The 57,671-nt window shown below is 46.2% G+C and carries 53 protein-coding genes, 1 riboswitch and 1 other annotated feature (2 of these 55 cut by a window edge); of the genes, 37 read left to right on the top strand and 16 right to left on the bottom strand.

The window, feature by feature from the left end; translation table 11 throughout:
- Both lolD and lolE read left to right on the top strand, forming a co-directional pair.
- On the top strand, positions 1-10 hold the 3' end of the coding sequence (gene lolD, locus ACVA6Q_RS13530) for a lipoprotein-releasing ABC transporter ATP-binding protein LolD (protein WP_353496621.1). 698 nt of this gene lie to the left of the window's left edge; only the last 10 of its 708 coding nucleotides appear in the window; its start codon lies off the left edge, out of view; it ends in the stop codon at positions 8-10.
- Between the two features lie 13 nt (positions 11-23).
- Positions 24-1,262, top strand: coding sequence for a lipoprotein-releasing ABC transporter permease subunit LolE (gene lolE / locus ACVA6Q_RS13525; RefSeq protein ID WP_446647857.1), 1,239 nt, complete (start codon positions 24-26; stop codon positions 1,260-1,262).
- Between the two features lie 224 nt (positions 1,263-1,486).
- Here lolE and ACVA6Q_RS13520 read toward each other — a convergent pair whose 3' ends face one another.
- Positions 1,487-1,996 (bottom strand): DUF2062 domain-containing protein, encoded by a 510-nt coding sequence (locus tag ACVA6Q_RS13520; RefSeq protein ID WP_353496619.1) that lies wholly within the window; start codon positions 1,994-1,996, stop codon positions 1,487-1,489.
- 8 nt (positions 1,997-2,004) lie between these two features.
- Here ACVA6Q_RS13520 and ACVA6Q_RS13515 point away from each other — a divergent pair, with 8 nt between their 5' ends.
- Genes ACVA6Q_RS13515 through kdsB form a run of 5 tightly spaced genes read left to right on the top strand, consistent with a single transcriptional unit; the run spans position 2,005 to position 7,995 of the window.
- Positions 2,005-4,287: a DNA internalization-related competence protein ComEC/Rec2 gene (locus tag ACVA6Q_RS13515; RefSeq protein WP_446647856.1), complete on the top strand. Its 2,283-nt coding sequence runs from the start codon at positions 2,005-2,007 to the stop codon at positions 4,285-4,287.
- 30 nt (positions 4,288-4,317) lie between these two features.
- Positions 4,318-6,069 (top strand): lipid A ABC transporter ATP-binding protein/permease MsbA, encoded by a 1,752-nt coding sequence (gene msbA / locus ACVA6Q_RS13510; RefSeq protein WP_446647855.1) that lies wholly within the window; start codon positions 4,318-4,320, stop codon positions 6,067-6,069.
- The gene (gene lpxK / locus ACVA6Q_RS13505) at positions 6,069-7,073 is read left to right on the top strand and encodes a tetraacyldisaccharide 4'-kinase (RefSeq protein WP_353496616.1); all 1,005 of its coding nucleotides are present in this window, start codon (positions 6,069-6,071) and stop codon (positions 7,071-7,073) included. Before msbA ends, lpxK begins: the two co-directional genes overlap by 1 nt.
- Entirely contained in the window at positions 7,063-7,242 is a 180-nt protein-coding gene (locus ACVA6Q_RS13500) for a Trm112 family protein (RefSeq protein ID WP_006075338.1), read from the top strand. Before lpxK ends, ACVA6Q_RS13500 begins: the two co-directional genes overlap by 11 nt.
- Positions 7,243-7,995 (top strand): 3-deoxy-manno-octulosonate cytidylyltransferase, encoded by a 753-nt coding sequence (kdsB, locus tag ACVA6Q_RS13495; protein ID WP_446647854.1) that lies wholly within the window; start codon positions 7,243-7,245, stop codon positions 7,993-7,995.
- A gap of 67 nt (positions 7,996-8,062) precedes the next feature.
- Here the strand turns inward: kdsB and ACVA6Q_RS13490 are convergent, their stop codons facing one another.
- Complete coding sequence (locus ACVA6Q_RS13490; RefSeq protein WP_446647853.1) at positions 8,063-8,776, bottom strand: pseudouridine synthase; 714 nt, start codon at positions 8,774-8,776, stop codon at positions 8,063-8,065.
- 311 nt (positions 8,777-9,087) lie between these two features.
- Between ACVA6Q_RS13490 and ACVA6Q_RS13485 the strand changes: the two genes are divergently transcribed.
- A complete protein-coding gene (locus tag ACVA6Q_RS13485) occupies positions 9,088-11,310 on the top strand; it encodes an NADP-dependent isocitrate dehydrogenase (protein ID WP_446647852.1) in 2,223 nt (740 codons plus the stop codon).
- 94 nt (positions 11,311-11,404) lie between these two features.
- On the opposite strand, the gene cspD is transcribed toward ACVA6Q_RS13485, so the two are convergent.
- Positions 11,405-11,626 (bottom strand): cold shock domain-containing protein CspD, encoded by a 222-nt coding sequence (gene cspD, locus ACVA6Q_RS13480; protein WP_162631321.1) that lies wholly within the window; start codon positions 11,624-11,626, stop codon positions 11,405-11,407.
- 585 nt (positions 11,627-12,211) lie between these two features.
- Here cspD and clpS point away from each other — a divergent pair.
- The 3 genes from clpS (at position 12,212) to ACVA6Q_RS13465 (ending at position 16,031) form a co-directional block, all read left to right on the top strand.
- A complete protein-coding gene (gene clpS, locus ACVA6Q_RS13475; protein WP_042501817.1) occupies positions 12,212-12,532 on the top strand; it encodes an ATP-dependent Clp protease adapter ClpS in 321 nt (106 codons plus the stop codon).
- A 41-nt stretch (positions 12,533-12,573) separates the two neighbouring features.
- The gene (gene clpA, locus ACVA6Q_RS13470) at positions 12,574-14,856 is read left to right on the top strand and encodes an ATP-dependent Clp protease ATP-binding subunit ClpA (RefSeq protein WP_446647851.1); all 2,283 of its coding nucleotides are present in this window, start codon (positions 12,574-12,576) and stop codon (positions 14,854-14,856) included.
- A 107-nt stretch (positions 14,857-14,963) separates the two neighbouring features.
- Complete coding sequence (locus tag ACVA6Q_RS13465; RefSeq protein WP_446647850.1) at positions 14,964-16,031, top strand: serine hydrolase domain-containing protein; 1,068 nt, start codon at positions 14,964-14,966, stop codon at positions 16,029-16,031.
- Positions 16,032-16,106: 75 nt separating this feature from the next.
- On the opposite strand, the gene infA is transcribed toward ACVA6Q_RS13465, so the two are convergent.
- From infA to aat, 3 genes are all read right to left on the bottom strand, one after another.
- Complete coding sequence (gene infA / locus ACVA6Q_RS13460) at positions 16,107-16,325, bottom strand: translation initiation factor IF-1 (protein ID WP_001040192.1); 219 nt, start codon at positions 16,323-16,325, stop codon at positions 16,107-16,109.
- 81 nt (positions 16,326-16,406) lie between these two features.
- Positions 16,407-17,105: an arginyltransferase gene (locus ACVA6Q_RS13455; protein ID WP_446647849.1), complete on the bottom strand. Its 699-nt coding sequence runs from the start codon at positions 17,103-17,105 to the stop codon at positions 16,407-16,409.
- Positions 17,102-17,830, bottom strand: coding sequence for a leucyl/phenylalanyl-tRNA--protein transferase (aat, locus tag ACVA6Q_RS13450; RefSeq protein ID WP_446647848.1), 729 nt, complete (start codon positions 17,828-17,830; stop codon positions 17,102-17,104). The genes ACVA6Q_RS13455 and aat overlap by 4 nt, the downstream gene beginning before the upstream one ends.
- A gap of 192 nt (positions 17,831-18,022) precedes the next feature.
- On the opposite strand from aat, the gene aroA reads away from it, so the two are divergent.
- Positions 18,023-19,303, top strand: coding sequence for a 3-phosphoshikimate 1-carboxyvinyltransferase (aroA, locus tag ACVA6Q_RS13445; RefSeq protein ID WP_446647847.1), 1,281 nt, complete (start codon positions 18,023-18,025; stop codon positions 19,301-19,303).
- Between the two features lie 131 nt (positions 19,304-19,434).
- On the opposite strand, the gene ACVA6Q_RS13440 is transcribed toward aroA, so the two are convergent.
- Positions 19,435-19,680, bottom strand: coding sequence for a YciN family protein (locus ACVA6Q_RS13440; RefSeq protein WP_112460458.1), 246 nt, complete (start codon positions 19,678-19,680; stop codon positions 19,435-19,437).
- Positions 19,681-20,014: 334 nt separating this feature from the next.
- Between ACVA6Q_RS13440 and topA the strand changes: the two genes are divergently transcribed.
- A complete protein-coding gene (gene topA / locus ACVA6Q_RS13435) occupies positions 20,015-22,651 on the top strand; it encodes a type I DNA topoisomerase (protein WP_446647846.1) in 2,637 nt (878 codons plus the stop codon).
- 164 nt (positions 22,652-22,815) lie between these two features.
- Here the strand turns inward: topA and ACVA6Q_RS13430 are convergent, their stop codons facing one another.
- Positions 22,816-22,983, bottom strand: coding sequence for a hypothetical protein (locus tag ACVA6Q_RS13430; RefSeq protein WP_353496606.1), 168 nt, complete (start codon positions 22,981-22,983; stop codon positions 22,816-22,818).
- 416 nt (positions 22,984-23,399) lie between these two features.
- On the opposite strand from ACVA6Q_RS13430, the gene htpX reads away from it, so the two are divergent.
- The 9 genes from htpX to ACVA6Q_RS13385 all read left to right on the top strand — a co-directional run bounded on the left by htpX (position 23,400) and on the right by ACVA6Q_RS13385 (position 30,604).
- Positions 23,400-24,275 carry a protease HtpX gene (gene htpX, locus ACVA6Q_RS13425; protein WP_112477852.1) on the top strand — a complete coding sequence of 292 codons (876 nt, stop codon included), beginning with the start codon at positions 23,400-23,402 and terminating at the stop codon, positions 24,273-24,275.
- 186 nt (positions 24,276-24,461) lie between these two features.
- The gene (locus ACVA6Q_RS13420) at positions 24,462-24,881 is read left to right on the top strand and encodes a nuclear transport factor 2 family protein (RefSeq protein ID WP_042501824.1); all 420 of its coding nucleotides are present in this window, start codon (positions 24,462-24,464) and stop codon (positions 24,879-24,881) included.
- Between the two features lie 4 nt (positions 24,882-24,885).
- Positions 24,886-25,611 carry an SDR family NAD(P)-dependent oxidoreductase gene (locus tag ACVA6Q_RS13415; RefSeq protein ID WP_446647845.1) on the top strand — a complete coding sequence of 242 codons (726 nt, stop codon included), beginning with the start codon at positions 24,886-24,888 and terminating at the stop codon, positions 25,609-25,611.
- Positions 25,612-25,632: 21 nt separating this feature from the next.
- Positions 25,633-26,931 carry an NAD(P)/FAD-dependent oxidoreductase gene (locus ACVA6Q_RS13410; RefSeq protein ID WP_446647844.1) on the top strand — a complete coding sequence of 433 codons (1,299 nt, stop codon included), beginning with the start codon at positions 25,633-25,635 and terminating at the stop codon, positions 26,929-26,931.
- Positions 26,931-27,704 carry a DUF1365 domain-containing protein gene (locus ACVA6Q_RS13405; protein WP_446647843.1) on the top strand — a complete coding sequence of 258 codons (774 nt, stop codon included), beginning with the start codon at positions 26,931-26,933 and terminating at the stop codon, positions 27,702-27,704. Before ACVA6Q_RS13410 ends, ACVA6Q_RS13405 begins: the two co-directional genes overlap by 1 nt.
- Before the next feature lie 11 nt (positions 27,705-27,715).
- Complete coding sequence (locus tag ACVA6Q_RS13400) at positions 27,716-28,972, top strand: cyclopropane-fatty-acyl-phospholipid synthase family protein (protein WP_353496601.1); 1,257 nt, start codon at positions 27,716-27,718, stop codon at positions 28,970-28,972.
- A gap of 26 nt (positions 28,973-28,998) precedes the next feature.
- Positions 28,999-29,514 (top strand): DUF2878 domain-containing protein, encoded by a 516-nt coding sequence (locus ACVA6Q_RS13395; RefSeq protein WP_446647842.1) that lies wholly within the window; start codon positions 28,999-29,001, stop codon positions 29,512-29,514.
- Positions 29,504-30,058 carry a chalcone isomerase family protein gene (locus tag ACVA6Q_RS13390; protein ID WP_353496599.1) on the top strand — a complete coding sequence of 185 codons (555 nt, stop codon included), beginning with the start codon at positions 29,504-29,506 and terminating at the stop codon, positions 30,056-30,058. The genes ACVA6Q_RS13395 and ACVA6Q_RS13390 overlap by 11 nt, the downstream gene beginning before the upstream one ends.
- 9 nt (positions 30,059-30,067) lie before the next feature.
- Positions 30,068-30,604 carry a DUF3833 domain-containing protein gene (locus ACVA6Q_RS13385; RefSeq protein WP_446647841.1) on the top strand — a complete coding sequence of 179 codons (537 nt, stop codon included), beginning with the start codon at positions 30,068-30,070 and terminating at the stop codon, positions 30,602-30,604.
- A gap of 132 nt (positions 30,605-30,736) precedes the next feature.
- Here ACVA6Q_RS13385 and purB read toward each other — a convergent pair whose 3' ends face one another.
- The 3 genes from purB to mnmA all read right to left on the bottom strand — a co-directional run bounded on the left by purB (position 30,737) and on the right by mnmA (position 34,224).
- Positions 30,737-32,107 (bottom strand): adenylosuccinate lyase, encoded by a 1,371-nt coding sequence (gene purB / locus ACVA6Q_RS13380; protein WP_042501845.1) that lies wholly within the window; start codon positions 32,105-32,107, stop codon positions 30,737-30,739.
- 354 nt (positions 32,108-32,461) lie between these two features.
- A complete protein-coding gene (gene hflD, locus ACVA6Q_RS13375) occupies positions 32,462-33,079 on the bottom strand; it encodes a high frequency lysogenization protein HflD (RefSeq protein ID WP_418642070.1) in 618 nt (205 codons plus the stop codon).
- A gap of 35 nt (positions 33,080-33,114) precedes the next feature.
- Positions 33,115-34,224, bottom strand: a complete 1,110-nt coding sequence (mnmA, locus tag ACVA6Q_RS13370) for a tRNA 2-thiouridine(34) synthase MnmA (RefSeq protein WP_353496596.1) — start codon at positions 34,222-34,224, stop codon at positions 33,115-33,117.
- Between the two features lie 250 nt (positions 34,225-34,474).
- On the opposite strand from mnmA, the gene ACVA6Q_RS13365 reads away from it, so the two are divergent.
- Entirely contained in the window at positions 34,475-35,779 is a 1,305-nt protein-coding gene (locus ACVA6Q_RS13365) for an inosine/guanosine kinase (RefSeq protein WP_112460465.1), read from the top strand.
- Between the two features lie 54 nt (positions 35,780-35,833).
- On the opposite strand, the gene ACVA6Q_RS13360 is transcribed toward ACVA6Q_RS13365, so the two are convergent.
- On the bottom strand, positions 35,834-36,241 hold the full coding sequence (locus ACVA6Q_RS13360; protein WP_353496595.1) for an H-NS family histone-like protein: 408 nt from the start codon (positions 36,239-36,241) through the stop codon (positions 35,834-35,836).
- 561 nt (positions 36,242-36,802) lie between these two features.
- Positions 36,803-36,986: riboswitch (Lysine riboswitch) on the top strand.
- Between the two features lie 118 nt (positions 36,987-37,104).
- Between ACVA6Q_RS13360 and ACVA6Q_RS13355 the strand changes: the two genes are divergently transcribed.
- From ACVA6Q_RS13355 to hisIE, 9 genes are all read left to right on the top strand, one after another.
- The gene (locus tag ACVA6Q_RS13355) at positions 37,105-38,706 is read left to right on the top strand and encodes a Na+/H+ antiporter NhaC family protein (protein ID WP_353496594.1); all 1,602 of its coding nucleotides are present in this window, start codon (positions 37,105-37,107) and stop codon (positions 38,704-38,706) included.
- Between the two features lie 231 nt (positions 38,707-38,937).
- Positions 38,938-39,074 (top strand) — a sequence feature (His leader region).
- Between the two features lie 41 nt (positions 39,075-39,115).
- Positions 39,116-40,012 carry an ATP phosphoribosyltransferase gene (hisG, locus tag ACVA6Q_RS13350; protein ID WP_112477863.1) on the top strand — a complete coding sequence of 299 codons (897 nt, stop codon included), beginning with the start codon at positions 39,116-39,118 and terminating at the stop codon, positions 40,010-40,012.
- Between the two features lie 3 nt (positions 40,013-40,015).
- A complete protein-coding gene (hisD, locus tag ACVA6Q_RS13345) occupies positions 40,016-41,314 on the top strand; it encodes a histidinol dehydrogenase (RefSeq protein WP_446647840.1) in 1,299 nt (432 codons plus the stop codon).
- A 15-nt stretch (positions 41,315-41,329) separates the two neighbouring features.
- Complete coding sequence (gene hisC, locus ACVA6Q_RS13340) at positions 41,330-42,382, top strand: histidinol-phosphate transaminase (RefSeq protein ID WP_446647901.1); 1,053 nt, start codon at positions 41,330-41,332, stop codon at positions 42,380-42,382.
- Positions 42,383-42,413: 31 nt separating this feature from the next.
- Entirely contained in the window at positions 42,414-43,487 is a 1,074-nt protein-coding gene (hisB, locus tag ACVA6Q_RS13335) for a bifunctional histidinol-phosphatase/imidazoleglycerol-phosphate dehydratase HisB (RefSeq protein ID WP_446647839.1), read from the top strand.
- Positions 43,487-44,104 carry an imidazole glycerol phosphate synthase subunit HisH gene (hisH, locus tag ACVA6Q_RS13330; protein WP_446647838.1) on the top strand — a complete coding sequence of 206 codons (618 nt, stop codon included), beginning with the start codon at positions 43,487-43,489 and terminating at the stop codon, positions 44,102-44,104. Before hisB ends, hisH begins: the two co-directional genes overlap by 1 nt.
- A gap of 86 nt (positions 44,105-44,190) precedes the next feature.
- Complete coding sequence (gene hisA, locus ACVA6Q_RS13325) at positions 44,191-44,928, top strand: 1-(5-phosphoribosyl)-5-[(5-phosphoribosylamino)methylideneamino]imidazole-4-carboxamide isomerase (protein WP_418642071.1); 738 nt, start codon at positions 44,191-44,193, stop codon at positions 44,926-44,928.
- Positions 44,910-45,683, top strand: coding sequence for an imidazole glycerol phosphate synthase subunit HisF (gene hisF, locus ACVA6Q_RS13320; RefSeq protein ID WP_042501863.1), 774 nt, complete (start codon positions 44,910-44,912; stop codon positions 45,681-45,683). Before hisA ends, hisF begins: the two co-directional genes overlap by 19 nt.
- Positions 45,680-46,306: a bifunctional phosphoribosyl-AMP cyclohydrolase/phosphoribosyl-ATP diphosphatase HisIE gene (hisIE, locus tag ACVA6Q_RS13315; protein ID WP_446647837.1), complete on the top strand. Its 627-nt coding sequence runs from the start codon at positions 45,680-45,682 to the stop codon at positions 46,304-46,306. Before hisF ends, hisIE begins: the two co-directional genes overlap by 4 nt.
- 86 nt (positions 46,307-46,392) lie before the next feature.
- Here the strand turns inward: hisIE and ACVA6Q_RS13310 are convergent, their stop codons facing one another.
- Positions 46,393-47,010 (bottom strand): outer membrane protein, encoded by a 618-nt coding sequence (locus tag ACVA6Q_RS13310; protein WP_353496588.1) that lies wholly within the window; start codon positions 47,008-47,010, stop codon positions 46,393-46,395.
- Positions 47,011-47,165: 155 nt separating this feature from the next.
- On the opposite strand from ACVA6Q_RS13310, the gene cydH reads away from it, so the two are divergent.
- The 4 genes from cydH to ACVA6Q_RS13290 all read left to right on the top strand — a co-directional run bounded on the left by cydH (position 47,166) and on the right by ACVA6Q_RS13290 (position 50,989).
- On the top strand, positions 47,166-47,258 hold the full coding sequence (cydH, locus tag ACVA6Q_RS13305; protein ID WP_112460475.1) for a cytochrome bd-I oxidase subunit CydH: 93 nt from the start codon (positions 47,166-47,168) through the stop codon (positions 47,256-47,258).
- A gap of 8 nt (positions 47,259-47,266) precedes the next feature.
- A complete protein-coding gene (locus ACVA6Q_RS13300; RefSeq protein ID WP_418642073.1) occupies positions 47,267-48,454 on the top strand; it encodes a patatin-like phospholipase family protein in 1,188 nt (395 codons plus the stop codon).
- Between the two features lie 260 nt (positions 48,455-48,714).
- Positions 48,715-49,932 (top strand): sugar metabolism global transcriptional regulator Mlc, encoded by a 1,218-nt coding sequence (mlc, locus tag ACVA6Q_RS13295; RefSeq protein WP_353496585.1) that lies wholly within the window; start codon positions 48,715-48,717, stop codon positions 49,930-49,932.
- A gap of 118 nt (positions 49,933-50,050) precedes the next feature.
- Positions 50,051-50,989 (top strand): chemotaxis protein CheV, encoded by a 939-nt coding sequence (locus ACVA6Q_RS13290; protein WP_353496584.1) that lies wholly within the window; start codon positions 50,051-50,053, stop codon positions 50,987-50,989.
- A 300-nt stretch (positions 50,990-51,289) separates the two neighbouring features.
- Here the strand turns inward: ACVA6Q_RS13290 and ACVA6Q_RS13285 are convergent, their stop codons facing one another.
- Genes ACVA6Q_RS13285 through imuA form a run of 3 tightly spaced genes read right to left on the bottom strand, consistent with a single transcriptional unit; the run spans position 51,290 to position 56,550 of the window.
- Complete coding sequence (locus tag ACVA6Q_RS13285) at positions 51,290-54,373, bottom strand: error-prone DNA polymerase (protein ID WP_446647836.1); 3,084 nt, start codon at positions 54,371-54,373, stop codon at positions 51,290-51,292.
- 32 nt (positions 54,374-54,405) lie between these two features.
- The gene (locus ACVA6Q_RS13280) at positions 54,406-55,848 is read right to left on the bottom strand and encodes a Y-family DNA polymerase (protein WP_446647900.1); all 1,443 of its coding nucleotides are present in this window, start codon (positions 55,846-55,848) and stop codon (positions 54,406-54,408) included.
- Between the two features lie 6 nt (positions 55,849-55,854).
- On the bottom strand, positions 55,855-56,550 hold the full coding sequence (imuA, locus tag ACVA6Q_RS13275; protein ID WP_446647835.1) for a translesion DNA synthesis-associated protein ImuA: 696 nt from the start codon (positions 56,548-56,550) through the stop codon (positions 55,855-55,857).
- Between the two features lie 238 nt (positions 56,551-56,788).
- Here imuA and ACVA6Q_RS13270 point away from each other — a divergent pair, with 238 nt between their 5' ends.
- Positions 56,789-57,671 carry the 5' portion of a patatin-like phospholipase family protein gene (locus tag ACVA6Q_RS13270; RefSeq protein WP_446647834.1) on the top strand. It continues 263 nt past the right edge of the window, so 883 of the gene's 1,146 nt are visible here — the first part of the coding sequence; it begins with the start codon at positions 56,789-56,791; the stop codon falls past the right edge of the window.

Raw genomic sequence — 57,671 nt, 5'->3', positions numbered from 1 at the left:
TGGCGCATAGATAAGGAGCAGTCGTGTCATTATCGTTTTTTATAGGTAAACGCTTTAGTAAAGCCAAGCAGCGCAACAAAATGGTATCGTTTATTTCCATGTCATCCATCGTTGGAATAGCGGTGGGGGTTGCGGTCATTGTTATCGGTCTATCAGCGATGAACGGCTTTGAGCGAGAGCTTAAAAACCGAGTGCTGTCGGTTATTGCCCATGGTGAGTTTGAAGGTGTCAACGCGCCCATTAGTGGCTGGCAAAATGTCGTTGACGCGTCGCTCAGTCACTCGCGGGTCGAAGGGGCTGCGCCTTATGTGCGTTTAACGGCGCTGGTGGAAAAAGGCGCTCAGCTAAAAGCGGTAGAGCTCAGGGGCGTATCGCCGGAGCTTGAGAGTCAAGTCTCGACACTGCCAAGCTTTGTTTCGCAAGCTGCGTGGGCTGAGTTCAAAGCGGGTGAACAGCAAGTCATTTTAGGTCAAGGTGTTGCGCAGCAAGTGGGCGTGGATGTCGGAGACTATGTCACATTAATGATCCCAACCAGTGGCGATGCTAGCAAAGTACAATCACCAAGACGTGTCCGAGTAAAAGTAACCGGATTACTGGAGCTCAACGGTCAGATTGACCATAGCTTGGCTATCGTGCCTTTAGAAGATGCACAAAGTTATGCGCGACTGGGTGACAGAGTCACTGGTGTATCAATAAAAGTGGATAACGTGTTTGATGCGCCATTGGTAGTACGTGAAGTCGGCAATACACTGAACGAGTATGTGTATCTTCGTAGTTGGAAACAAAAGTATGGCTTCTTGTATCGTGACATTCAGTTAGTTAGAACCATTATGTACCTTGTGATGGTTCTGGTTATTGGGGTTGCGTGTTTTAACATAGTATCGACGCTCATGATGGCGGTGAAAGATCGTGCCTCTGAAATTGCGATTCTGCGCACCATGGGTGCGACGGACGGTTTGATCAAACGAATCTTTGTCTGGCAGGGCGTATTTTCCGGAGTGGTGGGGAGTGTTGTCGGTGGCATCGTCGGCAGTGTTGTTGCGCTTAATTTAACGCCAATTATTTCCTCTTTGGAGGATCTGCTTGGTCACAAGTTCCTATCTGGGGATATTTACTTTGTTGACTTTTTGCCATCACAACTGGTTTGGAATGACGTGTTACTGGTAGCGGGTACTGCAACTTTGCTCAGTCTTATCGCGACGTGGTATCCGGCGACGAAAGCCAGCCAACTCAATCCGGCTACGGTACTCAGTGCTAAGTAGTTGTCTCAAGCGGACGGTGAGTTTATCACTGACTTGTTTTTATCACAGACTGAAACACAAAAAGGACCACATAATGTGGTCCTTTTTCATTGCCATCTGTTTTTCGTTACGTTTTGTCTTTAGTGACTATTTGTCTGTAGTTACTGTCTGACTTGTCAGTTTCAACGATACTTTGTCTGGCTCACAGAGTCAGTGAGATTCGTTGTACTTGGAGAGCTATCCAATTAACGTGTTGAGCGCTGTTGCCAACTGCGTACAACTGAATAGCGCCAAAGACCTCGAATACCGAAATAACCAGCAAGTGCACTAACGACACCACAAATCGTGCAGCCGAGTAGGAATGGAGGTCCAATGGTTGCCATTTGTTCTGAGAGGTACTGCCACGATAATTCGAAGTGGAACGGCTGTGGCGGTGTATTCATGCAGAATGCGCCAACTTTATATGCGAAGTAGAACAGCACCGGCATTGTCACGGGGTTACTGATCCAAACGAGAGCAACAGAAAGAGGTAAGTTCACCCCAAATAGAATCGCAAGGCCGGCAGCCATGATCATTTGACTTGGTAGTGGTACAAACGCCATAAACAGGCCAACCGCAAACGCGCCAGCCGCAGAGCGACGGTTTAGGCACCATAAGTTCGGGTTGTAGAGGACATTGCCGAACACTTTCAATGCCTTTTGTTTTTTGATCATCTCGTGATCAGGCATGAAACGTTTAATAAACTTTCTTGGCATAGGAAAACATGGCTCTGTTAACAAGCATCGCAGTTCCACTTTGCTATTCATTAGTACTGATTAGCGCCGTCTGGTGGCCTGTGATGCCAAGTACGGTTTGGTCGATCCCGGCGTCCTTAGTGAGTATCGCTTGCTTAATAACACGTCGCTGGATCCTTTCTGCGGCGTTTATTGCAATGTCCTTAGCGTTGATACAAGGGAACCTTTACAAGTACCAATCTAGGGTACTTTTTCAATTTGGCACAGATATTACCATAAAAGCGCGAGTTGACAGCTATTTTAAGAAAATAACTCATGGCTATGAAGTTCAAGCCACTGTGCTTACGATTAATGATCAGAAAATCTCGTTGTTTTTACGACCTAAAGTGCTGTTAAAATCCCAGTCTGCGCTAGCTCCTGGCACTTTTGTTACTGCGTCAGTGTCCGCAAGTCGTATCTCAGGCACGCTCAATAACGCAGGATTTGACCGAGAAAAGCATCTATTTTCACAAGGTATCGTCGCTAAAGTCACTCTGCCCGCCAAAAATCACACTATTGTGGTTAGTCGTCCCCATTGGCGAGCGACCTTTCACGATGCCGTTCGCCATGCAACCCAGAAAAGCCGATTTCAGGGACTCTACCTCGCTCTGATATTTGGAGATCGCAGTGAGCTTGCTGATGAGATGCGGCGTCAGCTTCAGTATAGTGGCCTTTCTCATCTTATTGCGATTTCTGGATTACATGTTGGTATCGTGTTTGCTTTGGGGTATGCGATAGCAAGTATAGTTTTTACTCTCACTAAAGTTCTGCTTCGCCCGAAAGCAAGAGCTTGGTTGACGCTTTATGGCTTGCCGCTAAGTTTGCTTAGTGGCTTTCTTATCGCTCTGCTCTATTGCGCCTTGGGCTATTTTGCGATTTCAACGGTACGGGCGTTGATTATGTTGGTCGTCATAAGCGGTTTGCTATTTTGGCAAGCAAGAGTTCATCGCTTAACGATCATCCTTTTAGCCTCGTCAACGGTATTAACCCTAGTTCCATTTTCCGCTGCAAGCCTTAGTTTCTGGCTTTCATTCTCTGCCGTTACGCTACTCGTGATGACCCACGCATGGTTGGCAACAAGGCAAAACGTTGTCGTAAAAGTGCTCTCACTCCACTTAGCGCTGTCGCTGTGCTTCATTCCGATTATTGGCTATCTATTCCAAGGTTTGTCATTGATTGGGGCGCTCTACAACGTCTTATTTGTCGCATGGTTTAGTGTGTGTATTGTGCCGCTATCTTTGTTTGCTGCATTGCTAGCTTCGGTGACGACAGGTTTCGATTGGCTATGGAAGATGCTCGATATTGCGTTGACGCCACTAGAATTTGCCATTGGATTCGCCCCTTTGTTTTGGTTGGATATTGGCGTTGGAGATCTTGGGTTTTTGCTGCCGTTGATTGTTTTGGTGCTGCTCTATAGATGGCTGTCTCGACAAGCGCTGTATACCCTGACGCTACTAACGATATTGATAAGGCTTGGCCTGGAGCGAGAGTCTGACGTTTCAGTGCAGTTTTTTGATGTGGGGCATGGTTTAGCGGTGGCCATTATTCAAGGAGATGAAGCAGTTATCTATGATACTGGAAGCGCCAATGACAACTTTTCAATGGTAGACACGGTTGTAACACCAAACTTGATTGCCGCTGGGGTAACACATGTAGATGGACTGATTCTTAGTCATGGTGACAATGATCATGCGGGTGGAGAATTGGCACTGCAAAAGCGCTGGAATCCAAAATGGATTCGCCGTCCAGAGGGAGACACAACGGATACACGATGCGTTCAAGGTACTCACTGGCGTTGGAAGGCACTGGAGTTTTCGGCGCTTTGGCCACCGAAGCGAGTTCCTCGGGCTTATAACCCCCATTCTTGTGTCGTGCTGGTTACCTTTGAAAAAGGTAATCAATCTAAGCGACTGTTATTGACGGGCGATATAGAAAAAGTGAGTGAGATATTGTTGGCAAGACGCCTAGAGCCTCTGTCAATCGATGTCATGAGTGTGCCTCATCATGGCAGTAGTACATCCTCCTCCTCTTTTCTGCATAGAACGATTGACGCAAAAAACGTCGTGGCCTCGACTCGATTTAATTCAAGATGGGCGTTGCCGAGTCCAGAGGTTAGAGCACAGTATCAACAAAATGGCAGCACTTGGTTTGAAACGGGTGTAGATGGGCATGTCATATTTGACTTTTCTGGTCAAGAAATCATCGTTTCCACAACGAGGTCCGAATACCTCGACCCTTGGTATAGGCAGATGTTACGAAGCAGAGTAGAATGAAAGGATAGTAAAAAGAAACGATAAAGAATTATGTCGCAAAATCAAGACGAAACTACGCTACAAACGTTTAAGCGATTGTGGACGTATATCCGTGAATACAAGACAGGTTTAGTAGTGGCGGTGATCGCATTGGTCATCAACGCAGCCGCAGATACCTACATGCTTTCGTTGCTGAAACCCCTCCTTGATGAAGGATTTGGTGATGTTGAATCTAATTTCCTAAAAATCCTTCCGCTGATCATTATAGCCATGATGTTGATTCGAGGTTTGTCCGGGTTTGTTTCCACCTACTGTTTGAGCTGGGTATCGGGCAAAGTGGTTATGCACCTTCGAAGAGGCATCTTCAATCATTTCATGCATATGCCAGTCTCGTTTTTTGATAAAGAATCGACGGGTGGGCTACTGTCTCGAATTACCTATGACTCAGAGCAAGTAGCCGGGGCTACGAGCCGCTCGCTGGTCAGCATTGTTCGTGAAGGGGCAAGTATTTTAGGCCTATTGTTCCTGATGTTTTGGAGCAGTTGGCAGCTTTCACTGGTTCTACTGGTTGTAGCGCCGGTTGTCGCCTGGGCAATTCGCTTCGTTTCTAAGCGTTTTCGCAAGATTTCTCATAGTATGCAGACGTCGATGGGTCATATGACTACCTCGGCAGAGCAGATGCTGAAAGGCCATAAAGTGGTGTTGAGTTATGGCGGTCAACAGGTTGAAAAGGCGCGATTTGATGAAATGAGTAATCAAATGCGCCAGCAGACTATGAAGATGGTTGCTGCATCTGCGATTGCGAACCCTGTGATTCAAATGATCGCGTCTCTTGCGCTTGTCGCCGTATTGTATCTAGCGAGCTTTGATGAAGTTCGTGAACAGCTTACCGCAGGTACCTTTACGGTCATTTTCTCTGCTATGTTCTCATTGATGCGTCCACTCAAAGCACTAACTGGTGTGACGGCAGAATTCCAGCGCGGTATGGCAGCGAGTCATACCTTGTTTAGCCTTATGGATCTCGAAGTAGAGCGCGATAATGGCAAGGTCGAAATTGAGAAGGCAAAAGGCGATCTAGCAGTGAAAGACATCACTTTCACGTACGCAGGCACTGAGAAGCCCGCGCTTCGCAACGTGAGTTTTGATTTGCCGGCAGGAAAGACCATTGCGCTAGTGGGACGTTCGGGTTCAGGAAAAAGCACCATCGCTAACTTGTTTACACGCTTTTACGACATTGATAGCGGCAGTATTGAGCTTGATGGTTACAAAATTGAAGACATTAAACTGACCAACCTGCGTAAGCATTTTGCGCTGGTATCGCAAAATGTACACTTGTTCAACGATACCATTGCCAACAATATTGCGTATGCGACAGATGGCCAATTCTCTCGAGAGCAGATTGAGCACGCGGCTAAGTTGGCGCACGCAATGGAGTTTATCAGCAACCTAGATCAAGGTTTGGATACCGTCATTGGTGAGAATGGCGCAAGTCTTTCCGGTGGCCAGCGTCAACGCATTGCGATTGCCAGAGCTCTGCTCCGAGATGCACCTATCTTGATTTTAGATGAAGCAACCTCGGCACTAGACACTGAATCGGAACGTGCTATCCAAGCCGCACTCGATGAGTTACAAAAAGACAAAACAGTATTAGTGATTGCACATCGTCTGTCGACAATTGAAGAAGCGGACGAAATATTAGTCGTCGATGATGGCGAGATCATCGAACGTGGAGATCACAAGACTCTGCTAGATCACCAAGGTGCTTATGCTCAGCTACACAAAATTCAGTTTGGTGAGCACTAGTGATAGAGCAGATCTGGTTTGGTAGACATCCGCTGGGATTGCTGTTGTGGCCTCTGCTGTGGCCACTGAGCAGACTGTATCGCTTTATCTCAGCCAAACGTCGTAAAGCGTATTCATCGGGTGACAAACCAAGCTATCGTTCCCACGTACCTGTGATCGTTGTAGGCAACATTACAGCGGGCGGCAACGGTAAAACTCCGATGGTGGTGTGGCTCGTTGAACAGCTTCTAAATCAGGGTAAAAAACCGGGCGTGGTTTCTCGTGGTTACGGCGGAAAAGCGAGTGCTTACCCGCTACTGGTTACTTCAGACACTGCCGCAAGCGAATGTGGTGACGAGCCTAAGCTTATTTTCGAAAGAACGCAGGTTCCGGTCTGTGTGGATCCGGTTCGAGCCAATGCGGTTAAGCATTTAGAATTACTTGGGGCTGATGTCATCATTACCGATGACGGCTTGCAGCATTATGCCCTCGAGCGAGCTTATGAAATCGTGGTGATTGATGGTGTGAGGCGGTTTGGTAATCAGCAGCCTATTCCACTCGGCCCTCTGAGAGAGCCACTATCTAGGCTTGATGAAGTCAACCTGCTAGTCGTTAATGGTGGGGACGTTGAGGCTAATGAACGCGAAAAGCGATTCACGCTTGCTCCGAATGTGGCGATCAATTTGAACAACGGTCAAACTGCTTCGGTAGAACAACTGGGTACCTTGGCTGCATTTGCCGGGATAGGGCACCCTCCGCGCTTTTTCGACACCTTAAGTCAACTCGGAGCAAACCTTGTAAAAACGCAAGGGTTTGCTGACCACCAAGCGTTTGATGAGACTAAGCTAGCAGAATTTAGTCATGGCGTGGAAAACGTCATTATGACCGAGAAAGATGCGGTAAAATGCCGCTCATTTTCAAAGGATAATTGGTGGTATTTGCCAGTCTCGGCACAGTTTAATCGCCAAGATGGTGAGCAAATACTACAAGAAATCAACAAGGTAATAGAGAGTTATGGATCATAGATTACTTGAGATCGTCGCATGCCCAGTATGCAAAGGAAAGCTAACCTTCGATAAAGATAAACAAGAGCTTATTTGTAAGCTAGACCGCCTTGCTTACCCTATCAAAGAGGGTATTCCGGTGTTACTCGAACCTGAAGCGCGCCAAATGAGCATGGAAGAGGGTCGCTAAATGGCATTCACGGTTATCATTCCTGCTCGTTACAACTCATCGCGTCTGCCGGGCAAGCCTTTGGCTGACATCGGTGGTAAACCTATGGTGCAACACGTCTATGAGCGCGCGAAACAATCGGGCGCAGAGCGTGTTGTCGTTGCTACGGACGATGTGCGTGTTGAAGCGGCAGTGCAAGCCTTTGGTGGTGAAGTGTGCATGACGTCACCCGATCATGAATCAGGTACAGAGCGCTTGGCCGAAGTGGTTAAGCTGATGGGTATCGATGATGATCACACCATTGTTAATGTACAAGGGGATGAGCCGTTGATTCCAGCGAGCATCATTGCTCAGGTAGCGGAAAATCTTCAATCAAGCCAAGCTCCAATGGCGACACTTGGCGTGGCGATTGAGCATGAAGCCGAAGTGTTCAATCCAAACGCAGTTAAAGTGGTCACGGATCAAAATGGATTTGCGCTCTATTTTAGCCGAGCTACTATCCCATGGGATCGTGATGCGTACGCAAATGAACCTAAATTAGCGGCCAAGCAACCCTTGATGCGCCACATTGGTATCTATGCTTACCGAGCGGGCTTTATTAATACGTATATTAATTGGGCACCTAGCGCACTTGAGAAAATTGAGTCATTAGAGCAGCTAAGAGTGCTTTGGTATGGCGAGCGTATACACGTGGCGCTTGCTATCGACGCACCACCTGCGGGTGTTGATACCCCTGAAGATCTCGAGCAAGTTCGAGCGTTACTGGCCAACTAATTTCTAACCACCGACCACTTAGGTCGGTGGTTTTGTTTTGGGCTCTGTTTGTTAAAAGCTCTGTTTTTTAAAACAAGTCTGTCGCCGGAATTTCACGCCACTCTCCGGGCTGAAGGGCGTCTAGCGCATACTTACCCATACTAGCGCGAATCAAGCGCAACGTCGGAAAGCCAATGTTGGCTGTCATACGGCGCACCTGACGGTTTCGTCCTTCGATAATGGTAATACTCAACCAGGTCGTTGGAATATTGGCACGAAAGCGCACAGGAGGCTCTCTGTCCCATACGCTCGGCTCTTGCATGCGCTCAATTTTGGCGGGCAATGTCGGGCCATCTTTGAGTTCGACGCCATTGCGCAGTTTATCTAAATCAGACTCTGTTGGTTCGCCATCAACTTGAACCCAGTATGTCTTTTCTGACTTCGATTGGGGCTGAGTGAGTCTAGCCTGTAACACGCCGTCATTGGTAAGCACCATTAGACCTTCGCTATCGCGATCGAGTCGACCGGCTGCGTAGACATCTTTGATTGGGATATAGTCTGCCAGCGTTTTTCTTCCCTCTCCGTCGGTGAACTGGCTCAGCGTATCGTAGGGCTTATTAAACAAAATGACTTTGCGATCGCCTGGCGCCGGGCGCTTTTTCTCTGGTTTTGAAGTAACTCCAGGCTTACGTCTTCTGGTCTGTCCAGTTTTCTGGTGTTTTTGTTGGCTTTTTTGTTTGAATTGACCTGATGATGAGCGATTGGGGCGAGGGGAACCTTTACGCGCTGTTTTAATTGTCATGTTAACTACCTTGCAAAAATGTAAACAAACTGTGTGGTTTAGTTTTGTCTACGAGTGTTTTGAGCTATCATGAGCGCGCTCAAAAACAGGAATAACGCACAAGATAATAGACTAATTGACCAATTTTGTTTAATTATAAGTGCTTAGGATTTCGTTCGACTGAGTAAATTTACACCAAATCCTTGGGTTTTCATCTGAAACTGTCTTAGATTTGCCCGCAGTTTGGTGTCCAGTCGCAACGTTTACGCTATCTAAAAGATGGCGTTAATTGATAAGGGTGCTCAGCCCGATTAGAACGATAGGGAAATTTCATGCCTACAGAAAAGCCGACAATCATCTATACCATTACTGATGAAGCGCCAGCGCTGGCAACATATTCATTGCTACCGATCATTCAGTCTTTCACCGCGTCTTCAGGTATTGATGTTGATACACGAGATATTTCACTAGCAGGGCGTATCATTGCTAACTTCCCTGACTACCTAAAAGAAGAGCAGCGCATCGGTGATGCATTGACCGAGCTCGGTGAATTGGCGAAAACGCCAGAAGCAAACATCATTAAACTTCCAAACATTTCTGCTTCAATTCCTCAGCTACAAGCGGCTATCAAAGAGCTGCAAGCGAATGGTTATGCTCTTCCAAATTATCCAGAAGAACCTGCGAATGCAGAGCAAGAAGCGGTAAAAGCGACATACGACAAAATTAAAGGCAGTGCAGTAAACCCAGTGTTGCGTGAAGGTAACTCTGACCGTCGTGCTCCTTTGTCTGTTAAGAATTACGCGAAGAAAAACCCACACTCAATGGGGGCGTGGTCTAAAGATTCTAAGTCACACGTTTCTAGCATGTCTGGTAATGACTTCTTTGGCAGCGAGAAATCGGTGACAACAGAAAGCGCAACAGACGTGCAGATCCGATTCACATCGGCGTCAGGCGAAACTAAAGTTCTTAAAGACAAAGTTGCGCTCCAAGCAGGTGAAATCATTGATGCGTCAGTGATGAACAAAAACGCACTGGTTACTTTCTTCGAAGAGCAGATTGAAGAAGCGAAGAAGCAAGATGTATTGTTGTCGCTGCACATGAAAGCGACCATGATGAAGGTCTCTGACCCGGTTATCTTTGGTCATGCAGTAAAAGTTTACTACAAAACTGTCTTTGACAAATACGCTGCGCTGTTTGATGAACTAGGTGTAGACGTTAACAACGGTATTGGTGACGTATACGCGAAAATTGCTTCGCTACCAGCGGCGCAAAAAGGCGAAATTGAAGCTGATCTAGCGGCCGTGTACGAGACGCAACCACCACTTGCGATGGTTGATTCTGACCGTGGTATCACTAACCTGCACGTACCAAGCGACATCATTGTTGATGCGTCTATGCCAGCAATGCTGCGCTCTTCTGGTCAAATGTGGGGACCAGACGGTAAGCAAAAAGACACTAAAGCAATGATCCCTGATCGCAGCTACGCGAGCATCTATCAAGCTGTGATTGATTTTTGTAAGCAGCACGGTGCATTTGATCCGACGACAATGGGCAGCGTGCCTAACGTCGGTCTGATGGCGCAAAAAGCTGAAGAGTATGGTTCACACGATAAGACATTTATCTTGGATGCTGACGGTACGGTCTCAGTTGTTGACGCTGAAGGCAATGTGCTTATTGAGCAGCAGGTTGAGGAAGGTGATATCTTCCGTATGTGTCAGGTGAAAGATGCGCCAATTCAAGATTGGGTGAAATTGGCAGTGACTCGTGCACGTGCCTCTAGCACACCAGCTGTATTTTGGTTGGATGAAAACCGTGCACACGATGCTGAGCTTATTAAGAAGGTTAACCAGTACCTACCTGAGTACGACACCGCTGGCCTTGAAATTCATATCAAGTCGCCATTAGAAGCTACGCTATTCTCGCTAGAGCGCATCAAAGAAGGTCTAGATACTATTTCTGTCACAGGTAACGTACTTCGTGATTACCTGACGGATCTATTTCCGATTCTTGAGCTTGGTACTTCTGCGAAGATGCTGTCTATCGTACCGCTTATGAACGGCGGCGGTCTATTTGAAACTGGTGCTGGTGGTTCCGCTCCTAAGCACGTTCAACAGGTTCAAAAAGAAAACCACCTACGTTGGGATTCTTTAGGTGAATTCTTGGCTCTTGCTGCTTCTCTGGAGCATCTAGCGGTTGTTTCTGGTAAAGAGAAAGCGAATGTACTGGCGAAAGCACTGGATGCTGCGACAGGCAAGTTCCTAGATAACAACAAGTCGCCATCGCGCAAAGTGGGTGAGCTTGATAACCGCGGTTCTCACTACTACCTAGCGCTATACTGGGCTCAGGCTCTAGCAGTGCAAACTGAAGATGCAGCATTGGCAGAAGAGTTCGCTCCAATTGCAGAGCAGTTGGCATCCAATGAGAGCATCATCGTATCTGAGCTAAACAATGCTCAAGGTGTGGCAGGTGACCTTGGTGGCTACTATCAGCCAAGTGACGCGAAAGCTTCTACGTTGATGCGCCCAAGCGCAACGCTAAATAGCATCATTGGCTAATAGCATTTAGATATAAAAAAACCACCTAGCGGTGGTTTTTTTATATCTTACGGTCAGTATTTTCGGGTAATTCGTATTGATTAGTAAATGACAACTACTTCGCTAGATCACCTTCTACCGGTGTTACTACGCTGGCATGATAGCCCTTTGGACCTTCTTCTACTTCGTAGTTCACTTGCTGGCCAGCCTTTAGAGTGCGGTAGCCGTCCATTTTGATTGTCGAGTAGTGAGCAAAAATGTCGCCGTCTTCACCTTCTGGACAAATAAAGCCAAATCCTTTGGCATTGTTAAACCATTTTACTGTACCTATCGCCATGCTATACATCCCTCATGCATTTTGTAACTGAAGTTGCGGTAGAAGATACTGACCGTTGGTAAATCTACTTACTTCATTGAGACTATTTGTTGTGAACCTACGTACCTTAAACTGAGGACTTTCCAACTTTGTCATCCTCATGAGAGAGCGGAGAGCTCAAACAGAGGCATGTGGTTGTGAGAAAATTCCCATTCCCTGGGGCATAGTGATTCATAACTTGTTAAATTTTAGTCACTAGTTAACCACTCTAGTCAAACATTGAGCGTAGTCAATAGGAAAAAGGCATAAATAACTACATATTCTATACATATGCGCTTTGGTTTTAACAAATGTGCAATGGAAAGCTTTTGTTTACATGCTCTTAATGTATGCTAGGCAAAAGGAGGAATAAGTTTTTTCAACTTGGCTCATATGTGACACACTCTAATAGCATTGTTTTGTTTGCAGCGATACAATTGGTGCATTAGTCTCTTTATAAGAGATGTTTTTCGAGTGACAGACACCGAGAGCACGTTAGCTCTAGCTAAGCCTCCTTTGACTGACACAGTGTTTTGACTTTTAAAGAAAACTCTCAAACATTTGGCCATGAGTAAAAATTTTGAATGGGTGACTCCAGACTCAGACTTATTGGAGAAAGAAAAAACTAAGGTTGAGCCACCGGCGTTGTACAACGTTATCCTCAATAACGATGATTACACTCCGATGGACTTTGTTGTAGAAATCTTGGAACGCTTTTTTTCACTCAACGAAGATAGAGCAACGCAGGTGATGTTGGCTGTGCACTACGAAGGCAAAGCTGTTTGTGGCACATTCACCGCCGAAGTTGCTGAAACGAAAGTTGCTCAAGTGACCATGTATTCAAGGGAACATGAACACCCACTATTGTGTACCATGGAAAAAGCCTAATTTTCGCTTGAATGGCGTTTGCCATTCCTTAGGAGGTACTTATGCTGAACAAAGAACTAGAATCGAGTCTGAACGGCGCATTCGCTCGTGCCCGTGACAAAAGACATGAATTCATGACCGTAGAGCATCTCCTTTTAGCTTTGTTGGAAAATGACTCGGCTAAAGAGGCCCTTACTGCTTGTAACGCTAATCTTGAAACGCTGCGCAATGAGCTTGATATTTTCATCGACCAAACGACGCCGCTTATTCCCGACTCTGACGACACACGTGAAACTCAACCTACGTTGAGTTTCCAACGAGTGCTTCAGCGCGCTGTTTTCCATGTTCAGTCTTCTGGCCGCAGTGAAGTCACTGGTGCTAACGTGCTTGTTGCTATTTTCAGTGAACAAGAATCTCATGCCGCTTACCTCCTCAAAAAGAACGACATTAGCCGCCTAGATATCGTTAACTTTATTTCCCATGGCATTACTAAAAATGCAGGGCCTTCAGGTGATGAACCGTCAAGTGGTTCACTAGGTGGAAGCAGCGAGAGCATTGAAGAAGCGAATGGTGAAGACCGTTTAGAAAGCTTTGCGACTAACCTTAACCAAGTTGCGAAAGCCGGTAACATCGACCCGCTAATCGGTCGTGATAAAGAGCTTGAGAGAACCATTCAAGTACTTTGCCGTCGCCGCAAAAACAATCCACTGCTAGTTGGCGAAGCTGGCGTCGGTAAAACGGCCATCGCTGAAGGCTTGGCGTGGAGAATTGTTGAAGGCCAGGTGCCAGAAGTTATTAGCAATAGCATAATTTACTCGCTTGATATCGGCTCACTGCTAGCGGGTACTAAGTATCGTGGTGACTTCGAGAAACGCTTTAAAACGATTCTTAAGCAACTTGAAAAAGAAGATGACGCCATCCTGTTTATCGATGAAATCCATACCATCATCGGTGCGGGTGCCGCTTCCGGTGGCCAAGTAGACGCCGCTAACCTTATCAAGCCGCTATTGAGCAGCGGTAAGCTTCGCTGTATTGGTTCAACAACCTACCAAGAGTACAGCAACATCTTTGATAAAGAGCGTGCGCTGTCTCGTCGATTCCAAAAAATCGACGTGGTTGAGCCATCTCTTGATGACACGACGAAGATCCTTATGGGTCTGAAACCGAAATACGAAGAACATCACGAAGTCCGCTATACCAATAAAGCACTTCGTGCGGCGGTTGAGCTATCGGCTAAATACATCAATGAGCGTCACTTGCCAGATAAAGCTATTGACGTGATTGATGAAGCGGGCGCACGCAGCCGATTGGTACCAGCAAGCCGCCGTAAGAAAACGGTAGGTGTTGCCGATATCGAAGCTATGGTGGCTAAGATGGCTCGTATCCCAGAAAAATCTGTCTCATCGTCTGATAAAGATATTCTTCAGAACCTTGATGAGAAGATGAAGATGCTGGTGTTTGGTCAAGACCAAGCCATTGATGTCTTGTCTGAGGCTATCAAGATGACTCGTGCAGGTCTCGGCAATGATGATAGGCCTGTTGGTTCTTTCTTGTTTGCAGGTCCTACCGGTGTCGGTAAGACGGAGGTTACGGTTCAGCTATCGAAACTGCTTGGTATTGAGCTTCTTCGTTTTGATATGTCCGAATACGGTGAGCGCCACTCGGTCAGTCGCCTAATTGGTGCGCCTCCAGGTTACGTAGGGTATGACCAGGGTGGTCTGCTTACTGATGCTGTGATTAAGCATCCTCATTCCGTGGTTCTTCTTGATGAAATTGAGAAAGCACACCCAGATATCTTTAACTTGCTCCTACAGGTTATGGATAACGGTACGTTAACGGACAACAACGGCCGTAAAGCCGATTTCCGCAATGTTATCCTAGTCATGACCAGTAACGCTGGTGTGACAGAAACTGAGAAGAAATCGATCGGCCTGATCCAACAAGATCACAAGCCGGATGCGATGGGCGCTATCAAGCGTGTGTTCACGCCAGAGTTCCGCAACCGTCTTGACGGAATTATCTGGTTCAATAGCCTAGATGATGTTGTTATCCACCAAGTGGTTGATAAGTTCATTGTGGAGCTTCAAGCTCAGCTTGATACGCGTGGCGTATCGCTGGAGGTTTCTGATGAGGCGCGTGATTGGCTTGCGGTTAAGGGTTATGACAAAACCATGGGTGCACGTCCAATGGGTCGCGTTATTCAAGACAAGCTTAAGAAGCCACTGGCCAACGAGCTTCTGTTTGGTAGTCTGGTTGACGGTGGGACGGTAAGCGTATCGCTTAAAGATGATGATCTCGTGTTCGACTACGTCGGAGCGAAAGAAGCAGCTGAAGTTCATCACTGATAGGCTTTAGATATCCATAAAAACGTGCGAGTAATCGCACGTTTTTTTTTGCTCTACGGTTTAGCTAACTCTATATAATATTTATAGTTTTTTAGCTAAGTGGATTTATGATATTCAATAGTGTAGTGAAAAGACAAATATGGGCTGCTCTGGGGCTTTTGGTAAGTATTCTGGGGTGCACAGAGAATACTATCGACGTCGAGACCTCTCAGCTTCGGTTTGAAAAGGTCATTAATAAAGTCGTTGATGGTGATGCAAACAATCTGCATAGTTTGTTGGTGTGGCAAGATGGCAAGCGTGTGTTTGAACTCTATCGCCAGGGTTCCGGTCAAGATGGGATGAGAATTACATCGCGCGTGCCTGTTGGAATAAATGAAGTACATAACCTTCATTCGGTCACTAAATCGTTTGTCGCTACGTTGGTGTTTATTGCCATCGATGAGGGCAAAATTGGTAGCCTGAATGATTCAGTATTTGGTTACTTTCCCGATTATCAGCAACCAGACAGGGTAGCTAAAGAAAAAATCACCATCAAAAACATGCTCGATATGTCTACAGGGTATGCGTTGAATGAGCTGAGTGTCCCTTACACTAGTTATGCGAATCCTAATCGCCGGCACGTTAATGCCAAAGATCTCCGCAAAGTGTTCCTAAACGAGAGGCTAGCCTTTGAGCCTGGTAGTAAGTTTGTCTATAGTGGGATGTCCACTGTTGGGCTTTCAAAGGTCATTGAAGCTGTTTATGACATGCCTTTTGCGAAGGTCATGAAAGAAAAATTGTTTAATCCGTTAGGAATTACAGATTACCAATGGATACCTCAATATGGCAGTGGTGAGCCGGGTGCCGATTGGGGGTTGAGATTAAGCTCGCGAGATATGGAAAAGTTTGGTCGTATGTGGCTGAATAAAGGGATGTTTAATGACCAGCAGATTGTCGCCAAACATTGGTTGCGTGAGGTTCGTAAAAGTGAATTTCCGGGCTACAAAACCAGCTACGGAATGCATTTTTGGCACTTAAATGAAGCCAGTAATGCTCTTGCCGCATTTGGTCATGGAGAGCAGTATATTGTCGTGCTGCCGCAAAAGAATGCTGTGATTGTCACCACAGCGGGCAATTACCATATACAAGGACAACCCACGCTAGAGTTGGTGACGGAAATCGCCAACAACCTCTAGACCCTGAACTCAGACAAAGCGCAATAAAAAACGGAGCGACAGGCTCCGTTTTTTATTGCATTCGGCAATCGTAGATTAACGAGCGCGGAAGACGATGCGGCCTTTAGACAGGTCGTATGGAGTCATCTCTACAGTTACTTTGTCACCAGTAAGGATACGGATGTAGTTTTTGCGCATCTTACCAGAGATGTGTGCAGTTACTACGTGACCGTTTTCTAGTTCAACACGGAACATTGTGTTTGGTAGAGTATCAAGGACAGTGCCTTGCATCTCAATTACGTCTTCTTTAGCCATTTAATCCTCTTTCGAAATGTGGCGCTTTTAACGGCGCGCATTGTGCCGTTAAAATCTTAATAAGTAAAGTTGCGGTGTATTCTACCCTTGCCAACGCTGATTTACTAGCCTTTGATGACGTCCAAAGCGGGTTTTGTAGTTCATCGCTGCACAATCATCGATTTGATAACCGAGATAAAGCCACTGCTTTTGATATTGCTGACAGTAATCAAGCTGACACAGTACGGCGAAGGTACCTAGCGAGAGTGCATAATCTGGGTCAAAAAAGGTATAGAAAGCACTCGCGCTATTGTCTAGAACATCGGTAATTGCGATTGCAATCAAGGTATCGCCATCAAAGATGTGTAGGTAGTGCATGGTTAGCCATTGGCACTGCGCAAAATCAAAAAACTCCGTTTCTCGAGGTGGGTACATCGATCCGCTTGAGTGTCGTGCTTCAATGTACTTAGTGTAAAGCGAGAACCAATTCTCATCGAGCTCTGTTCGTATTTCCCAGCGTAGATGCTTGCCTTTAGAACGCAAGCGCTTTTGGCTTTGCGTTGGTTTAAAGTCGGGTACTGAGACACGCAGAGCTTGGCATGCCTGACATGTGTCGCACTGTGGTTTGTACAAGGTATTACCGCTGCGACGAAACCCATTAGCGAGCAGCATTTCGAAATTGTCTCTGTTGTGCATCTCTTTCTCAAGCACGATAGCGACCCGCTCTTCCTTGGATTTAATGTAACTGCAAGGCTGTTTGCGGCTAAGCCCAATTCGGATTTGTTGCACGGCCATTGTCATTGATTCTCACCTCCGTCTAAAGCCAATGATAGCGTTTGCGGTGAAAAACAGGAAAGTTCCAAGGCAGATTGTTGATGTTGCTGCAAACGTGATAGGAAGTCATCGCGACTCATTTCTATCGCGCCGAGGGACTCCAAATGCGGGTTCATAACTTGGCAGTCAATCAGCTTCCCTCCTGACTGGGTAAAATGATGGCAGAAGTACCATAGGGCGATCTTTGACGCATTGGGGGCAAGGGAGAACATGGATTCACCACAGAAAACTTGGCCAATTGAAAGTCCATATAGTCCGCCTATGAGTTCGTCGTCTCGCCATACCTCTACAGAGTGGCAATAGCCCATCTTGGCCAGTTGGATATAGGCAGCGCGCATGTCAGCGTTGAGCCATGTTTCCTCAAGTGGACGGGTGCTTGAGCAATAACCAATAACTGCTTGAGTTCTGTGATTGATAGTGACGCGATACTGGTGCTTGCGTTGAAACTTTTTAAGGCTTTTTGATGGCTTGTAGATTTGAGGTTCAAATACAGCGCGCGGAGACGGGCTCCACCAAAGAAGTGGCTCATTGGGTCCAAACCACGGAAATACACCATGCTTATAAGCACTGATTAGACGCTCTGGACGCAAATCACCGCCAAAGGCAAGCAGTCCGTTGGGTTCCTCTAATGCTTCATATGGAGAGGGGAAGCTTAAGTCTTCTACATCCAACTCTGGAAGATAAATGGTCATACGAAAGTGGCTCTGTGTTCTCGGTTTTTGCGGTGTACTAGTTAACTAGTATTTGTTTGGTTGTTTTTTGACCCGCAATGGCATGATTAGGGGTAGCGCTTGGTCACTATTTTCGATAGTCTGCCAGTACGAAGAATTATAGAGGATACTTCACGTTAGGATCGAAGTATCGACAAAGGATTAAACACCCCAATGGAAAGCTTAACATTACAACCTATTCAGAAAGTATCGGGAACCGTTAATCTTCCTGGTTCGAAAAGCGTTTCCAACCGTGCCTTGCTTCTTGCAGCACTCGCTGAGGGCACGACAACACTGACTAACTTACTTGATAGTGATGACATTCGTCATATGCTTAACGCGCTTACTCAACTTGGCGTTGAGTATCAGTTATCTGACGACAAAACTCAATGTGTGGTCAAAGGTTTAGGTAAGGCGTTTACCGTAGATGCAGCGACTGAGTTGTTTTTAGGTAATGCGGGAACCGCTATGCGTCCGCTCGCTGCTGCGCTTTGTCTAGGTCAAGGTGAGTTTGTACTCACTGGCGAGCCTCGCATGAAAGAGCGACCAATTGGTCATCTTGTCGATGCACTTGTCGAAGCGGGCGCGGATATTACCTATCTTGAAAACGAGCACTACCCACCATTAAAAATTAACGGCACCGGCTTGAAAGGTGGTCACGTTAAAATCGATGGTTCAATCTCAAGCCAGTTCCTGACAGCTTTTTTGATGTCGGCGCCTCTTGCGAAAGCGGATGTGACGATTGAGATTGTTGGTGACTTAGTGTCTAAGCCATACATTGATATTACTCTGCACATCATGAAGCAGTTTGGCGTTGAAGTTGAAAACCAAAACTATCAGCAATTTGTTGTGAAAAGTGGTCAACAATACCGCTCACCGGGTCAGTTCTTGGTGGAAGGTGATGCATCATCGGCCTCTTACTTTCTTGCTGCTGCGGCAATCAAAGGCGGTGAAATTAAAGTCACAGGCATTGGTAAAAACAGCATCCAAGGTGATATTCACTTCGCTGACGCGCTGGAGAAAATGGGCGCAGACATTGAGTGGGGTGATGATTACATTTTGTGCCGTAAAGGTGAGTTAGTCGGCATTGATATGGACTATAACCATATCCCTGATGCTGCGATGACTATAGCGACAACAGCGCTATTTGCAAAAGGCACCACGGCGATTCGTAATGTTTACAACTGGCGCGTAAAAGAAACCGATCGACTCGCTGCGATGGCGACAGAACTACGTAAAGTAGGTGCCAAAGTCGAAGAAGGGGAAGACTATATTATTGTCGAACCAACATCGGTTCTTAAACACGCAGCCATTGATACTTATGATGATCACCGTATGGCGATGTGTTTCTCGCTGGTCGCATTGAGCGATACACCGGTGACGATCAATGACCCTAAATGTACGTCAAAAACCTTCCCGGATTACTTTGACAAACTAGCCGGACTTAGCCAGTAATTTTTAAAGCGCCTTATCGAAAGATAGGGCGCTTTGATTTTTGAAAACCTAGATTTTGAAGACCTAGATTTTGAAGACGTTGTTTTCAAAGACGTAGCTTTCAAAGAATTCGTTTTTACAGATTTCGACAATTATTTGAGCGTGAACTCTTTAGAAAGGTGGTGAGCTAGGTATTTGAACATATTAAAAACTGCGGTCGTTTTTTCTGTCGGTAAACCATTGTCATCCAAAAAATAGTTACCTTTAAAGACCAACACTCCGTCTTTCTCTTCCACGCTATCTGCGCGCATGCCATCTAGGTAGTCGTCATGCTCTTGGATGACTTGGTTGGCAATTAACAATAGGTCGAATGGCGAGATAGGCGTTTTTTGTGACATATTGATGTCCTCTATATATATGGCTTTGCCGTAGTGTATGAGCGACAGCACATTTTGCAAGGGTAAATATCTCAGCTATAGTTAGCAGCAATTTGTGATTTGCGACAAACTTTGCTTAATGTTGCTGGTCAAGCTGGGTAAATGAAGTTTAATATTGCGCCATTTTTCAAATAGCGAGCCTGTTTCGATCGGACATTTGTCGACCAATTAGCTTCTGATTGTAAAAAAACAGGTTGATCTTCTTTTGTTCTCGCTCAATAGTAAAAAAAGAAGCATACATTTCGAACATCGTGCGATTAAATCTCGCAATGTGATATAGGACGTTAGTGTCATTATGGGAAAGTCACTAGTTATAGTGGAGTCACCTGCTAAAGCTAAAACCATTAATAAGTACCTCGGTAAAGACTTTATTGTTAAGTCGAGTGTGGGTCACGTGCGTGATTTGCCAACTGCCGGTCAGAGTACAGGTAAAAAAGCGGCTGCGGTGTCTACCAAAGGCTTAAGTGCTGAAGAAAAAGCACGCATTAAAAAAGAAAAAGACCGTAAGGCACTCATCAAAAAGATGGGCATCAACCCATTCGACGACTGGGCAGCAAACTATCAAGTGCTACCTGGTAAAGAAAAGGTAGTTGCAGAGCTGCAAAAGCTTGCCAAAGACGCTGACCACGTTTATCTCGCAACCGATTTGGACCGCGAAGGAGAAGCTATCGCATGGCACCTTCGTGAGATCATCGGTGGAGATGAAGAGCGATACAAGCGTGTGGTCTTTAACGAGATTACTAAAAATGCTATCCAACAAGCGTTCCAGGATCCTGGTGAGCTGAATATGGATGGTGTTAATGCTCAGCAGGCGCGTCGTTTCCTCGACCGAGTTGTGGGCTTTATGGTGTCTCCGCTACTTTGGAAAAAAGTAGCCAGGGGCTTGTCTGCTGGCCGCGTACAGTCGGTGGCAGTAAAGCTGTTGGTAGAGCGTGAGCGTGAAATCAATGCATTTATTCCAGAAGAGTTCTGGGATATTCATGCAGACACTAAAACAACAGATAAAACCGACTTCCGTTTACTTGTTGCTCAGAAGCAAGGTAAGGCGTTTAAGCCTGTTAACGAGGCGGAAGCGAAAGCAGCGGTCGCAACACTAGATAAGGCCGTGTACGAAGTTTGCAAACGTGAAGACAGACCAACACAGAGCAAACCGTCGGCGCCATATATCACGTCAACACTGCAGCAGGCGGCAAGTACACGTCTAGGCTATGGTGTGAAAAAGACCATGATGCTCGCTCAAAGGCTCTATGAGGCGGGTTACATCACTTATATGCGTACTGACTCGACTAACCTCAGTGCAGAAGCTGTGGATGCGTTACGTGGCTTTATTGATAGTGAATTCGGTGACGCTTACCTACCGGCTAAGCCAAACTTCTACGGTAGCAAGGAAGGGGCGCAAGAAGCGCACGAAGCGATTCGTCCATCAGACGTGAATGTTAAAGTTGACGATCTGAAGGGGATGGAAGCGGACGCTCATAAACTGTATGCGTTGATTTGGAATCAATTTGTTGCGTGTCAAATGACGCCAGCGAAATACGATTCGACGACCATCAGTGTTAAAGCGGATGACTACACGCTAAAAGCGAAAGGCCGTATTCTTAAGTTTGATGGTTGGACTCGCGTACAGCGTCCAATGGGCAAAAATGAAGATGCAATTCTTCCAGCCGTTCAGTTGGGCGATAAGCTCGACTTAGTCGCACTGGATCCAAAACAGCACTTCACTAAGCCGCCAGCGCGCTTCACTGAAGCTGCATTGGTTAAAGAGCTTGAGAAACGTGGCATTGGCCGTCCGTCGACCTATGCTTCTATCATCTCTACGATCCAAGATCGCGGGTACGTGAAAGTGGAACAGCGTCGTTTCTACGCAGAGAAGATGGGCGAGATCGTTACTGACCGTCTAGATGACAGCTTTACCGATTTGATGAACTATGACTTTACCGCTCGTATGGAGCAGAAGCTAGACCAAATCGCCGAAGGTGAGACGAACTGGAAGCAAGTTCTGAATGACTTCTTTGCCGAGTTCACCACCGATCTTGGTAAAGCGGAGCTTGATGAAGACCATGGCGGTATGAAGCCAAATCATATCGTTGAAACTGACATCGAGTGTCCAACCTGTGGTCGCCCAATGGGCATCCGCACAGCGTCAACAGGTGTATTCCTGGGTTGTTCTGGTTATGCGCTGCCGCCGAAAGAGCGTTGCAAAACGACCATCAACCTTGGTGATGAAGAAGGCATTATCAATGTTCTAGAAGAAGACGTTGAAACCGCTGCACTTCGTGCTAAGAAGCGTTGTCCAATCTGTGAAACGGCAATGGACGCGTACTTGATTGATGACAAGCGTAAGCTTCACGTGTGTGGTAACAACCCGAACTGTGAGGGTTATGTGGTTGAGCACGGCGAGTTCAAGGTGAAAGGCTATGATGGCCCAACCGTTGAATGTGATAAATGTGGTTCTGAGATGGTGCTGAAAAACGGCCGTTTTGGTAAGTACATGGATTGCACCAGCGAAACCTGTAAGAACACGCGTAAGATCCTTAAGAACGGTGAAATCGCACCGCCTAAAGAAGATCCTGTGCATTTCCCTGAGTTACCTTGTGAAAACTCAGATGCTTACTTTGTACTGCGCGACGGTGCTTCTGGCCTGTTTATGGCCGCAAGTAACTTCCCTAAATCACGTGAAACACGTGCGCCATTGGTCAGTGAGCTTGCTCGCTTTAAAGAGCGCTTATCACCTAAGTTTGTTTACTTAGCCGATGCGCCAACAGAAGACCCTGATGGTCGTCCAACCGTCGTTCGCTTCAGTCGTAAGACCAAAGAGAACTACATTCGTTCAGAGATCGATGGCAAGCCGTCTGGCTGGACTGGTCTTTATGTTGATGGTAAGTGGGAAATCACTGACAAACGCAAGAAGCCAAAAGAGTCAAAGGCGTAACAGCGCTTAGTGACTCTAAAGTGACAAAAAACCTGATGTGTCGTTTGATACATCAGGTTTTTTATTGGTTTGAAAACATCCTGCTATACAGAACACAAAAAGCAAAAGAGCCGCATCACTGCGGCTCTTAAATGTCTTTCGCTTGCCCTGTCTTTCGAGCAGAGTTACTTGTCTTCTGACAAACCAACAAGCGCCGACTGAGTTTCCATAATATGAGCATCGATATCGCTAGTATTGCTGATACCTAGTTGCTCACGAGCCTCATCTTCACTGATTCCCAAGTGGCAGCACAGCAAATCGATGGCCATCTGAAAGTTGTTGTTCTCTACCATGGTGGTTTCCTTTTCCTATGGGCTTTGGGACTGATAGGGACTTTATCTCGTCAGTGCTAGAGTCACAATAAGACTAAAGTCTAAGACTTTTCCCAAGCATCTCCTCATACAACCATTCCGCATTAAGTGACTTGTGCAGCACGCAGTGGATGTGCCTATAATAGCCTCACTATTTCAATACGTTATTCTTTATAAAGTAGTCAAAAGATTAATGCTTTGTTGCAATTTAAAGCTTAACCTTGAATTTCAAATCCACGACACTATGTATATATTGAATGTGAAAAATGCCACTTGGATCTCAAAGTAGTGTTGATACTGCGAGCAAGATAACAATCACCAAGAGAAAAACACAAAGGCATGATGCTCAAGTAACATTGAGTAGATAGAAAATAGCTTCTTAATCTGGAGAAATGTAAATGAAGCGAGTAGCACTCTTTTTAGCGACTAACCTTGCTGTAGTTTTGGTATTGAGTATTGTCCTCAATATCGTCTACGCGGTGACAGGTATGCAGCCTGGCAGCCTATCAGGGTTACTCATTATGGCTGCAGTATTTGGCTTTGGTGGCTCGTTTATCTCTTTGATGATGTCAAAGAGCATGGCGCTGCGCTCAGTAGGCGGAATGGTGATTGAAAGCCCACGCAACGAGACAGAGCACTGGCTATTAGAAACAGTGAGCCGTCAATCACAGCAAGCGGGTATTGGTATGCCAACGGTTGCTATTTATGACTCGCCTGACATCAACGCATTTGCGACGGGCGCAAAACGTGATGATTCACTAGTCGCGGTATCTTCAGGTCTGCTGCACAACATGACTCGTGATGAAGCAGAAGCGGTTCTTGCGCACGAAGTGAGCCACATCGCCAATGGTGACATGGTCACCATGACACTGATGCAAGGTGTGGTTAACACGTTTGTTATCTTCCTATCGCGTTTTATTGCCAATATCGTCGCTTCAAACAACTCGGATGAAGAAGGCGAGGGGGGCAGCAACATGATGGTTTACTTCGGCGTCTCGTTTGTTCTTGAAATGGTGTTCGGCTTCCTAGCGAGCTTTATCACCATGTGGTATAGCCGTCATCGTGAGTTCCATGCTGATGCTGGAGCGGCAAGCCTAGTCGGTAAGCAGAAGATGATTGCGGCGCTTGAGCGTCTTAAAATGAGCCAAGAATCTCAGCTTGAGGGGTCAATGATGGCATTTGGTATCAATGGTAAGCGTTCTATCACAGAGCTATTGATGAGCCACCCACCGCTAGAAAAACGCATTAACGCACTACGTAGCGAACAGTACTAGTACTGAACCCCAAACAACTCGAACCTATTAAAAAGCTTGGAAAATTTTCCAAGCTTTTTTTTGATCCTTTCAAAATTGCGACCCGTAATAGTTATACAAAAAATTGGAAACGTAAAAACTTGTATAAGTTTTGGGGTGTACTAACGTGTACAGTAGGAACAAATGTATAACTAACAAAGGGTTGTTATGAATATCGAAGCCGTCAGCGAGGTTTACGGAAAACTGAGCAAAGACAACCTGTATTTGCTCGAAGACATTTATCACAAGGACGTGGTGTTTGAGGACTCTGCTCACCGTTTCGAAGGCTGGGATCAGCTCTCTGCGTATTTCGACTCTCTTTATACCAACGTCATTCAATGCGACTTTCACATCCGTCATCACCAACAAGTAGAAGACACGGGTTTTCTTACTTGGACGATGAAGCTTAAGCACCCAAAACTCAACGGCGGGCAGCCTGTTGAGGTTAACGGGGTCAGTCAGATCCGCTTTAGCGGAGACCGCGTGATTTACCATCGCGATTATTTCGATTTAGGCGAAATGCTGTATGAGAACATACCGCTGCTTGGTGTGGTCATTAGAAATATTAAGCAAAGGTTAGGGAAGTAACGTTATGGAGCATCAGTCGGTATTCATCACAGGCGCTTCCTCAGGCATAGGACGGCAGTTGGCTGAAGACTATGCCGCAACGGGTATACATGTCTACGCGTGCGGTCGTTCGGAAATAAAACTAGAAGAAGTGAAAGCAGGCCGAGACAACATTACTACTCTGAGCTTCGACGTTACTGACATAGAGCAGGTTAACCAAGCCATCAGCGCTCTAACAGAGCCACCGACGCTTTGGATAGTGAACGCTGGGGACTGTGAATATATTGATAATGGCGCGCTTGATGCTGCGCTGATTGCGCGAGTGATGAACGTCAACGTCAACGGCAGCGTGAATGTGTTAGCGGCTATCCAAGACAGACTCGATGAACGTCACCACGTTGTTGTAGTGAGCTCTATTGCAGGTGAATTGGCTTTGCCACGCGCTGAAGCCTATGGTGCATCAAAAGCCGCAATTACTTATCTAACCAGAACATTGCAGCTTGATTGGCAGCACAAAGGCGTATTGGTGAGTTGTGTGTTTCCTGGCTTTGTAAAAACACCACTCACCGACAAAAACGATTTTGACATGCCAATGATAGTCTCGTCAGAAGACGCATCAGTGGCAATACGTGAAGGCATTGATAAGCGCCGAGCGACGATTTACTTCCCGAAAAAGTTTACCTCTATTCTTAGGGCAATTGCAGCTTTGCCCTATCGTTGGCAAACCAAAATAGTGGCTAAACTTCTATAAAAGAAATTAAGGATAATAATAATGAAGATTGCAATTGTAGGAACTGGAATATCAGGCCTAACGTGCGGGCATTATCTACATAAAGACCACGAAGTAACGTTATACGAGGCCAACGACTATATAGGGGGTCACACAGCGACCATTGATGTTGAACACGAGGGTAAGCAGTACGCTGTTGACACTGGCTTTATCGTCTACAACGACCGCACTTATCCAAATTTCATCAAAATGATGAACGAAGTTGGGGTGAAAGGTAACCCAACTCAAATGAGCTTTAGTGTAAAGAATGAGGCGAATGGGCTCGAATATAACGGCCATACTATTCCGACTCTATTTGCTCAAAAACGTAATCTATTCAACCCGACCTTCTACCGCTTCATCTTCGAGATTTTAAGGTTTAACAAACTTGCAAAGGCGTCTGCCGATGACGACAGCTTAGTAGAGCAAACTCTGGGAGAGTTTTTACAATCGAACGGCTTTTCGGATTACTTCACTCAAAACTATATCTTGCCTATGGGCGCAGCGATCTGGTCGTCGACGTTGGCAGACATGCGTGCGTTCCCGTTACGCTTCTTCCTGCGCTTTTTCTTGAACCACGGCTTACTTGACGTGGTGGATCGCCCGCAATGGTATGTGATTGAGGGTGGCTCACGCGCATATATTAAACCTTTGACTCGAGGCTTTGCACAGTGCATTCGATTGAACTCGCCAGTCAGCCGTGTTGAACGTCATGATAACGGCGTCAGTGTCACATCAAACGGCGAGACTGAACGTTTTGACAGGGTCATCTTTGCCTGTCATAGCGACCAAGCTTTGGCGATGATTGATGATGTTTCAGATGAAGAGCGCGATATTCTGGGCGCAATGGCATATCAAAATAATGAAGTGGTGCTGCATTGCGACACTAGCGTATTGCCGAAGCGCCAAGCGGCGTGGGCTTCATGGAATTACGCATTAGATGGTGGTGAGGGCGAGCAGCAACGCTTACCGACATTAACGTACAACATGAACATCTTGCAGCACATCGAATCAAAAATCACCTTCTGCGTGTCACTGAACTCAGCAGACAAGATACAGCAAGACAAAATACTGCGTACCTTCAATTACAGCCACCCAGTCTTTACTACCGAGAGCATTGCCGCTCAGCAGCGACGAGAGGAGTTATGGGGCAAGCGTAACACTTGGTTCTGTGGTGCCTACTGGTACAACGGTTTCCATGAGGATGGCGTTCGCAGCGCACTAGATGTGGTGAAAGGAATCGAACAAGAGGCTTCGCAAACAGCGCCTGTTGCACAAACGCTGGCGCGAGGAGCGGCGTAATGTCTGTTTCAAGCCGCTTGATGATTGGTGAGGTCGGACATCGGCGGTTTACACCGACTAAGCACCACCTCTCTTATCCGCTGTTTATGCCCGCTATCGATCTTGATGAGGTCGATACCCTCCAACGACGAGTGTGGGGTTTTGGACGTCGCTGGTGGCATTGGGCTCGGTTTAAGCGTGAGGATTACATTGGTGATGGCGACTTAAAGTTAGCGGTTCAAGACAAAGTCCTTGAACTGACCGGCGAAAAGGTTAGCGGCAAAGTCATAGCAGTATGTCACCTTCGTTACATGGGTTTGTATTTTAGCCCAGTCAACTTCTACTATTTATATGATGAGAAGAACCAATGGCGATATTTACTGGCAGAGGTGAGTAATACACCTTGGAATGAAAGACATTATTATGCCATAGCCGCTGAAGCTGGTGACGAAAACGTCAATTGGCAGCATGACAAAGCGTTTCATGTGTCACCGTTTAATCCGGTTGACCAACGTTACCACTGGAAGCTTAAACCTTTGAACGAACGGCTATTTGTCCACTTGGAGTGTCATAAACCCAACAAAGTCTTCGACGCGACACTTCAAATGAAAGCGCAGCCGTTCACGTCATCTTCTTTACTAAAACAATTGGTCAAAACACCCATAATGGCCGTAAAAGTTGTGGCTGGAATATATTGGCACGCCTTTAAGCTATGGCGAAAGGGGGTACCAATATACGACCATCCAGGAAAAAACAATAAAGAATTTTCGCAGCAATCGAATTCTAAGAATTAGGGAGAATTCCAATGTTACAAACTACGTCCCTAGACGTGCCAAAGACGCTCACAGGCTTACAGAAAACCGCGAAAGGTGTTGCCTTTGGGTGTTTGCAGAAATTGGAAATTGGTACGTTAACTATCATCGAGAGCTTTTATAGCGACGGTGCGAGTACACGCCAAGTGGAAGAGCGCTTTGGCTCACCACGATCAAATGAACCAGCGGCCGTCATCGAAGTGAAGCATCCTGAATTTTACCGACGCTTGCTTCAAGGTGGGAGTATTGCCGCTGGTGAGGCGTATATGGATGATTGGTGGGATAGCCCAGATCTTTCTGCGTTAATGGAGCTGATGGCACTTAACCTTGCCGCCTTGGATTCGATTGAAGATAAATCGAGCTTGCTGACCCGAATCATGTACAAGCTGGGTCACTGGGTGAATCGTAACACGGTTACTAAATCGAAAGAGAACATCGAGGCGCACTATGACCTAGGGAACAGCCTTTATGAAACTTTCCTCGATGACCGAATGCTGTACTCATCAGGCGTCTATCAACAAGACACAGACACCTTAGAGCAAGCGCAGATCAATAAAATGGATCGTTTGTGCCAGCAACTGAAACTGCAACCGAGCGACCATGTGATGGAAATTGGCACAGGTTGGGGCGGCATGGCGATTTACATGGCGAAGCATTATGGCTGCCGTGTCACAACCACCACTATCTCTGAAGAGCAGTATGCGTATGCGCAGCAGAGGGTTGCCGAAGAGGGGCTGACAGATAAAATTATCCTGCTTAAACAAGATTATCGTCTGCTTGAGGGGCAATTCGATAAGTTAGTTTCAATTGAAATGATTGAGGCAGTGGGTAAGCAGTTTTTAGTTTCCTACCTTAAGAAGTGCCAATCGCTACTGAAACCAAAAGGCTTGATGGCGATACAAGCGATTACTATCGCCGACCAGCGCTATGATTATTACTCTGACAACGTCGACTTTATCCAGAAATACATTTTCCCTGGTGGCTTCTTGCCTTCCATTACCGCGCTAACATCAAACACCACTAAGCACACCGATTTGATCGTCCGCGACTTATTCGACATTGGCCAGGATTACGCGAAAACCTTAGTGGACTGGCGCCTTCGTTTTGAAGCGGCGTTAACACGCGTGCGTGAGCTCGGATACGACGAACGTTTTATCCGTATGTGGCGTTATTACTTCTGCTACTGCGAAGGTGGCTTTAGAGCGAAGAGCATCAGTACTGTCCATGTCACGTTTCAGCGCGGCCAGTAGTATCAGCTAAATGGAGTAGAGCGATCATGAGTCGTGGATGGAAGTTGTTGATAGTGAGTACTTGGTTCCAACTGATGTGGGCGCTATCCGTATTGGGTCAGGAGCGTTTTCAATGGCTCGCACTTGCCATCGCAGCGATCACCGTTGTGACTACCTTCAAACAGCTCAACCTGTCACTGCCTATCTGGGGAGCTATTGTTGGACTGGGTTTAGTCGTGGATAGTGCGAACGCACTGACTGGTGTGTTGGTCTTTGATTCGACGTTGATTCCTATATGGCTAGTGGCTCTATGGCTTATTTTTTCTTGGTATGCGAACTTTCTTGCTAGTTTTCTGACATCTTATCCGATTTTCATCGTAGTAATAGTGGGTGGTGTGGGAGGAGCGCTAAGTTACTTCGCAGGGTTCAAACTCGGCGCTGTGGATACACACCTTTCTATTTTTACGATGATGGCGCTACTTTTTTTGCAATGGGTTGCCATCGTGTTCGTTGTTCTTCGATTGAGCACATACTCGGAGCGGAAGGTGAGTCATGAAAGCTAAAGGGTTACTTGGATTAGGTTTAGCGTTGGCAGTGGGCAGCGCCTCTGCAACCAGCGACAGACCCGTGAGTTATGAAGGTTGGGGACAGTGGAAAGTCGTCGGAGAGGCTCAGCTCTCATGGCTGTTCTTTGATATATACCGCTCACAGCTGCTTGCGCCGCAAGGCACTTATGCGTTGGGAAGCGATGTGTCTCCTCATCCTATCGCGCTGCGCATTGAGTACCAGCGTGATATTAGCCGAGACCAGTTACTGGAAGCGACGCTCGATCAATGGGAGAAAATGGGCATCGATAAAGAGACACGAAGTCGTTGGATTGCCAAGCTGTATGACATTTTTCCAAGTGTCGCCGATGGCCATCAGCTGATATACGTGACCGACGGTGCTTCGGGCAATTTCTACTATTTAAACCGCGACAAACCGATGCAGAACGTGGGCCGTATTGAAGATGAGTCTCTCAATGACGGTTTTCTGTCGATTTGGTTGGGCAATAATACTCAGTACCCTAAGCTACGCGCTCAGCTGATAGGCATGAATCGACAATAAGGAATAATAATGAAACGTATGCGTTGGTTGGCTTCATTCTTGGTGCTTCCTCTCGTCCTACTGCTCAGTGCTTGCAGTGCTGATTTGAAGGACTATCAAGGTTCTACTCCCGAGTTTAATTTATTTGAGTACTTTGAAGGCGAAACAAAGGCTTGGGGCATGGTGCAAGATTACACCGACAAACAAACCCGTCGCTTTGAAGTCGTTATTGTTGGCACTGTACAGGGAGATCAGATCACACTGGTTGAAGACTTCGTGTTCGACGATGGCGAATTGGATCAGCGTATTTGGACAATAGAGCGACTGGCTGATGGAACATACCAAGGCCGAGCTGACGATATCATCGGTGAAGCCAAAGGCGAGGTGGTTGGTAACGCGCTTCGTTGGCAGTATGACTTTGAATTGGAAGTCGACGGTTCAACGTACACGGTAGCGTTTGATGATTGGATGTACCGGCAGGATGACAAACATCTGTTCAACCTAACTAGCATCCGCAAGTTCGGTATGGAAGTTGGAACAATTACCCTGTTTTTTCAAAAGCAGTAGGGGCTCCCAAAGCAGCAGCTCTGCCGCTACAGGGACTTGGTACACAGACGTAAAAACGGCGGCGATATCATTATCGCCGCCGTTTTATTTTGCACTCAAACTAGCGCTATCGCTAAGTAGAGTCGTCCAGCCTTACAGCTTATCAGTTAGCTCGATAGCTTGACCGATGTAGTTCGCTGGTGTCATTTGTTTTAGACGCTCTTTTTCGTCTTCTGGAAGCTCTAGGCCGTCGATGAAGTTACGCATCGCTTCACCGTCAACACGCTTACCACGAGTCAGCTCTTTTAGCTTCTCGTATGGCTTCTCGATGCCGTAACGACGCATTACTGTTTGTACAGGCTCTGCCAATACTTCCCAGTTTTTGTCTAGTTCAGCAAGAAGCGCTTCACGGTTTACTTCTAGCTTGCTGATACCTTTAAGCGTAGACGTGTAAGCGATGATCGCGTAGCCACAGCCAACACCTAGGTTACGAAGTACTGTTGAGTCAGTAAGGTCACGCTGCCAGCGAGAAACAGGCAGTTTTTGTGCTAGGTGAGCGAAAACTGCGTTTGCTAGACCTAGGTTACCTTCTGAGTTTTCAAAGTCGATTGGGTTAACTTTGTGAGGCATAGTTGAAGAGCCGATTTCGCCAGCGATTGTCTTCTGCTTGAAGTGACCAAGAGCAATGTAACCCCAAACGTCGCGATCGAAGTCGATAAGAATCGTGTTGAAACGTGCAATCGCATCGAATAGCTCAGCAATGTAGTCGTGTGGTTCGATCTGAGTTGTGTATGGGTTCCAAGTTACGCCAAGAGATTCAGTGATGAACTCTTCGCTGAACTTGTGCCAGTCTAGCTCAGGGTATGCAGAAAGGTGAGCGTTGTAGTTACCTACTGCGCCGTTGATCTTACCTAGGATTTCTACAGACTCGATTTGCTTGTATTGACGTTCCATACGGTAAGCAACGTTCGCCATCTCTTTACCCATTGTAGTAGGGGAAGCTGGCTGGCCGTGCGTACGAGAAAGTAGTGGAATATCACGGTACTCTTCAGCCAGTTTGCTGATAGCGTCGATGATGTTACGGATTTCAGGAAGAACAACCGTGTCACGAGCTTCTTTAAGCATTAACGCGTGAGACGTGTTGTTGATGTCTTCAGAAGTACAAGCGAAGTGGATGAACTCGTTTACAGCGTGAAGCTCTGGTACACCCGCTACTTTTTCTTTTAGGAAGTACTCAACCGCTTTAACGTCGTGGTTAGTTGTACGTTCGATTTCTTTAATGCGAGCCGCGTCTTCTTCGCTGAAGTTAGCCGCTAGTTCATCAAGAAACTGGTTCGCTTCTGCACTGAATGCTGGAACTTCTTTGATTGCATCCGTAGCTGCTAGTTTTTGCAACCAACGAATTTCAACGATAGAGCGGTACTTTAGTAGGCCAAACTCACTAAAGATGCTGCGAAGTGCAGTTGTCTTACTACCGTAACGGCCGTCTACTGGTGAAACAGCAGTCAATGCTGACAGTTCCATGATGTTCTCCTGAATTGGGTTTCTAAATTTCGTGAGCTTTATACCAATAACTGCGGCATTTGTCACGAACATTGCGCAAACGTTTGCGCTAAATGTATTTTGGTAGAAAAAGTAAACTCGCACAGGGTGCGAGTTTGTATTCGATGCCGCTAGCAGAGCATCCTTAAAGCGTGCACCAAGCCTTGAGCAGATTCCTGCCTGCGCGGGAATGACCGTAGTCTAGAGTTTTACTAACCCCAATCAGTCGTCACCCCTGCGAAGGCAGGGGTCTACTTAAAGCGAATACTTGTTCTGAATTGATGCGAATCTACGTAGTAAAAGCTCCTAGAAGCTTAATGGCAACGCATTGTTGAATTACATTCGAGCAAGCAGAATCTGTGCTTGTTCAATCATTTTCTTGCGTCCGAACACTAAGTGTCTACGCTTACCACCTACTTGTCGCCATAAAACAGCACTACGAATACCAGACAGTAGCAGAGCGCGTACTTTCTGCTGCGTAGAGGTTTGCTGAAGTACTGCTGGAGTCCCCGTCACTTGAATGCGAGGTCCAATTGGGCTGATGACGTCTAAGTAAACGCTAGCGAGGTTGCTGATCATTTGCTCATCGAGTAGCTCATAGTGATCAAGTTGACGCTCAACCATTTGCAAGCGGTCACCAAGCTGCGCCATAGCGTCATTGCGAGAGTTTAGTTTACGTTCTAGAGCCATCAAGCTAATGATATAGCGGGTGATTTCGCTACCCGTAGGGGTGCTGTCGATCCCATTCACTAGGCACTCGAGTCCGATTTTTAGATCAGACTCGATACCGAACACGTCAAGTGTATTCGACGGGTTCATGTTAGTGATCGCTTTGATTGAGGTTTCAAACGCGTCTGAATCACAGTAACCGTCTTTAGCAACACGTTGAACGAGGGCAACGGCTTGGCAAATCCCTGCAAACGCTATAGTACGGTCATAAAGTGTATTAGCCACGTAGTTCTCCTAAGAAAATAATCTGCGAATTGTGTTTAGATGCGCTCTTCGATGATGCCGCCACCAAGACAAACATTGCCGCTGTAGAATACCGCAGATTGACCTGGGGTGACTGCGACTTGTGGCTCATCAAAGATCACTTTAATGTTTTCATCGTCGATAGGAATGATAGTACAAGGGATATCCTGTTGACGATAACGGGTTTTCACTGTGCATTGTAACGGCTGCGTGATCGCTTGGCGATCAACCCAGTGCAGTTGCGAAGCGCGAAGTCCATTAGATTTTAGCAGTGGGTGGTCAGCACCTTGTACCGCGATAAGGACATTGCGTTTCAGATCTTTCTCTGCAACGTACCAAGGGTCTTCGTTGCCACCACCGCCTTTTTGGCCGCCAATATGCAGACCTTTACGTTGACCGAGCGTGTGGTACATAAGACCTTGGTGTTCACCGATTTCTTTGCCTTCAGGCGTCTCAATTTTACCCGGTTGTGCTGGCAAATAGCGAGACAAGAAGTCTGTAAATTTGCGCTCACCGATAAAACAAATACCGGTTGAGTCTTTTTTCTTGGCCGTAATCAGACCTTGCTCTTCAGCAATGCGTCGTACTTCTGGCTTCTCAAGTTCACCCACTGGGAACAAGCTGCGCGCAACTTGGTCGTGGCTTAACGTATAAAGGAAGTAGCTTTGGTCTTTATTGCTGTCTAGGCCACGTAACATTTGTGGCGCTTCACCGTTCTCAGGGAAAGTGCGGCTTACATAGTGCCCCATGGCAATATAATCAGCATCTAGCACTTCATCTGCAAACTCTAAGAACGCTTTAAACTTGATTTCTTTGTTACAAAGAATGTCTGGGTTTGGCGTACGACCTGCTTTGTATTCTGCAAGGAAGTATTCGAAAACATTGTCCCAGTACTCAGCCGCAAAGTTGATCGTATGCAGGTGGATACCTAGCTTGTCACAAACCGCTTGTGCGTCGGCAAGATCTTCCGCTGCTGTGCAGTATTCCTCGTTATCATCTTCTTCCCAGTTCTTCATGAACAGGCCTTCTACTTGGTAGCCTTGCTGTTTCAGAAGATAGGCAGAAACAGAGGAGTCTACACCGCCGGACATCCCGACAATCACTTTCTTTTGGCTGTTATCAGACATGTATAAATACCACCTAATTAAATTGGACGCCGATTCTAGCAGAAACCAAACCAGCAATACAGTTCCGCGAGATGAATCACACTTTTCTAACCCCCTCAAATGCGTCCTAATAGGGAGAAAAACAAGGCTTATAACAAAAAAATTGATACGTAAACGTTTGCTAAAATTGCGTATGTTGCCGAGGTAATCTATACAGAGGTAGAATCGCCGCCCTTAACCCTTCTTATTTACTTATGACGAAGACAACCGTATGAAATTCCCAGGCCAAAGAAAGTCAAAGCACTACTTCCCTGTTCATGAGCGAGACCTGCTCGTTAGCCAATCGCAAATCAGCAAGAAGATGTCACGTACGCACATCATTGGTATTGACCAAACCTTGGTGGACATTGAAGCAAAAGTTGACAGCAGTGTGATCGATAAGTTTGGCCTAAGTAAAGGGCACTCGTTGGTTATTGATGACCAAGCGGCGGAAGCTTTATATAACGAGTTGAAGGATAAAGAGCTGATCACCAATGAATACGCTGGTGGCACGATTGGTAATACGTTGCACAACTACTCTGTATTAGCGGACGATAAATCGGTTCTGCTTGGTGTTATGAGTGCTGATATTAAGATTGGTAGCTATGGTTACCGCTATCTGTGTAATACGTCTAGCCGAATGGATCTTAATTATCTTCAAGGTGTAGAAGGTGCAATTGGCCGCTGCTTTACCTTGATTACCGAAGATGGTGAGCGTACTTTCGCAATCAGTGAAGGGCAGATGAACCAACTTCGTGCGGATAGTATTCCTGAAAAAATCTTCAAAAAAGCGTCGGCTTTGGTTTTAACCGCGTATTTGGTGCGTTGTAAAGATGGCGACCCAATGCCAGAAGCAACAATGCAAGCAATCGAATACGCCAAGAAATATAATGTTCCAGTTGTATTAACGCTCGGTACGCGCTTCGTGATTCAGGACGACCCTGAATATTGGCGCGACTTCTTGAAACAGCATGTTTCTGTTGTTGCAATGAATGAAGATGAAGCGGAAGCACTCACTGGAGAAAAAGATCCATTAGCAGCTTCAGATAAAGCGCTTGATTGGGTTGATTTGGTGCTTTGTACTGCTGGCCCTGTCGGTTTGTACATGGCGGGTTATACAGAAGATGCATCTAAACGTGAAACGAGTTTACCTCTATTACCTGGTTGTATTGCTGAATTCAATCGTTTTGAATTTAGTCGACCAGCGGTAAAAGACGCCTGTGATAATCCTATTAAAGTCTATTCACATATTGCGCCTTATATGGGCGGCCCAGAAAAGATTAAGAATACCAATGGCGCGGGTGATGCGGCGTTGTCTGCGTTGTTACATGATATGGCGGCAAATAAATACCATAAAGAAAATGTACCTAACTCAAGCAAACACCAGCATACTTTCTTGACGTATTCATCATTCTCACAAGTGTGTAAGTACTCGAACCGAGCAAGTTATGAGGTATTGGTTCAGCATTCACCTCGTCTTTCTAGAGGTTTACCTGAAAGAGAAGATAGCCTTGAAGAGGCTTATTGGGAAAGATAAAAAGAAAGCGCCAGTTATTGGCGCTTTTTTTATAAATGACTAAAGGAGTTTGAATTAAATTTCAAACTCTTCTAGAGATTTGCCTGCGTCTAGTGCTGCTTGGATAACAGAAGGTGTACGACCTTGACCTGTCCAAGTTTTTTCTGCGCCAGTTGCATCTACATATTTGTATTTTGCAGGACGTGGAGCGCGCTTAGCCTTTGCTTTACCTTTAGATTCACCAGAAAGCGCAGCAATAAGGTCTTCAACGTCAATGCCGTCTTGAGCGATCATCTGCGCATATTCAGTTAGCTTAGCTTCACGAGCTTGTTTCGCTTCACGCTCTTCTGCTTCTGCTTCTTGTCTTTCACCAACAACAGTTGTTAGCTTTTCTAGTGCTTCTTCCAGTTGCTCAAGAGTAAGTTCACGAGCAAATGCACGCAGGCTACGAATATTAAGTAGAGTTTTAGTTAATTCAGACATGACATTCCCATGAGTTATTTATTTGGTTTCGATTAATAATAAACATCAAATTTAAAATTGACAATATTTTCATTGGGTGAAAACAATAAAAATAAGAATTCTTACAAAAACTTGATAATTGAAGATGATAAACGTGCTCAAAACCTGACGCTCAGGAAAGATTGACGCAATATTGATTCAATTGTGAATCTTTCTTCATAAAAGACGCTACAATTTTGGATTTTGTTGCATATTGTACTAGGAGCCTGTTTTGTAGAGCGAATCAATAGAGATAAAGTAATTATTCAAATTACTATTGATGTATTTATAACCGCAATGTCGTGAAAGAGTTTATAAAACAATATGGAATACGTCGCATAAATCGCTAAAAATGTGATTTTCTTTACTAAAAAGCGTCGAGATAGCTTTGAGACTATGATGTTTACAAGGTGAGTCAATTCTTTACCAAGTTGCAACATCATTCATGTTGCAATTGACGATTTCATAAGTACAATGGCTCGCACCTAATGCAAGAGAAAGCACATTCTTTTATTTTGGCCGCTCTGGCTAGTGAATGATTTCTCTTGATGTAGAGGCGCGATAATGATCAGTAACCATCGTTGGGGTGATACCTATGAACGATGATGAAAGGCATTGTCGCCGAAGTGAGAAAAGACCATCAATCTTCCTCGCTGGGGTTGTCTTCGAAAGGAACAACACTGCCATAGTCTATTATATTGTTAAACTATGGAGCGCTACTGTAGGGTTGGGTGAAGTGTTCGCTTCCCTTTCGCTTAGTTCAACGTTTGCGTCTGGACTTCTCGTCTATTGACGCATGTCTGCAGTAGATCTCTGACCATAATAAAAACTGGTTTTTGAAGATCATGAATTTAATCGATTTTGCTACATCACCATTATCACTGCTACCGCCGATCGTAGCATTGACTCTGGCTATTATTACCCGTCGCGTTTTACTATCGCTGGGTGTTGGTATCGTTTTAGGTGCCTTCTTACTTAATGATTATTCTGCAGTAAACGCCGCAGGTTACGTGTTCGACACCGTTTCGGGTGTGGTTATTGAAGATGGCGGCCTAAATACTTGGAACATGAGTATTGTTGGCTTCTTGTTGCTATTGGGCATGATGACTGCGTTGCTGACGCTGTCTGGCGGCACCAAAGCTTTTGCTGAATGGGCGCAGGCTCGAGTGAAAAGCAAGCGTGGTTCAAAGCTACTGGCAGCATTTCTAGGCGTATTTATTTTCGTTGATGATTACTTTAACAGCCTAGCAGTCGGTGCGATCTCTCGTCCTGTTACTGACCGTTTCTACGTATCACGCGCGAAACTAGCCTATATTCTTGACTCTACCGCTGCGCCAATGTGTGTGCTAATGCCAGCGTCAAGCTGGGGTGCATACATCATGACTATCGTTAGCGGTATCTTGGTTGCTCATGGCATTACAGAATACTCTGCAATTGGTGCTTACGTTCGCCTTATTCCAATGAACTTCTACGCTGTATTTGCTCTTTTGATGGTGTTTGCCGTTGCCTGGTTCCAACTTGATGTGGGTCCAATGCGCAAGCATGAGCTGAACGCGAAACAAGGTCTAGGCTTCGATAAAGACAAAGAGAACGACGCGAAAGAAGCGCATGAGCTGAATGAAGAGTTGGATATTAAAGAAAGCGATTTTGGTTCTGTTTCCGACCTAGTGCTTCCTATCTTAGTTCTTATCGGCGCTATGATTGCTGCGATGATTTACACCGGTGGTCAAGCTCTGGCTGCGGATGATATTGCATTTAACCTACTTGGCGCGTTTGAAAATACTGATGTAGGCACTTCGCTTATTTACGGTGGCTCTGCAGGTCTTCTAACGGCAGTATTTACAGTTGTTAAACAAAAGCTGTCTGCAGCTGATATCGCAACGACGATGTGGATTGGTGCGAAATCTATGTTCGGCGCCATTCTTATTCTATTCTTTGCATGGTCCATCGGCTCTGTTATCGGAGACATGAAGACGGGGGCGTACCTTTCTTCAACCGTTCAAGGCAACATTAATGTACATTGGCTACCAGTCATCCTGTTCCTGCTGTCAGGCCTAATGGCGTTCTCTACTGGTACATCTTGGGGTACGTTTGGCATCATGCTACCAATCGCAGGTGACATGGCGGGTGCAACGGATATCGCTATGATGCTGCCAATGCTAGGCGCAGTACTAGCGGGTTCAGTGTTCGGTGACCACTGCTCTCCAATTTCAGATACGACGATTCTCTCTTCTACAGGTGCACGTTGTAATCACATTGACCACGTCTCTACGCAGTTGCCATATGCGCTTTCTGTTGCGTTGGTGTCTTGTGTTGGCTTTATTACGCTTGGTATGACAACTTCAGTCGCGATTTCTTTTGCGGCGGCTACAGTGACGTTTATCGCAGTGTGTTTCGTACTGTCCGCGCTTTCTAAGGCTAGAATGGCCAAGGAAGCGAGTGTATAAATAAATCATTTGATTTATCGAGGAGCCCATGAAATGGGCTCCTTTTTTTTGTTTGTTGCTAAAGGAGCAACTAGTAAGTGCAGTTATTTCCATACTAATTAGCTAGTACGAAAAAAAATTAGCCCGATCTGTAAAATAGGGGTTGAAAATCGGCATGAGCTTAGTTAGTGTGAGGGTACAGATACAAAGGAACCCAGTAATAAGTATGCAAAATTTTGATATGAACATTCATCATCATTACCATCACCCAGCTTAGTCTTTCGGGAGATGTCTGCATACCCGAGAGCTAGGTAAAACTCTCGGAGGTTCGATTTAAGATTTAAAGAATGAAACCCTCGGGAGACCAAAGCTCCCGAGGGTTTTTTCGTTTTATAATTTCAAAATCAATAATTTGCACAGGGATACAGCAATGCAAACACAACGCCTAAGAATTGCGATTCAGAAAAAGGGTCGCCTAAGTAAAGAGAGCCAAGACCTACTGAAAAAGTGTGGTGTTAAGTTCAACGTAATGGGTGAGCGTCTTGTTGTACACTCACTAAATATGCCAATCGATCTTCTGCTTGTTCGAGATGATGACATCCCTGGCTTGATTATGGATGGTGTTGTCGATCTTGGCTTCATTGGTGAGAACGAGCTGGAAGAAGTGCGCCTTGACCGTAAAGCACTGGGAGAGGCAAACGAGTTCAAAACGCTTCGTCGTCTAGATTTCGGTGGTTGCCGTCTGTCTATCGCCATTGATAAAGACGAAACATACAACGGCCCTCAAGATCTTGCTGGTAAACGTATCGCGACCACCTACCCACAACTTCTTAAAGCGTACATGGATGAGCAAGGTGTCGACTTTAGTGCATGTATGCTAACTGGCTCTGTTGAGGTTGCGCCGCGTGCAGGTCTTGCTGACGCAATCGCAGACTTAGTTTCAACAGGTGCGACGCTTGAAGCGAATGGTCTAAAAGAAGCTGAAGTCATTTTCCGCTCGAAAGCGACGCTTATTCAACGTATGGGTGAGTTTGATGCCGACAAACTTGCACTTATCGACAAGCTTCTTACTCGCATGCAAGGTGTTCAACAGGCGAAAGAATCTAAATACATCATGCTGCACGCACCAGTTGAGAAACTAGAGCAAATTAAATCATTGCTTCCCGGTGCAGAAGACCCAACCGTTTTGCCACTATCGACAGACAAAGAGCGCGTAGCGGTTCACCTAGTGAGCACTGAGAACCTATTCTGGGAAACGATGGAACAGCTTAAAGAACTGGGTGCAAGCTCTATTCTTGTCCTTCCAATTGAGAAGATGATGGGGTAATCGATGAGAACGGTAGTTTGGCAACACTTAAGTCAATCTCAGCAAGAATCCGTACTTGAGCGCCCGGCAATTACTGAAGGCGCAAACATTACGACAGCAGTGACTGAGGTTATAAATCAAGTTCGCAGTGAAGGTGACAAGGGTCTTCTTGACTTAACCGAGAAGTTTGATCGTGTACGCCCTGAATCGATTCGCGTTTCTGCTGATGAGATTGAAGCTGCTTCTGGTCGCTTGTCTGAAAAAATGAAGCAAGCACTTGAGCAAGCGTATTCCAATATTGCTAAGTTTCACAAAGCGCAGCGTCCTGAAGCTCTGCGTGTGGAAACACAACCTGGTGTGGTTTGTGAGCAGGTAACGCGACCTATCAATAAAGTCGGTCTGTATATTCCAGGTGGCAGTGCACCGCTTCCATCTACCGTTTTGATGCTTGGTGTACCAGCGCAGATTGCAGGATGTCGCAAAGTGGTACTTTGTTCGCCTCCGCCCATTGCTGATGAGATTTTGTACGTTGCGAAGCTGTGTAAAATCGATGAAGTATATAACGTTGGTGGTGGCCAAGCGGTCGCAGCTATGGCATACGGTACAGAAACTGTATCTAAAGTAGATAAGATCTTTGGCCCTGGTAACGCATACGTAACTGAAGCGAAGCGCCAAGTGAGTAACGATTTCCGTGGTGCGGCGATTGACATGCCGGCTGGCCCTTCTGAAGTTCTTGTTATTGCCGATGAAACGGCAGATGCAGATTTCGTAGCATCGGATCTACTGAGTCAAGCTGAGCACGGGCCAGATTCTCAAGTGGTACTGGTGACACCATCACCAATCATTGCAGATCAGGTAACAGAAGCAGTGAAGCGCCAACTGAAACAGCTATCTCGTGCTGATATTGCTGAAAAAGCGTTGGGCTCTAGTTTAATTATTATTGCTGAGTCGTTGACGCAATGCGTTTCGATTTCCAATTACTATGGCCCAGAGCACCTGATTGTTCAGACTAAGAGCCCACGTGAACTTCTGCCTTTGTTGGATAATGCAGGATCTATTTTCTTGGGTGATTGGTCACCTGAGTCAGCGGGGGATTACGCATCAGGTACCAACCACGTTTTGCCGACCTATGGTTACACTCGCACTTATTCAAGTCTAGGTTTGGCGGACTTTTCAAAGCGCATGACGGTTCAAGAGTTAACGGCAGATGGCTTATTAGGTTTGGCACCTACCGTTGTGACTATGGCGGAAGCTGAAGGCCTAGACGCCCACAAACGTGCTGTGACGATTCGTGTAGAGAAGCTCAACGCACAAAAAGCGTAGATGGGAGAGTGAATGATGGAAAAATTAGCTCGTAAGCAAGTTCAACAACTGACGCCTTATTTGTCTGCGCGTCGAATCGGCGGTAGCGGTGATATTTGGCTAAATGCCAATGAATCACCATTCAATAATGAATACAAAACCGACTTTGCTCGCCTTAATCGCTACAGCGAATGTCAGCCAAAGCAGCTTATTGAAGCCTATGCCAATTATGCAGGTGTTAAGCCAGAACAAACGTTAACATCACGTGGCGCCGATGAAGGTATTGAATTGCTGATTCGCGCTTTCTGTGAGCCAGGTGAAGACAGCATTCTCTATTGTCCGCCAACCTATGGCATGTATGCCATCAGTGCAGAAACGATTGGTGTAGAGCGTAAAACCGTACCGTTAACCGCAGATTGGCAGCTTAATCTTCCAGAGATAGAAGCCAAGTTAGATGGCGTTAAGTTGGTGTTCGTTTGTAGCCCAAATAACCCGACCGGCAACTTAGTTAACCGAGAAGATATTGTGTCTCTTCTTGAGATGACAAAAGACAAAGCCATCGTGGTTATGGACGAAGCGTATATTGATTTTTGTCCTGAAGCGTCAACGGTTGACCTTTTGGCTCAATATCCAAACCTAGCGATTCTGCGCACACTGTCTAAAGCGTTTGCGCTAGCGGGTCTTCGCTGCGGTTTCACTTTGGCAAATGAAGAGCTCATCAACGTGCTGCTTAAAGTAATTGCACCTTACCCAGTGCCAATTCCTGTCGCGGAAATTGCCCAGCAAGCGCTCTCTGAACAAGGCCTAGCCCGCGCTAAGTTCCAAGTTTTAGATCTCAATGCCAATCGCGCGTATTTGCAGGCAGGTCTATCAACGATTCCGGGCGTGACGGTATTTGAGGGCTGGGGCAACTACTTGCTGGTCAAATTTGAAAATGGTGATGCGTTGTTTAAAGCAGCATGGGACACCGGCATTATTTTGCGTAATTCACCCATCGAAAATTGTGTGCGCATCAGTGTAGGGAATCGCGACGAGTGTGAAAAAACTCTGGCATTCATCCGCAACCAATTAGAACAAAGTGCCGCATAAGCACTGGTGCAATAGAAAAAGGATTTATAGAGTGAGCAACCAACAGAAAATTTTATTTATTGACCGCGACGGTACGTTAATTGTCGAGCCGCCAGTGGACTTTCAAGTTGACCGTCTAGACAAGTTGAAGCTTGAACCATACGTCATCCCAAGCCTGCTAGCACTGCAAGATGCAGGCTACCGCCTAGTGATGGTGACGAACCAAGATGGCCTAGGCACTGACAGCTACCCGCAAGCCGACTTTGATGCCCCGCATAACATGATGATGGAGATCTTTGAGTCTCAGGGCGTAAAGTTTGATGATGTGCTGATTTGCCCTCACTTTGACGAAGACAACTGCTCGTGCCGCAAGCCTAAACTGGGTCTTGTGAAAGAGTACCTACAAAGCGGCAAAGTGGACTTTAAAACCTCAGCAGTGATTGGCGATCGTCACACCGATCTACAACTTGCTGAAAACATGGCGATTCGCGGTATTCAGTACAACCCTGAAACGATGAGCTGGAAGCAGATCTTAAAAGATCTCACGGTGAAAGCGCGCACAGCTGAAGTGGTAAGAACCACGAAAGAAACCGACATTAAAGTTTTCGTAAACCTCGATGAAGCAGGCGGCAACGAAATTTCTACCGGTATGGGCTTCTTTGATCACATGCTGGATCAAATCGCAACGCACGGTGGCTTCCAGATGAAGTGTCTCGTTAAAGGCGATTTGCACATTGATGATCATCACACCATTGAAGATACGGCACTGGCACTAGGTCAAGCGCTAAAAGAGGCGCTTGGTGATAAACGCGGTATTGGCCGCTTTGGTTTCAGCCTGCCAATGGATGAGTGTCTTGCGCAATGTGGTTTGGATCTTTCAGGCCGCCCTTACCTTAAGTTTGATGCACAGTTCTCTCGTGAGCAAGTGGGTGACCTGTCGACAGAAATGGTGGTGCACTTCTTCCGTTCACTGACAGATACGCTAGCGTGTACGCTGCACCTATCTTCTTCTGGTGACAATGATCACCACATCATTGAAAGCCTCTTTAAAGCGTTTGGTCGCACACTTCGCCAAGCAATTAAAGTGGAAGGCAATGAGCTACCAAGTAGTAAAGGAGTCTTGTAATGACCACCCAAAATGTTGTCATTATCGATACAGGCTGCGCTAATGTTTCTTCGGTGAAGTTCGCGATTGAGCGTCTTGGCTATCAAGTGGTTATCTCTAAAGAGCCAGAAGTGGTTTTAGCCGCAGACAAACTGTTTCTACCAGGTGTTGGCACGGCTAGTGAAGCGATGAAAAATCTAGAAGAGCGGAACCTCATCGAGCTAGTTAAGCAGGTTGAAAAGCCCGTGCTTGGGATTTGTCTTGGGATGCAGCTACTTGGTAAGCTTTCTCAAGAGAAAGGCCAAAAGGCAGATGAGCTTGTTGAGTGTCTAGGTCTATGTGAAGGTGAAGTAAGACGTTTAGAAACGGGTGATTTGCCACTACCTCACATGGGCTGGAATACCGTGAAAGCGGCTCCAGGCAATCCACTTTTTGCCGGAATTGAAGAGGGTGAGTACTTCTATTTTGTACACAGCTTCGGTATGCCAGTGGGCGACTACACAATTGCAGAGTGTGACTACGGGAAGCCGTTTAGCGCAGCAATTCAAAGCGGTAATTACTATGGCGTGCAGTTCCACCCGGAGCGCTCTTCGAAAGCGGGTTCAAAGCTGATTCAGAACTTCTTAGAACTGGTATAACCGCCGTTTTGCCAAGCTCGAGCTAGGCACTAAATAGAACAGACACATTATCGCCTCACAAGGTAGTGGGGCAGAAGGATTGAAACGTGATTATTCCTGCATTAGACCTTATTGAAGGACAAGTAGTACGTCTTTACCAAGGCGACTATGGTCAAGTGACCGAGTACAAAGTGGATCCTGTTGATCAGTTCAACTTGTACCACCAAGCTGGTGCAAACTGGCTGCACCTTGTTGATCTGACAGGGGCTAAAGATACGACGGCACGCCAGCTCGATCTTATCGCTAAATTGCTCGCGGGTACGCCGGCTAACATTCAAATTGGCGGCGGCGTTCGCAGTGAACAAGATGTAGTAGACCTGCTAGAAGCGGGTGCACAGCGTGTCGTGGTTGGCTCTACGGCCGTTAAGCAGCCTGAGCTAGTAAAAGGCTGGATGGAAAAATACGGCGCTGAGCGTATTGTGCTTGCGCTGGATATTAATATCGATGAGAACGGCACTCGAAAAGTAGCGATTTCTGGTTGGCAAGAAGACTCTGGCGTCACCATCGAAGCATTGATTGATGATTACCTAACAGTGGGTCTTAAGCACGTATTGTGCACGGATATTTCTCGTGATGGCACGCTAGCAGGCAGCAATGTTGAGCTGTATGTTGACCTATGTAAGCAATACCCACAGGTTCAATTCCAATCATCGGGTGGCATTGGCAGTCTAGCGGATATTGAAGCGCTGAAAGGCACTGGCGTGTCTGGCGTGATTGTTGGCCGTGCATTATTGGATGGTAAATTTACCGCAGAGGAGGCATTCCAATGCTGGCAAAGCGAATAATTCCTTGTTTGGATGTCCGTGATGGACAAGTGGTTAAAGGTGTTCAATTTCGCAACCACGAGATCATTGGTGACATCGTACCTTTAGCCGCTCGCTATGCGGAAGAGGGTGCTGATGAGCTGGTCTTTTATGACATCACTGCATCTAGTGATGGCCGTGTTGTTGATAAAAGCTGGGTCGCGCGTGTTGCAGAAGTGATTGATATCCCTTTCTGCGTTGCTGGTGGTATTAAATCAGCAGAAGACGCGGCGCGCATTCTTGAGTTTGGTGCAGATAAAGTGTCTATCAACTCACCTGCGCTTGCCAACCCTGAGCTTATCACCGATCTGGCGGATAAGTTTGGCGTGCAGTGTATCGTTGTGGGTATCGACTCGTACTTTGACAAAGAGACGGGTAAGTATCAGGTTTACCAGTTTACGGGCGATGAAGCGCGCACTAAAGCGACCAAATGGGAAACCCGTGATTGGGTGCAGGAAGTGCAAAAGCGCGGTGCAGGTGAAATCGTTCTGAATATGATGAACCAAGATGGCGTCCGCAATGGCTACGATATTGAGCAGCTCAATATGGTGCGCGAAGTGTGTAACGTACCGCTTATCGCATCAGGTGGTGCGGGGGCTATGGAGCACTTTGCCGAAGCCTACCAGAAAACTAACGTTGATGGCGCACTCGCGGCATCGGTATTCCACAAGCAGATCATCAATATTGGTGAGCTAAAGCAGTATTTGAAACAACAAGGTGTGGAGATCAGATTATGAGCCAAACAGCCGCCGATTTAACACAGCGTATCGACTGGGAAAAAGTAGACGGTATGGTTCCAGCGATCGTCCAAGACTTTCAATCTAGCCAAGTATTGATGATGGGTTACATGAACCCTGCCGCGCTTGAAAAAACGTTAGATACCGAACAAGTCACTTTCCTTTCACGTACCAAATCTCGCCTTTGGACTAAAGGTGAAACGTCAGGAAATGTCCTTCAGCTTAAGAACATCTCTTTGGATTGTGACAATGACACCTTACTTGTTAAGGTCGATCCAATCGGTCCTACGTGTCACACCGGTACAACAACGTGCTTTGATGGCGATCCTCAAGAGGAGTCGCAAATGGTGTGGCTTCATCAGCTTGAGCAACTTCTTGCCGCTCGAAAAGATGCGGATCCGGAATCTTCTTATACCGCGAGCCTCTACGCCCGCGGCACCAAACGTATATCGCAAAAAGTGGGCGAAGAAGGTGTTGAAGTCGCGCTTGCGGCAACGTCGGGTGACAAGGATGAACTAGTTTGTGAATCTGCCGATCTTATCTATCACTTGATGGTGCTGTTGCAAGACCAAGGCTTATCGATGAATGATGTAGTGAACAAGCTCAAAGAGCGTCATAAGTAACGATTCATCGCTGCAAAAAAGCCTGCTTGGTATGGTCTATCAAGCAGGCTTTTTTACAACGGCTTACTAGCGATGATTGTAGCTCTTCAAAATTTGACACTCAAACCTAGATTCGTTTGCACCTGATTCATCCAATTTGTATTAAAGGCAATGAAGCAGCTCTGATCTTCAGTAGGAAGATTACAGATGGAAACGGAATCGTTACTTACAACAGTACCTTGCCAGCGGAGCTGTCCGTTGATTGCTAGATTCTTGGTTAGGTAATATTCAACCCCACCAAAAATGCTGGCGGCAAAGCCTGTGTGAGATTTCGTCCACTGGCCTGACGTATGAGAGGCGCCTAATCCTGCACCGATATAAGTCTGAGTACTTTCTCCGATTTGATACTCGGCACTGCTCTGAAACTGAAGGTATTGGATTGTAGTATCAAGGTTTAGGTTATCGAGAGAGGAATCTTGTCTTGAATAAAAAGCACCCATTCTTCCATTTCGAAACGGGAATTCGATAGCCAATGCCAAATTTGCGGAAGGAGAAATATCATAGTTGGTACCGTCTGCGGTCTCAGCTCCGCCACCCAAAGAGTAACCAATAAATGGGGTCACTATGATGGTTGCATTGCAGTGAACGCTAATAAAAACCGCAGTGGTGATGGCGATCACACGAGTCAGTGTTTTGGTGGCTCCAGTAGTAGGGTATGAACGCATTTCTTACTCCTAAACAGAATATCTGTTTTTCAAATCACATTTCTTCTACTAGTTTTAATCATAGTGTGACTCTAACGCCATAATTTTTAGGTGGTTATTTTAAGATTGTAAATGTGTGTCACAATGGTAACTGAAATGTTACAAAAGGAGAGGTTATGGAGTACGATCTAAAGTTAGCACTCACAATCACAACTATTGCGTTTAGTACGATTATTGCTTTTGGTGCTATCGCTATCTTGTCAGTTTAGACAACGATATGGCGAACGCAGGCTTAGTAACCAATGCCCGCACCGTCATCGACTATCAACAATTTGGTAAATATGTAGACGGGAAAACGGCGTTAGTGGCACAAGGTGGAGGTCAACGTGGCATCTTCACATCAGGTGTGCTCGACGCCTTTTTATTGTCTAATTTCGACCCCTTTGATGAGTTTTACGGCACATCAGCAGGGGCCTTAAACATTTGCGCATTCCTTTCCCGTCAAGCTGAGCTTGGTAAGTCATTTATCCTAGATTTAACTACGGATCCTGAGTTTTTTCATTTATTTCGCTTTATGCGTCGCAAGCAATATCTCAACCTTAAATGGGCGCTGGATAAGATTTGTGATTATCCATACAAACTCGATATCGATATGGGGCGACGAGTAGTGGGGCATCGGCGCGCTTTTGCGGCGACCACCGACGTGAATACGTTAAAAGATCATTACCTGCCTATGCTGCAAGAGGATTGGTATCAAGTATTGATGGCCACTAGCGCCATCCCTACATTGTTTGAAGGCACCGTTGCCCATCAAGGAAATGAGTTTATTGATGGAGGAGTCTCGGCTTCCATCCCTGTTCAGCAAGCGTGGCGACAAGAGTGTCGGAGTATTATCGTTATTCGAACCGAGCAGTATGTTACCGAAGAACCCAAGCTTGTAGAGGATGAACCCGTCGCGACAGAATCACCCACTTGGCTAAGAGATTCGTTAAACAACTTGCAGTTGCAATGGCAAGATAAAGTCGATCAGTGGTCAAATGACTGGGGCTCTTTTTTTGAAAGTCGTCAGGCAAAGGCTGACACATTAAAGCACGCTGAGCACCTTAAGCTGATCAATGGTGGACGGTGGCTGTTTGGCGCTGGAGATATCTATCGCCTTAGTCACTTATTTGGAGAACGTTTTGATTCTGGACTTGCCGACATGTTAATGGTGCACTATCAGACGTATTCGCTGACCAGTGAATTTTTAAAGACTCCACCGGATGATTGTTTCATTTGGCAAATAGCGCCTGATCAGCCACTTAAGACATCGTCGCTACTTAGTGATGTCGACGACATTTTACACGACTATCAAGTTGGTTTAGACGCCGGTTTCCGTTTTGTTGAAAGCTATAATTTTGCAAAACGACACAAAGCACTATTTAGTAGCAATACCGATCTCTGGCAACCCCACCAAGCCAGCTAACCTCTTAGAGTATTGACAAATTCGCAAGTTATTAATTGGTGCTAAATAAGTGCCATATAACGTAACAAGTCATTAAAAACAGGTGGTTAATAATCGAACAGTTATACCGCAAACTGTGACAGACCCTATGAGCGTAACTTGATACGTGCCCCAAAGATCCATCTATATGCGTGATATTTGTCACGGCAATCTTATAAACTGCTTCACAATTACTTCGCAAAGTAAAAAAATTAACAGGTTGTTGTTTTTTGGAGTTCAAAATGTACATGGCTCAACCCGGGCACATTGATCATATCAAGCAGATCAATGCTGGTCGTGTGTATAAACTGATAGACCAATTTGGGCCTATTTCGCGTATCGACCTATCTAAATTAAGTGATTTAGCACCTGCTAGTATCACAAAAATTACGCGAGAACTCATTCAAGCACATCTAATTCATGAGACGGCGGTTCAAGAAGCAACCAGCCGAGGCCGCCCTGCGGTTGGTTTACAGACCAATAATCAAGGTTGGCAATTCCTCTCTATGCGTCTAGGTCGTGGTTACCTATCTATTGCGCTGCACGAGCTTGGCGGCGATGTTCTTATTGATACCAAAATTGAAATTCATGAAATGGATCAAGAAGACGTGCTCGCTCGTTTGTTGTATGAGATTGAAGACTTTTTCGAAAGCTACAGCGAGCAGCTCGATCGTGTCACCAGCATCGCGCTTACGCTTCCGGGGTTAGTGAACTCTGACAAGGGCATCGTTCTGCAGATGCCTCATTACAATGTTAAGAACCTTAATGTTGCTGAAGAAATATTCAAAGTAACTGGATTGCCAGTCTTTGTGGCGAACGACACCCGAGCTTGGGCTCTGGCTGAGAACTTATTTGGGCATTCTCAGGACTGTGATAACTCTGTACTGATTTCCATTCACCATGGTCTTGGTGCGGGTATCATCCTAGATGGTCGAGTATTGCAAGGGCGCCACGGTAACATTGGCGAACTAGGTCATATCCAGATTAATCGCCAAGGCAAGGATTGTCATTGTGGCAATACTGGGTGCCTTGAGACGGTCGCGAGCTCTCAGGCAATCCGCGACGAAGTCACTCAGCGACTGGCAAAAGGTGAAGCATCGATACTATCCGAATGCGAAGAGATATCGGTAGAAGCGATTTGCGAAGCGGCAGTAAAAGGTGATGCTCTTGCTATCAATGTGATTGAAAAACTTGGCGAGCACCTTGGCAGTGCGATTGCGATTGTGATTAACCTGTTCAACCCAGAGAAGGTACTGATTGGTGGCGTCATCAACCAAGCCAAAGACATACTTTATCCTGCGATCGAGCGCTGTATTGCCAGTCAAAGTTTGCCGGTTTATACCGAAGATCTTAAATTGGTCGAGTCACGCTTTTATAAGCAAGCGACGATGCCAGGTGCAGCCTTGGTCAAACAAGCCCTATATGATGGCCTGTTGTTAATGAAAGTTATTGAAGGATAACGCTTTTCACACTCTTTGCTGACGGTCATATTTTTGCTTGTTCAGACAGTAAACTTCTTGTGCTTCCTGCCGATAACATGAGATAAGAAATTGTTATAGTTTTTGCCAAGGAAGCCTCATGTCGAGTGTATTGAGTTCTGTTGACCAGCGTACCCAATTGGTGGGTGAAAATAGACTTGAGCTGTTGATGTTCACGCTGAACAGTCGCCAGACTTTTGCTATCAATGTTTTTAAGGTTAAAGAGGTGCTTAAGTTGCCTCCTTTAACTCAGCTTCCTGGTTCACATCCCAGCATCCGTGGTGTCGCCTCCCTTCGTGGTGAATCCCTGCCGGTCATTGATCTGCGTCGTGCCATTGGTTTTCCTACCTTGCAGGAAGAAGCCGTACAAAACCTTATTATCACCGAATACAATCGCACCGTTCAGGGCTTCCTAGTCGGTGAAGTGAAGAATATCGTTAATACCGCTTGGACTGAGATCCAACCGCCGCCACGCACTGTCGGACGTTCTAATTACCTCACCGCTATCACTAAAGTTGAAGAAGCGGATGGCGTGAGTCTGGTTGAAATCATTGATGTTGAAAAAGTTTTGGCTGAGATCATCGACTACGACATTGCCATTTCCGAAGAAACCTTAGATCGCGCTCTATTGCCTCACTTGGCTGGTAAGAAAATATTGATTGTTGATGACTCATCAACGGCTCGTCATCAGGTCAAAGCGACGCTTGCTCAGCTTGGTGTGGAAATCATCGAGTGTTTTGATGGTTTAATGGCACTGAACTTGCTCAAGCAGTGGAGTGATGAAGGTATTGATGTGTGTAGCGAACTTCTGATGATGATCACCGACGCCGAAATGCCAGAAATGGATGGCTACAAACTCACACATGAAGTGAGAAGCGATCCGCGTATGAAAGATCTGTTTATCACTTTAAATACTTCTCTTAGTGGTAGCTTCAACGATGCAATGGTAGAGAAAGTTGGGTGCGATCGTTTCATTTCTAAATTTCAGCCTGACTTGTTGGTAGATGTGGTTCAGCAGCGTATTCGTCGCGATTTATAATTTTGCGTTGCAAAATAATGTACGACATACGGTAAGGTTTGGTCTATAATTAAACGATATCTAATGAGAGTTACTCTTAGATACGCGCAATATAATTTACTATCAGCTAAAGGTTGTTCCATCAGAATGATATGGTTAACGTCGAAGGTCTTAATGACTTTGAGTTTACTCATCTACAAGGAATGGAAGAAAAGACGTACGGAAGCGGCAGTAAAAATGGATGTATAATCCAAGCGATTTAAAAAAGCGGGAACGTCGGTTCCCGCTTTTGTATTTTTGCTTTCAGTAAAAAGTGCAGGATTAGTGAAACTCACGAGACTGTACTTTCAGCTCACTTAACTGCTCTGTCATGTCAATAAGCCGACCTGCAATGACATGCGTTACCTCGCCTTCACGTTCTAATATGCCTTTCACCTTGAGGATCTTTGAGGTGAGATAAGCTTGCTTTTGTGCCCTAGCGGTGGCTTGCCATACTACGACGTTAATATTCCCAGTGTCGTCTTCTAATGTGAAGAAGGTGACTCCAGCTGCCGTTCCCGGAGATTGCTTACCTGTGACCATACCCACTACCGTGACCAGGGATTGATGCTCTTTAGTTATCAACTCTGTCATTCGGGTGAAGCGACCAAGTTTGCCTGCTTCATCGAGCAGGGCAATAGGGTGCTTGTTAAGTGATACATTCATGGATGAAAAATCTTCAAGCATATCTTCAATGGCAGAAGGCTTGTAAGGTAACGGATCCGCAGCTGCTGATGGTGCTTGAGCACTGTGCTGAAAGAGTGGCAAATCATCTAAGTTGTCCATCATTGCCCAGCGTGTGGCGTAGCGATCTCCTGAAATACACTGGAGAGCATTGGCTGAGGCCAGAGTTTCCAGTTCACGTCGATTGAGCCCTAGTTGCTTGATTTGCGTTGGGGTTCGAAAGCCCTCTGGTGGCCTATGCTGCAGAAGCTTTTGAATGCTCTGCTCACTTAATCCATTGACCTGCCTAAACCCCAACTGAAGTGTTAGCCCTTTGGCATTTTTTCTTAGATAGTGATGATACGTCGAGCGATTGACACAGACAGGCGCGATATCGACCTGATGTCGTTTAGCGTCTTGAATCAATTGTGAAGCGCTATAGAAGCCCATAGGAAGGCTATTCAGCAGTGAGGTGTAAAAGGCCTCAGGATAGTAATACTTCAGCCAAGCACTGCAGTAGGCCAGCACTGCAAATGACGCAGAATGACTTTCTGGAAAGCCATACTCACCAAAGCCACAGATCTGATCAAACAACCGCTCGGCAAAGTCGATTTGATAGCCGTTTTTCTGCATGCCGTCGATTAATTTATGGCGAAATTTGGCCAAGTTACCATTCTTCTTCCAGGCTGCCATCGCGCGGCGCAGCTTATCAGCCTCACCACCGGTAAACCCTGCTGCGACCATCGCCAGTTTGATGACTTGCTCTTGGAAAATCGGCACGCCTAATGTGCGTGAGAGTACGGCTTTTACTTCTTCTGAGGGATAAGAGACGGGCTCTTCACCATTACGACGTTTAAGAAACGGATGCACCATATCACCCTGAATGGGACCCGGCCTAACGATGGCAATTTGAATGACAAGATCGTAATAGGTTGCCGGTTTTAGACGTGGCAACATGCTCATTTGCGCGCGAGATTCAATCTGAAACACGCCCACAGTATCAGCACGTTGCAGCATGCCGTAGACATTGGGGTCGTCTTGAAGTCGCGTAATGTCGGCGATGCTCAGCTTTCGCCCATAATGCTTTTCAACCAATTGAAAACATTTACGAATCGCTGTGAGCATCCCTAAAGCGAGCACATCGACTTTAAGTAGCCCTAAGCTTTCCAAGTCATCTTTATCCCACTGAATGACGGTGCGCTCAGCCATTGCAGCGTTCTCTACCGGCACAAGCTCGTACAAAGGGCCTGAGGCAATCACAAAGCCACCGACATGTTGAGATAAATGTCTAGGGAAGCCTGTGATGTCGTTGACGAGCTCAATAAATTGCTGCCCTTTTAGGGAGTCCGGCTTTAGTCCGAGTTCGACCAATTGCGCTTGCCACCCTTGTGTGCGGTCGCGGCGGTTGATGTTTTTGATAAAGTAATCAAGCTGAGTCTCACTAACGCCTAGCGCTTTACCCACATCGCGTACCGCACTTTTAAAGCGGTAAGAGATCACCGTAGCCGCTAGCGCTGCGCGTTCACGACCATATTTTTGATAGATATATTGAATCACTTCTTCGCGACGTTCGTGTTCAAAGTCGACATCAATATCAGGCGGTTCATTGCGTTCTTTACTAATAAAGCGCTCAAAAAGTACCGAGATCTGTCTTGGATCGACAGAGGTAATTTCGAGACAATAACAGACCACCGAGTTAGCCGCAGAGCCACGACCTTGATAAAGGATCCCTTGTCGCTTAGCGAACATGACGATGTCATGAATGGTCAAAAAATAGAAAGGGTACTTAAGATCCTCAATAAGAAATAACTCTTTCTCGATCGTTTGCTCAACCTCCGCAGACACCCCTTCAGGGAAGCGCAGTCGTTTACCGTGCTCGACCAGCTCTCTTAAATAGCCCATTGGTGTTTTGCCATTGGGGATCAGCTCGCTAGGGTATTCATATTGGAGCTCTTTTAAGTTGAACTTACATAGGCTGGCAATGTAGATACTCTCTTCTAGCCATTCTTCACGATACAGCTTAATCAGCTTGGCCTTAGGACGTAAGCTGCGCTCAGTATTTACCAGTAAGTGACCACATACTTTATCGATAGACGTGTTGAGCTTAATAGCGGTTAAGGTGTGCTGTAGTGGCAAGCGTGTTGCGGTGTGCATCAATACACCACCACAGGCAGTGATAGGGCGCTGCAGTTCTACGGCCAGTGATTCACAATGAGTAAGGTATTTATGCTCATGAGAATTAAGGTGACGCTGTACACCAATCCAAAGCCTATGGGCGTGGTATTGCTCAAGCCAGCGTCCCCATCTGAGGTCGCACTCATCACCACAAGGCAGCCAAATGACCAGACAGTGACGCAGCGACATTACGTCCCATTCCGAGAGTTGGTAGTCGCCTTTCTCACAGCGACGCCTTGCGTTAGTAATGATACGGCACAGCTCAGCGTACGCCTCGCGACTTGGGCATAGCAACAGAAATTGGCACTCACTATTGAGCCAAAACATGCTGCCGACAATCTGCTTAATCGATAAGTCGTGCTGCTTAATGGCTGTGTGAGCGCGCACCACTCCGGCAACTGAACATTCATCGGTTATTGCGATGGCGCTGTATTGTAAAAAATCGGCCTGAAGCACCAGCTCCTCAGCATGGGAGGCGCCGGTAAGAAAGGAAAAATTGCTCTGACAAAAAAGCTCAGCGTACTTCATGGTTAACGGTCTACTGATCAACGAATTAAGGATTAACTAAATTGCCCGTGGATGAACCACTGTTTGTCTTCGGTGCGAAACACCCACAGCCATTGGTCTTGCTCGCTGCGTGCCACATAGTAATCACGCTTTACTGGGTTGCCATCCCACCAGCCGCTGACAATACGCTCAGGGCCAACGACGATACTGACTTTTTGCTCCAGTGGCATTGGCGAGCTAAACAGCAGACTTGGACGCAGCTTAATAGGTAAGTGAGCATTTACCTTAGGCGAGTCCGTCGCGGTTGGGGCGCTCGGTTGGGTTGCGTATTCAGGTCTTGGATCGTCGGTGAGCTTCAATGAGGTGACACTGTGTTGCCCAAGCTTTGCTTGTAGTGTGGAGATAAGCTCTAGCGCCGTTTGACGACCTTTTACTCCGCTAAACAGATCGTGTTCATGCACTTGCACTTCATCGGCACGTACTATGCTCAGAGTTAACCCACTCACCGCACCGTCTAATTGAATATTTTCTAAAGTAAGAGCTGATAAGGCCTGCCATTTTTCGGCAAGATAGTCCCCTTGCGCCGAGTGAAAGCTCACCGATTTATCACCGTGATCACGTTGATGCAGCGTCAGTGACAGTTCAAATGCGACCTTGTCTCTTAGCTTAAGAAACACTTCCAATTGCCGGAACAAGCGTGTTAAGGGTTTCTGCAACCAGTCGATGTTCTCGATATCAAACAACAGCTCCAAGTACTGACGAAAATGTTCTGGCGGATGATAGAAATCAACGGGATGTTTAAATTGCCCAGTAAGTCTGCCGGTATAATTGACTAAGTCGATATCAAAGCGCTTGGCAATGTCAGGGAGTGGCAGCCCGAGTAGATCTTGGATGGTTTGGATTCCTACGCGCTGCAATTTTTCGACTTGCTTGGTTGGCAGCTCAGAGCAAGTCAGTGGATAGCGTGCGAGCGACTCATTGAGCTTATCTCGGTTGGATTCTACCCAGTTTCGGCCTTGTTTTGCCATGAGCATCGCCGCATAGGGCGAAACGCCAGTTGAGTAGTGCGTTTGTACCTCTAAATGCGCGAGGTGCGTCTGTAGAGCGTTCCAATAGTTCTCAATACCGTCGTAAAGTGACAGCATATTGGTGACTTTAAGCAGTAGGCCATTGGGAGGACACAGACAGATATCCGACGTGATCATATAGAGCCACTGCGCAATGTCTTGCAGGCGGCGAGCTTCAACATCGCTGTCATAAGGGTGCACTTGTAGATCTTGGCAAAGCGCAGCGGCGCTACCAAGCCCCATCCCTAATGTAACGCCTTGTTCCAATGCGTGCGTATTGGCTTGTACAACACTATGCCGACGACCATCGACAATAGCGACGGCGAGCGCTTCTTGTTGTTTATCCGTCGCATCAGGCTGCGCCTGTTTAAATGACGCGAACAAAGTATCGAGCTGTAAGGTCGGAAAATGTAGGTATAACCACAACAACATCGATTATCCTTGCTGACGCATTGGGAACGCGACCACAGTTGAGGAGCTAGATTGATGAGTACGAGTAAGTTCTGGCCAGCGGTCATGCATATTAATCACGAATTGGTCGCGTACAAATCCGCCCTTACGCTTCGTAATGGAGACCGACAGTCCCATATCGTGAGGTGCGAGAGTCAGACTGAGCGATACGGGTAAAGAAAATACCTGTGAGTCACCTTGATTGAGTTCCGGCTTAAACAGAAACTGCAGACAGTGGCCAATATCACTTGCCACTTGAAGACGCTTCGCTTGATGGATTTCAATCCCGCTATGCCATAGACAAACGCCGCAACATGCGCCACTTTTTAAGCATTGCTCTGCAGCCCAAAGCGCGTGTTGAGGAGAGTCTGGATAGATCAAAAGTACTTGCGACGGAGCGATGCCCTGAGCATAAAGATACTCGGCACACAAATAGCCCGGTGGATTAATCAGTACGAACAGTCGTTGTGCCGCGTGTTTTTGTACATAAGGCATCAATAATCTAAGCTCGCCAATACCTTGCTGTGATTGGATATCAATAACGCCAGAAGTAGGAAAGCCCCCACCAAGGCGTTGGTCGAGTTCGGGAAAGCCGGTTGCTTGATACTCACCGGGAGAGTCAACTCGATTTCCTTTCCAAATCAGTTGCTTGCTTTGTAAATCACTAATCAATTCATGCATAATAAAATACCTGTATATACATACAGTATATAAGAATTCATCGTCGCCGCAAGCCTTGATGAAGAGACAATGACACTGTTTGATTACAGAGCGAGCAGAAACAAAAGGTTAGTGACAAATAAGAAATAAGAGTGAACAAAAAAACAGTGTAAACAGTAGAGCAAATATTTTAATCTCAACCTATGGCGACCGTTTATGGCCGAATGTAGCGGAGAAGTAGAACGTGGAGAAAGCTGGCGTGTTCAATCAACAAAAAAAATACTCGCTGATAGTACAAGGTGGCGGACAGAAAGGTGCATTTGCCTCTGGTGTCCTAGATAAGTTTATCGATGCCGATTTCGATCCATTCTCACTCTACATTGGCACCTCGGCAGGGGCATTGAATGTCTCTTCGTTTGTTGCGAAACAGCGCGGAATAGGCCTGGATTTTATCCTCAACTACACCACCCGTGAGCGCTTTTTCGATATGAACAAGTTCTTGCAAAAGCAGCAGCCGATGGACTTGGATTGGGCATTTGAATTCGTTAATAGCGGCGAGTTTCCTCTCGATTTGGAAAGAGGAAAGCAAAATCTAGGTGATGAGCGTGTTGCACTTGCTTGTATTACCGATGTAGAAGAGCTTAAAGATTACTACTATCCCATTTTTGCTGACAATTGGTTTGATGTGCTGCGCGCAACCTGTGCGATCCCAATGCTCTATTATCATGATATTGAATTTGATGGTAAAAAGTGGGTGGATGGCGGCGTATCGGCGACGATTCCAGTAGAAGAGTCCTATCGTCGTGGCATTAATAATATGGTCGTGATCAGCACCATTCCAGAGCCAAAACAGCCCGTCACATCCATGTCACCGGTACGCGAATCACTGGAAAAGTGGAAAAAAGAGCTAGAAGCTGGTCTTGAGACGCATATTCGCCATCTTAAAGTGTCTGGCACCAAGGAGAAGCTGACTGACTTTCAAAAGCAGTTTTCGGATAAGGTTGCCAATATGAAAGCCGACTATCAGCGCCTAACCGAGTCTCGACTGGCGTCTTATCGAGAGCAATATCAATTGATGGCAGGGGAAAAACTGAATCTAAAGCAATGGATCCAAGATAACGAAAAACTGGCTCAGTTGATCG

The sequence above is a fragment of the Vibrio sp. DNB22_10_4 genome (assembly GCF_052879755.1).
This window is presented reverse-complemented; position numbering and strand designations above follow the sequence as displayed.

Bases quoted from the DNA above. Each gene is read 5' to 3' on its own strand.
- ACVA6Q_RS13520 (WP_353496619.1), bottom strand. From the start codon at position 1,996: ATGCCAAGAAAGTTTATTAAACGTTTCATGCCTGATCACGAGATGATC.
- ACVA6Q_RS13515 (WP_446647856.1), top strand. From the start codon at position 2,005: ATGGCTCTGTTAACAAGCATCGCAGTTCCACTTTGCTATTCATTAGTA.
- msbA (WP_446647855.1), top strand. From the start codon at position 4,318: ATGTCGCAAAATCAAGACGAAACTACGCTACAAACGTTTAAGCGATTG.
- ACVA6Q_RS13500 (WP_006075338.1), top strand. From the start codon at position 7,063: ATGGATCATAGATTACTTGAGATCGTCGCATGCCCAGTATGCAAAGGA.
- kdsB (WP_446647854.1), top strand. From the start codon at position 7,243: ATGGCATTCACGGTTATCATTCCTGCTCGTTACAACTCATCGCGTCTG.
- ACVA6Q_RS13490 (WP_446647853.1), bottom strand. From the start codon at position 8,776: ATGACAATTAAAACAGCGCGTAAAGGTTCCCCTCGCCCCAATCGCTCA.
- ACVA6Q_RS13485 (WP_446647852.1), top strand. From the start codon at position 9,088: ATGCCTACAGAAAAGCCGACAATCATCTATACCATTACTGATGAAGCG.
- cspD (WP_162631321.1), bottom strand. From the start codon at position 11,626: ATGGCGATAGGTACAGTAAAATGGTTTAACAATGCCAAAGGATTTGGC.
- clpS (WP_042501817.1), top strand. From the start codon at position 12,212: ATGAGTAAAAATTTTGAATGGGTGACTCCAGACTCAGACTTATTGGAG.
- clpA (WP_446647851.1), top strand. From the start codon at position 12,574: ATGCTGAACAAAGAACTAGAATCGAGTCTGAACGGCGCATTCGCTCGT.
- ACVA6Q_RS13465 (WP_446647850.1), top strand. From the start codon at position 14,964: ATGATATTCAATAGTGTAGTGAAAAGACAAATATGGGCTGCTCTGGGG.
- infA (WP_001040192.1), bottom strand. From the start codon at position 16,325: ATGGCTAAAGAAGACGTAATTGAGATGCAAGGCACTGTCCTTGATACT.
- ACVA6Q_RS13455 (WP_446647849.1), bottom strand. From the start codon at position 17,105: ATGACAATGGCCGTGCAACAAATCCGAATTGGGCTTAGCCGCAAACAG.
- aat (WP_446647848.1), bottom strand. From the start codon at position 17,830: ATGACCATTTATCTTCCAGAGTTGGATGTAGAAGACTTAAGCTTCCCC.
- aroA (WP_446647847.1), top strand. From the start codon at position 18,023: ATGGAAAGCTTAACATTACAACCTATTCAGAAAGTATCGGGAACCGTT.
- ACVA6Q_RS13440 (WP_112460458.1), bottom strand. From the start codon at position 19,680: ATGTCACAAAAAACGCCTATCTCGCCATTCGACCTATTGTTAATTGCC.
- topA (WP_446647846.1), top strand. From the start codon at position 20,015: ATGGGAAAGTCACTAGTTATAGTGGAGTCACCTGCTAAAGCTAAAACC.
- ACVA6Q_RS13430 (WP_353496606.1), bottom strand. From the start codon at position 22,983: ATGGTAGAGAACAACAACTTTCAGATGGCCATCGATTTGCTGTGCTGC.
- htpX (WP_112477852.1), top strand. From the start codon at position 23,400: ATGAAGCGAGTAGCACTCTTTTTAGCGACTAACCTTGCTGTAGTTTTG.
- ACVA6Q_RS13420 (WP_042501824.1), top strand. From the start codon at position 24,462: ATGAATATCGAAGCCGTCAGCGAGGTTTACGGAAAACTGAGCAAAGAC.
- ACVA6Q_RS13415 (WP_446647845.1), top strand. From the start codon at position 24,886: ATGGAGCATCAGTCGGTATTCATCACAGGCGCTTCCTCAGGCATAGGA.
- ACVA6Q_RS13410 (WP_446647844.1), top strand. From the start codon at position 25,633: ATGAAGATTGCAATTGTAGGAACTGGAATATCAGGCCTAACGTGCGGG.
- ACVA6Q_RS13405 (WP_446647843.1), top strand. From the start codon at position 26,931: ATGTCTGTTTCAAGCCGCTTGATGATTGGTGAGGTCGGACATCGGCGG.
- ACVA6Q_RS13400 (WP_353496601.1), top strand. From the start codon at position 27,716: ATGTTACAAACTACGTCCCTAGACGTGCCAAAGACGCTCACAGGCTTA.
- ACVA6Q_RS13395 (WP_446647842.1), top strand. From the start codon at position 28,999: ATGAGTCGTGGATGGAAGTTGTTGATAGTGAGTACTTGGTTCCAACTG.
- ACVA6Q_RS13390 (WP_353496599.1), top strand. From the start codon at position 29,504: ATGAAAGCTAAAGGGTTACTTGGATTAGGTTTAGCGTTGGCAGTGGGC.
- ACVA6Q_RS13385 (WP_446647841.1), top strand. From the start codon at position 30,068: ATGAAACGTATGCGTTGGTTGGCTTCATTCTTGGTGCTTCCTCTCGTC.
- purB (WP_042501845.1), bottom strand. From the start codon at position 32,107: ATGGAACTGTCAGCATTGACTGCTGTTTCACCAGTAGACGGCCGTTAC.
- mnmA (WP_353496596.1), bottom strand. From the start codon at position 34,224: ATGTCTGATAACAGCCAAAAGAAAGTGATTGTCGGGATGTCCGGCGGT.
- ACVA6Q_RS13365 (WP_112460465.1), top strand. From the start codon at position 34,475: ATGAAATTCCCAGGCCAAAGAAAGTCAAAGCACTACTTCCCTGTTCAT.
- ACVA6Q_RS13360 (WP_353496595.1), bottom strand. From the start codon at position 36,241: ATGTCTGAATTAACTAAAACTCTACTTAATATTCGTAGCCTGCGTGCA.
- ACVA6Q_RS13355 (WP_353496594.1), top strand. From the start codon at position 37,105: ATGAATTTAATCGATTTTGCTACATCACCATTATCACTGCTACCGCCG.
- hisG (WP_112477863.1), top strand. From the start codon at position 39,116: ATGCAAACACAACGCCTAAGAATTGCGATTCAGAAAAAGGGTCGCCTA.
- hisD (WP_446647840.1), top strand. From the start codon at position 40,016: ATGAGAACGGTAGTTTGGCAACACTTAAGTCAATCTCAGCAAGAATCC.
- hisC (WP_446647901.1), top strand. From the start codon at position 41,330: ATGGAAAAATTAGCTCGTAAGCAAGTTCAACAACTGACGCCTTATTTG.
- hisH (WP_446647838.1), top strand. From the start codon at position 43,487: ATGACCACCCAAAATGTTGTCATTATCGATACAGGCTGCGCTAATGTT.
- hisF (WP_042501863.1), top strand. From the start codon at position 44,910: ATGCTGGCAAAGCGAATAATTCCTTGTTTGGATGTCCGTGATGGACAA.
- hisIE (WP_446647837.1), top strand. From the start codon at position 45,680: ATGAGCCAAACAGCCGCCGATTTAACACAGCGTATCGACTGGGAAAAA.
- ACVA6Q_RS13310 (WP_353496588.1), bottom strand. From the start codon at position 47,010: ATGCGTTCATACCCTACTACTGGAGCCACCAAAACACTGACTCGTGTG.
- cydH (WP_112460475.1), top strand. From the start codon at position 47,166: ATGGAGTACGATCTAAAGTTAGCACTCACAATCACAACTATTGCGTTT.
- ACVA6Q_RS13300 (WP_418642073.1), top strand. From the start codon at position 47,267: ATGGCGAACGCAGGCTTAGTAACCAATGCCCGCACCGTCATCGACTAT.
- mlc (WP_353496585.1), top strand. From the start codon at position 48,715: ATGTACATGGCTCAACCCGGGCACATTGATCATATCAAGCAGATCAAT.
- ACVA6Q_RS13290 (WP_353496584.1), top strand. From the start codon at position 50,051: ATGTCGAGTGTATTGAGTTCTGTTGACCAGCGTACCCAATTGGTGGGT.
- ACVA6Q_RS13285 (WP_446647836.1), bottom strand. From the start codon at position 54,373: ATGAAGTACGCTGAGCTTTTTTGTCAGAGCAATTTTTCCTTTCTTACC.
- imuA (WP_446647835.1), bottom strand. From the start codon at position 56,550: ATGCATGAATTGATTAGTGATTTACAAAGCAAGCAACTGATTTGGAAA.